The 44,617-nt window shown below is 40.5% G+C and carries 31 protein-coding genes; 2 read left to right on the plus strand and 29 right to left on the minus strand.

Annotated elements, in window-relative coordinates; translation table 11 throughout:
• On the minus strand, positions 1-20,413 hold a 20,413-nt coding region (locus tag SANK73390_RS21145), incomplete at its 3' end, for a putative Ig domain-containing protein (RefSeq protein WP_462768295.1).
• 26 nt (positions 20,414-20,439) lie between these two features.
• Positions 20,440-21,744, minus strand: a complete 1,305-nt coding sequence (locus SANK73390_RS21150; protein WP_462768296.1) for a DUF6531 domain-containing protein — start codon at positions 21,742-21,744, stop codon at positions 20,440-20,442.
• Between the two features lie 767 nt (positions 21,745-22,511).
• On the opposite strand from SANK73390_RS21150, the gene SANK73390_RS21155 reads away from it, so the two are divergent.
• Entirely contained in the window at positions 22,512-23,096 is a 585-nt protein-coding gene (locus SANK73390_RS21155) for a hypothetical protein (RefSeq protein ID WP_462768297.1), read from the plus strand.
• A gap of 54 nt (positions 23,097-23,150) precedes the next feature.
• Here the strand turns inward: SANK73390_RS21155 and fliP are convergent, their stop codons facing one another.
• From fliP to SANK73390_RS21285, 26 genes are all read right to left on the minus strand, one after another.
• Positions 23,151-23,888 carry a flagellar type III secretion system pore protein FliP gene (gene fliP, locus SANK73390_RS21160; protein ID WP_462768315.1) on the minus strand — a complete coding sequence of 246 codons (738 nt, stop codon included), beginning with the start codon at positions 23,886-23,888 and terminating at the stop codon, positions 23,151-23,153.
• Between the two features lies 1 nt (position 23,889).
• Positions 23,890-24,183: a hypothetical protein gene (locus tag SANK73390_RS21165; RefSeq protein ID WP_261591526.1), complete on the minus strand. Its 294-nt coding sequence runs from the start codon at positions 24,181-24,183 to the stop codon at positions 23,890-23,892.
• The gene (locus SANK73390_RS21170; RefSeq protein ID WP_462768298.1) at positions 24,176-24,493 is read right to left on the minus strand and encodes a FliM/FliN family flagellar motor switch protein; all 318 of its coding nucleotides are present in this window, start codon (positions 24,491-24,493) and stop codon (positions 24,176-24,178) included. The genes SANK73390_RS21165 and SANK73390_RS21170 overlap by 8 nt, the downstream gene beginning before the upstream one ends.
• Positions 24,494-25,234 (minus strand): FliM/FliN family flagellar motor switch protein, encoded by a 741-nt coding sequence (locus SANK73390_RS21175; protein ID WP_462768299.1) that lies wholly within the window; start codon positions 25,232-25,234, stop codon positions 24,494-24,496. It abuts the gene before it with no gap.
• A complete protein-coding gene (flgF, locus tag SANK73390_RS21180; RefSeq protein ID WP_261591523.1) occupies positions 25,234-26,412 on the minus strand; it encodes a flagellar basal-body rod protein FlgF in 1,179 nt (392 codons plus the stop codon). The genes SANK73390_RS21175 and flgF overlap by 1 nt, the downstream gene beginning before the upstream one ends.
• A 12-nt stretch (positions 26,413-26,424) precedes the next feature.
• Positions 26,425-26,841, minus strand: coding sequence for a flagellar hook assembly protein FlgD (locus tag SANK73390_RS21185; RefSeq protein ID WP_261591522.1), 417 nt, complete (start codon positions 26,839-26,841; stop codon positions 26,425-26,427).
• Positions 26,831-27,715: a hypothetical protein gene (locus tag SANK73390_RS21190; RefSeq protein WP_462768300.1), complete on the minus strand. Its 885-nt coding sequence runs from the start codon at positions 27,713-27,715 to the stop codon at positions 26,831-26,833. Before SANK73390_RS21190 ends, SANK73390_RS21185 begins: the two co-directional genes overlap by 11 nt.
• Positions 27,708-28,160 (minus strand): hypothetical protein, encoded by a 453-nt coding sequence (locus SANK73390_RS21195; RefSeq protein WP_462768301.1) that lies wholly within the window; start codon positions 28,158-28,160, stop codon positions 27,708-27,710. The genes SANK73390_RS21190 and SANK73390_RS21195 overlap by 8 nt, the downstream gene beginning before the upstream one ends.
• Positions 28,150-29,472 carry a FliI/YscN family ATPase gene (locus tag SANK73390_RS21200; protein WP_462768302.1) on the minus strand — a complete coding sequence of 441 codons (1,323 nt, stop codon included), beginning with the start codon at positions 29,470-29,472 and terminating at the stop codon, positions 28,150-28,152. Before SANK73390_RS21200 ends, SANK73390_RS21195 begins: the two co-directional genes overlap by 11 nt.
• Positions 29,465-30,211, minus strand: a complete 747-nt coding sequence (locus tag SANK73390_RS21205; RefSeq protein ID WP_462768303.1) for a FliH/SctL family protein — start codon at positions 30,209-30,211, stop codon at positions 29,465-29,467. Before SANK73390_RS21205 ends, SANK73390_RS21200 begins: the two co-directional genes overlap by 8 nt.
• Positions 30,211-30,570 carry a hypothetical protein gene (locus SANK73390_RS21210; protein ID WP_261591517.1) on the minus strand — a complete coding sequence of 120 codons (360 nt, stop codon included), beginning with the start codon at positions 30,568-30,570 and terminating at the stop codon, positions 30,211-30,213. Before SANK73390_RS21210 ends, SANK73390_RS21205 begins: the two co-directional genes overlap by 1 nt.
• Positions 30,560-31,945, minus strand: coding sequence for a flagellar M-ring protein FliF C-terminal domain-containing protein (locus tag SANK73390_RS21215; protein WP_261591516.1), 1,386 nt, complete (start codon positions 31,943-31,945; stop codon positions 30,560-30,562). Before SANK73390_RS21215 ends, SANK73390_RS21210 begins: the two co-directional genes overlap by 11 nt.
• Before the next feature lie 14 nt (positions 31,946-31,959).
• Positions 31,960-32,256 (minus strand): flagellar hook-basal body complex protein FliE, encoded by a 297-nt coding sequence (gene fliE, locus SANK73390_RS21220; protein WP_462768304.1) that lies wholly within the window; start codon positions 32,254-32,256, stop codon positions 31,960-31,962.
• A gap of 1 nt (position 32,257) precedes the next feature.
• Positions 32,258-32,659 (minus strand): flagellar basal body rod protein FlgC, encoded by a 402-nt coding sequence (locus SANK73390_RS21225; RefSeq protein ID WP_261591514.1) that lies wholly within the window; start codon positions 32,657-32,659, stop codon positions 32,258-32,260.
• On the minus strand, positions 32,659-33,030 hold the full coding sequence (locus SANK73390_RS21230; protein WP_261591513.1) for a hypothetical protein: 372 nt from the start codon (positions 33,028-33,030) through the stop codon (positions 32,659-32,661). Before SANK73390_RS21230 ends, SANK73390_RS21225 begins: the two co-directional genes overlap by 1 nt.
• A 9-nt stretch (positions 33,031-33,039) precedes the next feature.
• Positions 33,040-34,158: a flagellar basal body P-ring protein FlgI gene (locus tag SANK73390_RS21235; protein ID WP_462768305.1), complete on the minus strand. Its 1,119-nt coding sequence runs from the start codon at positions 34,156-34,158 to the stop codon at positions 33,040-33,042.
• Positions 34,159-34,160: 2 nt separating this feature from the next.
• Positions 34,161-34,727 (minus strand): flagellar basal body L-ring protein FlgH, encoded by a 567-nt coding sequence (locus SANK73390_RS21240; RefSeq protein ID WP_462768306.1) that lies wholly within the window; start codon positions 34,725-34,727, stop codon positions 34,161-34,163.
• Entirely contained in the window at positions 34,714-35,577 is an 864-nt protein-coding gene (flgA, locus tag SANK73390_RS21245) for a flagellar basal body P-ring formation chaperone FlgA (RefSeq protein ID WP_462768307.1), read from the minus strand. The genes SANK73390_RS21240 and flgA overlap by 14 nt, the downstream gene beginning before the upstream one ends.
• Before the next feature lie 94 nt (positions 35,578-35,671).
• Positions 35,672-36,448 carry a flagellar basal-body rod protein FlgG gene (flgG, locus tag SANK73390_RS21250; RefSeq protein WP_462768308.1) on the minus strand — a complete coding sequence of 259 codons (777 nt, stop codon included), beginning with the start codon at positions 36,446-36,448 and terminating at the stop codon, positions 35,672-35,674.
• A 2-nt stretch (positions 36,449-36,450) separates the two neighbouring features.
• Positions 36,451-37,122, minus strand: coding sequence for a flagellar basal body rod C-terminal domain-containing protein (locus SANK73390_RS21255; RefSeq protein ID WP_462768309.1), 672 nt, complete (start codon positions 37,120-37,122; stop codon positions 36,451-36,453).
• 2 nt (positions 37,123-37,124) lie between these two features.
• Positions 37,125-39,197 carry a flagellar biosynthesis protein FlhA gene (gene flhA, locus SANK73390_RS21260; protein WP_462768310.1) on the minus strand — a complete coding sequence of 691 codons (2,073 nt, stop codon included), beginning with the start codon at positions 39,195-39,197 and terminating at the stop codon, positions 37,125-37,127.
• The gene (locus tag SANK73390_RS21265) at positions 39,198-40,250 is read right to left on the minus strand and encodes an EscU/YscU/HrcU family type III secretion system export apparatus switch protein (protein ID WP_462768311.1); all 1,053 of its coding nucleotides are present in this window, start codon (positions 40,248-40,250) and stop codon (positions 39,198-39,200) included.
• Between the two features lie 2 nt (positions 40,251-40,252).
• Positions 40,253-40,999 carry a flagellar biosynthetic protein FliR gene (locus SANK73390_RS21270; RefSeq protein ID WP_261591505.1) on the minus strand — a complete coding sequence of 249 codons (747 nt, stop codon included), beginning with the start codon at positions 40,997-40,999 and terminating at the stop codon, positions 40,253-40,255.
• Positions 41,000-41,031: 32 nt separating this feature from the next.
• The gene (locus SANK73390_RS21275; RefSeq protein ID WP_261591504.1) at positions 41,032-41,295 is read right to left on the minus strand and encodes a flagellar biosynthetic protein FliQ; all 264 of its coding nucleotides are present in this window, start codon (positions 41,293-41,295) and stop codon (positions 41,032-41,034) included.
• A complete protein-coding gene (locus SANK73390_RS21280) occupies positions 41,285-42,433 on the minus strand; it encodes a tetratricopeptide repeat protein (protein WP_462768312.1) in 1,149 nt (382 codons plus the stop codon). The genes SANK73390_RS21275 and SANK73390_RS21280 overlap by 11 nt, the downstream gene beginning before the upstream one ends.
• 124 nt (positions 42,434-42,557) lie before the next feature.
• A complete protein-coding gene (locus tag SANK73390_RS21285) occupies positions 42,558-43,046 on the minus strand; it encodes a hypothetical protein (RefSeq protein ID WP_462768313.1) in 489 nt (162 codons plus the stop codon).
• Between the two features lie 100 nt (positions 43,047-43,146).
• Here SANK73390_RS21285 and SANK73390_RS21290 point away from each other — a divergent pair, with 100 nt between their 5' ends.
• Positions 43,147-43,452: a hypothetical protein gene (locus tag SANK73390_RS21290; protein WP_261591501.1), complete on the plus strand. Its 306-nt coding sequence runs from the start codon at positions 43,147-43,149 to the stop codon at positions 43,450-43,452.
• Between the two features lie 16 nt (positions 43,453-43,468).
• On the opposite strand, the gene SANK73390_RS21295 is transcribed toward SANK73390_RS21290, so the two are convergent.
• On the minus strand, positions 43,469-44,185 hold the full coding sequence (locus SANK73390_RS21295; protein ID WP_462768314.1) for a sigma-70 family RNA polymerase sigma factor: 717 nt from the start codon (positions 44,183-44,185) through the stop codon (positions 43,469-43,471).
• Positions 44,186-44,617 lie beyond the last annotated feature (432 nt).

The raw sequence follows: 44,617 nt of genomic DNA on the forward strand, positions 1-44,617 counted from the left end.
CGTTAATTGTACCGTTTTCCAAACGCCCACCATCAATCACAACACGGTTGTTATTGTCGTAGGTAAACCAATAACTTTTGGTTTTTCCCATCGGCTTTTGTGCAAGCACTTTGACAGGCTTTGGCTCGGCGTTAAGCGCTGCTGAACGCAGCATAATGGGTGCTGGCTCGGCCATTAATGTTTGCGGCACACTGGCCATGCGCATTAAAGTGTCTGTATTTCGCGATACCCTCACATACACACGTTTTGAGTCTTGTGCACTGAGGTTATCTTTAGTGTTAATAGTGAGATAAAAGCCATAACGAAAGCCAACCTCGATTATCGCCTTTTTATTGACACTAAAGCCTAATCGCACACTGTTATCACTAGCTTGGACTCTCGACATTTTCACCCAAAACGGTACACCCGAAACATTCACATTAGCAGCACTAATACCGTTTAAATCAGATACGGTTAATGTGCCACCACCAGAGTAACCATTTTGTGTAAATGAAACCGATCCTGTCACAGTTGTCGCACTTTGAGGCCGAGTGACAATGCCTATATTTTTAACCACCCACGGACTGTAAGTACCTTCATTATCTTTTACTCTGACTTTAACCCACTGGCTACCGCTGCCCGTTGCCTTGACCGTAATCTCTCGGCCACTACCTGAAAGTGATAACCCACTGGATGTTTGCCACTCATAGCTATGAATGCTGCCATCTGGATCACTGCCCGATGCATTGATAGTGGTACTGCTTCCTGAAGACAATAATTCAGAGCCACTCAATGTCACTGAAGGCGCCTTATTTGGCTGTGGTACCTTGACACTAATTAGGTTATACGCTGACCATTCACTCCACTGAGCACTGTCATTTTGTACCCTTACTGAGATGAAATAGTTACCTTCCTTATGGCCGGTAATCGTCACAGTACGACCACTTCCTGATATGCTTAAACCCGATGCAGATGAAGCTCTCCACTCATAAGCCACAGCATTACCATTTTGATTATCTGCTGTGGCTGTGGTGGCAGCACCAACATCTAATGTTCTGTTTGCGATAGTCAGTGGCGGCCCTGCTAACGGGTTAGGAACACTGATATACCTATACACTTTGCCACTTGAGTTACCATGTGCATCGGTAACTTTTAAGCTCACCCATTGTTGACCAGAAGCGCCTGCTTTTAACGTAAAACGACTATTACTGCTACTTCCTGATTGCACCATTCCTGAAGAGCTTTGCCAATTATAAGTAAAGTGCGTGTCGTCAGGGTCAGTTACAATGGCATCAAATGTACCACTACTTCCCTTTGTAAGCAGAGATGGACCGCTGATTTGCGCTGTCGGAGCTACATTTTTTATAACATCGGGAACTTTCGCCTTCACCGTGATGGTGTGCGTAGCCCATTCACTAATCAAATCCTTGTCATCTTTTACGCTCACTCGCACGGTGTATTGACCAGCTCTTTCGCCTAACACACTAATATTAGCGCCGCTACCAACCTGTTTTAATCCTGCAGGAATATCCCAAATGTACTCTTTTATTGTTCCATCACTGTCGCTTGCGTTTGCTCTTAAAGGGATTGACTCTTCAGCGGTTACACTAGATAAGCCGGAAATAGACACTATTGGCTTGCTGTTAGATCGTGTTACCGTTACGTAGTAAATACTTCTCTGCTTAACAATTAAGTCTCTATTATCATTAAATTCAAGTGCTTCTAACGTTATTGTATATCGCTTTTCGCGAATATAGGCCGTGCTGGGTTCCAATATAAGCGTATTATAATTATTTGTTATCTCTGCCCAACTTGGATCTGAACCAGCAATCCTGACTCTATCTCTTGGTACTGCGAACGATGAAATATCAATCGTCTTACCCGCAGACGATGGTTCCATGGTTATAACCGCTTCATCATTCACCGTTAAAGTAAACCACGCCTCGTCGGTCGCCCCCTGAGCACTATCACTGGCCGTTACTTTTATCATATGAACACCAGACTGACCCAACAACGAACCACGTAAATAGCCTTGTTCATCAACTTTAAGATCACTCGGAGCAAATGTAAGATCATACTTAAGCTTTAAGCTGCTATCGGTGACACTAAAAAACTTACTAATATGATAATTCAGTGTTTGTGTCACATTGATGCTTATATCATCGATTTTTTTTGAAGTGATTGGCTGAACATCTTTGACCGTGTAATTAAAGCTCTGAGTCTGCAAGTTCATACTGTTGTTTACATCCACTGCCGTGATACTTACGCGGTAATTCGATTGTGCATTGTATTGAATTTTCCCCGATACAATGCCATTGTTATTAATCGTTAATCCTGGTGGCAAATTAGTGGCCGTATAGCGACGCTGCATTGCACCATTTAAGTCAAACGACCCTGCAACACTAAAAGAGACGTATTGGCCCTCGCTATGCAATTTATCTTCAAGTGCGGGGAGGTTACTAGATACTGTAATACTTCTTGCTATCGCGGGCCCTTGGCTACCAGTGTCATCTTCTGCCCATACTTTTATAGTCAGCTCTCCGGAACCAATTGCACGAATAGGCCCAAGTGTATACCCCTCTCCTATGGGATCTTTGAATGCATGAACACGCTTTTTAGACAAACCATCACTAAAGGTAAGACCTTTATCTAGCTCTAAATGGAAAGCGCTAACAACATCAAGATCTCTGTCAAACGCGAAGGCTGTAATATAGAATTCATCACCTTTAGATACTTTCTCCTTCGGAAGCTTAAGATCTGACATAGTCGGAGCTGAGTTCCCAGTACCTAGTGGTTTGATTTTTAATATAAATGTCTGTGAAACTATTTGACTAGGATCACCACTTCCATGGGCAATCACCTCAACTTCATACGCTCCAATTTGAGTCATTCCACTATTATTGAACAAATAGTTTCCAACTTTTTCAACTCCGGGTGGTCCGTTAACTTGTATTTTTTCTCCTTCTGGTGTGAGTTCATAAAATGTAAAGTTGCGAATGACAATTTGCCCTATGTCAACAGCAAAGTACTGTGAAAAGTCATGCTCGTACGGTGTATTTATGCGCAGATCTTGGCTTGGGATGCTCTTTGCTATTCGTGGCGGTGGAGCTACGTCTCCCTTGTCTTGTACTTTGATGTAGTAAACTTCGTTTATGACAGTTCCATTCTCCCTGTCGCTTGGGTATTCAATAACGGTTGTGTAGGTATGCTCCAAGCCATCTTTTGCAGCTTTCATTGTTGGCACAACCTTGAGAAACGGGCCTATTTCACGTTTATCATTGTACGAGACAACCTTCACTTCACCAAAGTCTTCATTTTCAAAGCTATGTCCTGTTAATTTCGCCCCCTCAGGTACATTGAAATAATTGATACTTGCTTCATCAACGTGCTTAACGATAGTGTGAGTAATTTTGAAGTCTATCTTTTTGTAGGCAACTGCGGCAGGGTCTTCAGCGGCAACCACTTTAATTGTGGCCGAGAAATAATTTTGTTTATTATTTGATGGAATAGACCTAGTAATATGATTATTTTCTATTGTTAACCCCGGTGGTAACGCCCCTGAGTGTAGCGAGTATTTGTAAGTTAAACTGGTATCATAAAAATTAAAGAGTACTCCTTGGCGAGTTAAATCAAAATCGACATCAAAGTATTCCTTAAGAAGCACCTCATCTCCTGGTTTGTTAGGCACACTTTCAACAGCAACTTTATCCTTAACATCTAAGGTAAATGACCATTGTGCAGCGTAGTTTGGATCATTGGTATGGGCTGTTACTGTGATTGTATAAGGCGTATTTTGTGCAGCGCTATACATAAGTTTATTGGATATAACACCAGTGCGGGTATCAAACTCTAACCCGGCAGGTAAGTGAGAGATACTAAAACTCGTGATCGTAAGTTCAGGGTCAACCACATGAAATTTGTCACGCGTCGACAAATCAAATCGCTGCCCTTCATCTTTTGTATAAAATGCTCTTACAGACGTTGTGATTCTTTTAGTATCTATTACCGTTAACGAAAAATGCCACGTTTTGGTGTAAGTATCACCTAGCTCATCTTTAACTGTAATCGTCACAGGGACATTGGGATAACTCCCTTGGGTGTTATAATTCAGTCGATGAGACAATTTCCCTTGTGGTCCAACACTTATGCTATCGGCCAAACCATCTACTTGATAGCCAACGATAGTTAAGTCTGGATCAGAGAGCGTAAACTTACTTGCCAAATCAATAACCAGTGTGCCACCTTCTACTATATCAGGTAATGACTCTGTTGGTTTTACTATAATTGGCTCAACATTAACCACATTAATCGTTATTTTCTTTTTGACAAAGTACGATTCAAAATCCGGATCAAATACCTTTACATCGATTTCATATTTTTCTTTAGCGTTGTAGCTGAGCTTGCCTGTAATTTGCCCTGTAGCGGAGTCTAACTTTAGACCTTTTGGTAACGACTCAGTTGTAATTTCATAGGCTAACTTGTCCACAACAACGCTTTTATGGAAGTATCTTTGTAAATAGATATCGGCCGGTTCACCCTCGATGAGCGTTATCGGCTCTATTGCGTCAGCCCTAATTGGCTCTTTGACTTCCATGATACCATTGGTAACTTCCATACTACGGCGGTTGCCAACAGCATCATAACGATAAACGATTTTTGCTATGCCATCCCCTAACACCCATTCAGGCTGGTTTGAGGTAGAGGTATTCTTAAAACGAATGGTCTCTACGGCACCCATTCGGCCATGCGAGTCATAAATGGTTTGCGTTTTTTGCCTTATTACACGGCCCAAATCATCTCTCGCTTGCTTAACTTCTGTGGTGCGACGCCCAGCTCTATCGTATTCAAAATACGAATACGCCCTCGTTTTTTCGTCTTTTATTTCTTTTAGCCAGCCGTTTTCGTAGTAACTGTATTGAATGTTTTGACCATAGTCATTTTGGCGCCAAACAACACGACCAATATTGGCTTTTGGTTTTACATTGCCATCGCTATCAAGTGTATCAATAGGGGTGTCTTTCGAAGCAAAATCTCGCCCAAAGAACACCTGTGCATTTTTACCCGAGAGATCATTGCTATGTGTTAACTGGCCGAACTCATTGTAGTCACGACTTATCGATTCGTTTTTAAATTGCCCATCAACATTAATATAGTGCTCTTCGGTTTGTTTTCCCTCGCTATTAAACTTGTATTCCTTAACACGGTTCATTTCATCTTGGCTGTAAATTACATTGCCCAGCACATCAAAACGATAACGCATTACACCGTCTACAGCGGTTGTAACCTGACTACGGTTACCTAGTTCATCGTAAGCATATTGATTCGTTTTACGATAACTATCAGCCACTCTATTAACCACACCAAATTGACCCGTTTCAAGCACTTGGTCTAATCTGTCATAGGTGCTGGTAGTGACTCGCCCTAATGCATCTTGAGTTGATACCTTACGTCCGTGAATGTCGTAGTTATAGCGTGTAACATGTCCCTCGCCGTCTTGGTGCGCGACTTGTTTATTGTTGGCATCAAAACTAAAGGTTTGCTCTGCTTTGTTCGCATCTTTTTTACGTACCAAGTTACCTTGTGCATCGTAATAGTATAGGTTAACTGGTCGCTCATAGCGAGTGACACCTGCTTCGCTAGTTATTGCCACGGCTGGCAATATCTCTTTAATCACCTTGTTTTGATGGTTGTATTGCGCTTTGGTGATACTTCCCATAGCATCTTTGTGCTCAATCACATTACCCCAACGGTCGTGTTTTTGTGTAATGGTCGGCACATGCTTAATGCCATGCAGCATGTAAAGCGGTTGCTCAATATGCTCGGCATTGCCCAGTGCATCACGCTCAATCTTGGTGGTACCATTAAGGGCATGAATTGTTTGGGTTAATCGGCCAGCATTATCATAGGTGTGAGTTTTTAGTACCCCATCACCTTTGGTGGTTTTCCACAATAAGCCTTCTTGGTTATAAACATACACCCCTTGGTCGTCTTTTTTCACTTCACCGAAAGCGTTGTACGCGGTTTCAAAAGTAAACTCTGAGTTGGTTGGTTTGCCGCCGTGTGTTGACACGCTATCAAGTGATTTTGCAGTCACCTGTCCATTGTTGTCATATTGATAAGACGTGAGTAATGACTTGCTGCTGTTATCTGAGTTGGTGTAATGCGCCCGGCTTTGAGATAACAGTCCGTGTGCGTTGTAATGGTGCTCTGTTTTATGGCCAAGCGCATTATATTCACGTATTAGCTGACCACGGGTGTTGTACTCATGGCGGGTTACTTTGTCCTGCGCTAAGTGTGCTGGTGCGGTTAAATCACCCCAAGTACGAGAGTGCCCCGTTAAGCGAGTAGCATGTTCACGTTGCTCAACTAAGTTACCTAACACATCATAACCATAGGATGTTGCTTGGCGGCCCAGTAGTGTTGTGGTGGCCGCGGCTTTAGATGCCTTTGCGTTGGCGTTTACATGGTCGGTATAAGCTTGCGCTTTGTTGATTAAGCGCCCTGTCGCATCGTATTCAAACAAGGTGTCAGCGCCAACACTGGTGCCAGTATATGTTTCTGGATTGGCTAAATCAGTACTTGTGGTCAGTGCAGTGCGCACATTACCCAGTACATCGTACTCTTTATAATCAATTACTTGGTTTTTATCGGTATACGCAAATGCACTTGAGCCTTGCTGTTTTACAGCCACATTTTGATAGACCGTGTGGGTAACTCGGCCCATATCATCGTAATAAAACTCAGTGGTGCGGTTTTGGTCTTGAGTCTCGTTATCTACCCTTACCGTTGGTACGGCATTTTCGTCAATAGAGCCACTGAGTGCCACCGCATATTCGGTGCTTGATGCTACTTCCCCGTGTTCGTTATAACTTAAGGTCGTGAGGTATTTACCCGCATCCACGCTGACTACTTTTTGGCCTAGGGTATTGTAATAGCTGTAGGTGCTCAACGGTGCTTGGTTATCTAACAGTTGCTCTTTTTTAATTTCTTGGTCAAAGGCGTTATAGGTAAAGTGCGTGGTTTGTTTGCCAATAACAACTTGCTCTTTGCGCCCTGCCGTGTCGTATTGGGTGTGAATACGACGGTCAAGGGGAGATGCATTCACGTTCGCATCGTTACTTGGGCTTAGTAAACCTGAGCTATTCACCATATCCGCTAAGGTTATGGGCCCAGTAGGTTGAATGGTATGCTCATCAGCATATTGAATAAGCAACACTTCTTGACCAAAGGCGTTAAATTGGCGCTCAATCACATTGCCGTCCGTGCTTATTTCAAAGCGTACGTTACCCACATTATCGTATACTTTCAGTGCAGTTAACCCACCTTGTGTTGTGCTTACAGCACGTCCAAGTGCGTCATATCGGGTGAGTGTTTCAGTTGCAGGTGCATGCGTTGTAGCTGCTTGGCGCGTCGCGATTTGGCGACCCGCACTGTCATACATAAAGTGAGTGACTGCTTTTGGTAAGCCGCTTACCCAGCTATTATTTTGCTGCCCGCCTTCTTCAATAATCGTAACATTACCAAGCCCATCGTAATGAAAGGCTTTTGTGATGTGCACATTACTGAGCGTTCTTAGGCTACCATTATGCCAATCATAAACTGCCTGTTGAGGGCCGCGTTCAAACGCTAACTTGCCTGCAGAGTTGTAGTCATAAGTCCACGTTGCGCCTTTTTGGTTGGTATAGCTGGCCTTTAAGCCATTGTCGTAGTAGCTAAATTGCTCGGTGGTGCCATCAGCATGGCGTTGCCAAGTTAGCTGCCCTTTGGCGTTATACTGAGCGTGATTAACACGGGCGTCATTTAATAACTCACTGGCAAAGTGACTTTGCAGGTCGGTGAAGCTTAATGTACCGGCGTTAAATTTACTATTCAGTGCAGCGTGTTCAGTAAGGGATGTGCCATGAGTAATATTACTCATGATGTCGCTAATTTCATTATAGCGCTGCTCGATGACATGGCCTTGCGCATTCACTGTAAAGCGTAGACGCCCAGCTGCATCGTAAAACAATTGGCTGCTGCGGTCGTGCTCTGAACGGCTGATTTTGCTTGCAAGCTCTGCTTCATTCGCCGCGTCGCCATAACTTACCGTATTAGCATAAGCAATGGTTTCTACGAGTTGCCCTGCATTATCGTAGCGACTTTCTTTAATCGCTGCTTGTGCATTATCTAGCAAGGTTAAAGTAAAGCGTGGTTGCCCTTTATCGTTGTAGAGCGTTTTAAGCTTACTGTCCGCCTTTTGAGTCATTTGAGCGTAACTCACTGTGGATTTAACCAAATAAGCGGCATTAAAAGTGCCTGCTTTTAAGTGCGTTAGCCCGTCACTTGTTATAGAGGCGCGCGCGCCCCAGCGAATTAACTCATACACACGCCCTTGTGCATCGTAGTGCCACTGAGCAACCCCGCCATCAGCGTTAATATGTAACGACTTGCGACCACTTTCATCGTAGCTGGTGTAATTGGAAACAGCGGTATGCTCATCAGTGAATGCTTTTAATGAACTGGCTACATTATTTTCATTTGGGCTTGGCATGAAGCTTTGGTATTGATGTTGCGCTATTTGCTTGCCATTGTTGTCGTAGTCAAAACGACTGACTTGATATTCAGTGTTATTCACCGACACCAAGTTTGCACTTAACTGGTTTGCTTCATTATAAACAAAGTATTCAGTCTTATTGCGCTGTGCATCGATGAGGGCGGCTTTCTTAATCAGGTTATTGTTATCGTCATACTCATAGTTAGTAACTTGGTCACCCTGAATGGTTTGAGCTAAGCGCCCTAGCGCATCGTATAGGTAGTCGGTGTTAAGTGCATTGCTGCCACTGCCTTGTGTAACTTGTAGTTGATTACCTAAACCATTGTATTGGTATTCAGTGATACTTTGTTGTGTACTACCTTGGCGTACGACCACTTTGAGTGCACGACCTTGGCCGTCAAAAGTGGTGGTTGTGGTGTTGGTTGTGCCTGCTGTTTGAATGCCCCCACTGACAACGGTATTAATTTGCTCGCTCTTAATAACTTCGCTGCCATGCTTGTTATGCTCAAACGTAGTGGTCAGCTTTAAGCCGCTTGGGTCAACAATACTGGCCGTAACACGGCCTACATTATCGTACTGGGTCTCAACTTGATTGCCATTAGCATCGGTGACTAGGTGCACGCGGTTATTTTTATCGTACTGTTTATGTGACTGCACTTCATCGTTGAGTAACGTTTTGATGAGATTACCACTGGCATCATATTCAAACGCGCTGATGCTCAGGGTATTACCTTGTGTATCAAGTTGTGTTACTGACGCTACTTGCCCTTGGCCGTTACGCGTGGTTTTAACTTGCGCGCCATTTGGTTGGAACACTGTAGTGGTATTCGTGCTGTCTTCGTACTCATAGCGCGTGCTATGCCCTGACGCATTTTTAACTGACAGTTTACGCCCTTGCATATCGTAGCGAGTTTCTATTGTGCGCGTAGCACCATCCACCACTTGTGTGGTACTCACTACCCGACCAATTTTATCATCGGTGCCATTAACGCTGTAACTGATATCAGTCTCATTGCCGTTGCCGTCAATGGTTTTGGTTAAACGACCAAAGGCATCGTATTCTTTATGAGTTGTTTGGGTAAGGCTTGCGGCGTTTAAAGTACTTGACGTTTGCAAACCGCGCTTATCGTAACCAAACTCGGTATGAATAAGCGCCTTGCCAGCTTCATTGCGCTGTTTATTAAATAGCGTTACATGGGTTTGTTGTGACTGTTTAACTAGCTGCGCAAAGGCATTGTACTCAAGGATGGTTTTATACCCTTGCGCATCGGTTTTTTCACTGATCAAGCCCCGTGTATCGTAGTCTAGTTGCTCATGAAATTGCTCACTATCGGCTAGCTTGTCTGTTAAATAAGCAGCAACCGTTTTTGTACCGTCGCTGGTTTTGTTACTAACAAGGCCCCCAATCAAGCCCGCAGAGCTAATCTGTTCGGCACTTAATTGGGTGTGATAACGCAGTACATCGGTACGTTGATTGAACGTGTTATAACGATATTCAGTCACTTGACCTTCGCCGTCAATTTGATAGCGCCTATTGCCTTGCGCATCATAGTAATAACGGGTTTGTGCCCCTTCGCGGTCGCTCGTTAGGCGAATATTGCCTAAAATATCGTATTCGGTGCGGGCACCTTCTTGAGCCGCTTTGCTGTTAATTTGTGCTTGGGTGGCATCCGCGCCAAGCTCTGCATTTTGATTGCCGTCTAAACTAGATACCAAACGCCCTTGTTGGTCGTATTGGTAGCGCTCGGTGCTAACAGGGGCTTTGGCGAGTAGGTAGTTGTCTAGGTAAACGACGCTGTTATTTCCTGCCGTATTTGGGTTTCCATAGAGTTTTAACCTTGCAATTCCAGTCCAATCAGCTGCTGATTGTGTATGGCTTTTAGCTTGCTCAGGGTGCCCTTTTGGATAAACTGTTAGAGTTGTTCTGTCTTGTGAAGTTGTCCAAGTAATCACAAAAGTGATGTTTGGGTTTGCTTCAAACAGTTTTATTCCTGAAAACATGCTTGAGCCTTGTCGCTCGGCAGTCACCCAAACACCTTCAGAGTTAATACGAACTGAATGCCTATCTAATGACTGGTTGCTGTAACTTCCATTATTGTCGAGACCTCCAAAGAAATAGCTACCGGAGGTAAATGAGCCCGTCGTCACCTCCAAGCTCAGCATCACATTATCACTAAGATTAAATACATCCTTACTTTGCACAGACGGCCAGCTGCTTTGCGACGATTTAATACGGTTAAATGCGACTCTGTTGTCATCTAACGTTAGGTCTCCAGCGGTATTTGAATAGACATGGACGTTTGAATATTCCCCATTGCTAAAATCATCATGTGCAATTACATTCTCATATTCACGCTTTTCAACCAACTGCCCCATCGCGTCGTAGCTGTAGTGGGTCATGGATTTATCAGCGCGGAGCTCTCGTTCAACCTGCCCATTGGCGTTGTAGGTCCAACGGGTAGTGGTTTTATCCCCATTAGGTAGCGCTAAAGGCGCACCGATGGCTTGGTTGCGTACTTGGTTGTGATAAGTGCTTTGTGATTGTTTATGACCATCTTTGTTGTAAGTGAAGGTGGTCAATGCACCATCTGCTGAGAGCGAGCTAATAACACGGCCTTGACCGTCGTAGTAAGTGTGACTGATACGGTCTTGTTGTGACTCTGTGGTGCCAGCATTTGCATAGCGGCGCTGTGCAACTTCATTGCCTGCTTTATCGTAGTAATAACGGGTAACATAACCTTCGCCATCGGTTTTGGTTTCAAGCAAACCTTGTGCGTTGTAGGTCATTTGGGTGCTGCGCGCACTGGCTTGTGACGCACGTTCGTTTAAGCCGGATAAGCGCACTTCCCCCACTTTTCCTGAGCCGCGTATAAGAAAGGCCTCGGTATTGGTGATTATGACACCTGGGTCTACCGCTGAAAGGTCAGCTTGTAAATCACGAGTCAATGTTTTCCAATTGCCATCTGCAGTATCTGCCGAGAGAAAATACATCGCGTATTTACTGGTTGTTCCTGTTAGATAAGGCGCTTTAGTGCCGATTTGATAGGTCATATAACGATGACCTTGGGTTGTGTTTATGCTGATGTAAACTATGTAAGCTTCTGCATATTTCATATCCCATGAGATAGTAGGGCTCTTTGAGTTCCAATTCGATGATGGACTTGCTCTTAAACGGTAGCCGTTAGAGAGTGCAGCTCCCTCAATCGTTAGCACTTCTTTACCATACTCCGCATCAAAGGCCGATGTCATTGTGGCACCCGCAGGGTCTGCATCATACACATGCCACTGCGCCAAATTCACTGGACTATTATGGCTTTGGTAGATGATGTCACCCATTGGCTCACCGTACTGTTTTTGCACATCGTATTGCTTCTGCTCAATCAATTGGCCGTTGTCGTTATAGCTGTATTCAGTGACATAGCCTTTGGCGTCGATGTCATATTGTTTACGGCCCGCTAAGGTATAAAGCGTACGTGTGCTGCGGTTGTCTTCATGATTGGCGTGGGCTTTTAGGTCATTATCTAGTTGCTCAAGGGTTTTGACCATCGCGCCACCTGAGGAAAGCCACTGTGAGGTGTTGACCTTTTGTGCGTATTGAATGGTTTGTGTTACCCGACCTGCTTGGTCATAGTGTAGACGAGTGACTGCGCCTGTTTTGCTCACCGTGGCGGCTTTATTGCCCGACTCATCATATAAGGTATAGCTAATCGCCCCTTGTTTATCTTTTGTGGCGACCGCTTGGCCTTCGCGGTTATAGTAAATACGTTCTGTACCATAAATGTTATTACCCAGCGAGGTGCCTTCAACATTCACAACCAATTGCCCTGCTTTGTCAAACACCTGTGTTTGCCACAAGCCATTAGCGTATTGTGTGCCAATGCGTTGGTTGGCATCATCGTAAGTGTAAGTGGTTTGCGCTTGATTGGCGTCGGTTTTGCTGAGCAAGCGCCCTAAGCCATCGTAGCTGTAGGTGGTACTAAAGTCGTTATCTGTACCTTGAGTAATAACACCACGTGGCGTGGTTTCTTGTAATAACTTACCATGCGCGTCATACATATAGCGGGTGGTGTTGCCATCAACTCCAAGGCCTTGACTGTTCACACTGCTATAGCGTGTTACCGTACTCAACTGACCTCTAAAGTCGTAGCTATAGTCATGGCGTTGTTGTTGGGTTTTATTTAACCCATTCACAAAGCCCTCAAGCGCACTTAAACTGGTATTGCTACCAGTGTAGTTGGCATGAGTATACGTGTGTTGGCTAGTGCGTTGGCCTAATGCGTTATAACGGTATTCAACCACGCCATTGTTCTCATCTAGCGTGAATCGTAGGCGCTGGTTATTGTCGTAAACGTAATGTGTGGTGTTATCGCCCAATTGCTCTGATAGCAATTGGTTATGGCTGTTGTATGTGCGCTTAACCGTTACCCCGTCCGCATCGGTTTGGGTGGTTATGTTACCTTGTGCGTCATAGATAAAGGTTTTTGCTTGACCTAAGCCGTTACGTATCTCAGTTACTTGCCCAGCACTGTTGTACTCATACTCTTCTCGTACATGTTGACCATCAATTACGCGCTCTAGCGCACTTAGGCGCTTAGCATCATCAAAGTAATAATCAACCTGTGAATTACCTAACGTTACACGCGTGTGTGAATCAGACACATATTGATAAGCAGTGGTATTGCCCTGTCCGTCTTGTAGGGTTTTAACGCGGTAATAATCACCATGCGCTTCATAGCCTATAGTCAGTGCAGTACCGTCTGATTGGCTAACAGTGCGAACGCGGTTGCTATCACCGTGGTAGGTGTATTTGGTTTCATACACCTTGCCATCGGCAATTGCATTGTCATCAGGGGTTAAGTCTACTTTAACTGATGACAGGCGCTGGTTGCCATCATACCCATAGTACACCCGAGTTTGGGCATTGCTTGTGCCAGCTTGGGTTTGAATGCTTTCTAATAAGTTTTGCGCGTTGTATTTCAGTGAGGTGGTCTCTAAACCACTGTCAGTTTTGGTGATAATTTGGGTTACACGCTCACCACTATAACTGATTGTTGTTTCATGACCTTGTTGACTGAGCATTGCAATTAAGCGACCTTGTGTATCGTAACGCTCTAACTGGTTTTGACCGTCAATATTCAGTGTGGCACTGCCATCGCTGCTCAGCGTTAACGTATCATGAGCACCACTGCCCGATGTACTTACATAATGGCCCTTAGCCGCATCATAGTTAAAGCGCTGAGCAAAGCCATCCGCCGTCACCCGTGTAACCACACTGCCCGTTTGGTTCTTTGTGCCTTCAAGTGAGATTGACTTTAAAAACCCTAAGCGCCATTGGTCGTTATTATCACCATCAAAATAGCCAAGGCTATTGTACGTTCTTACTAAGTTTGCACCTAACCCAAGCCCTTCAACATGCTCATCTCGCTGTTGTAATACCAAATTACCTGTGGCTGCATTAACAAATATATTTTCGTTATTTTGTCCAAGTGCCGACATATCAGTTAACTGAACAGGGTTCTTGATACCAAAAGATCCCAAAGTGGTTTTACTTCGAGGGTTGTGGGTTCTAGCCGTTATTAAAATCTCAGCGGTCTGATTTTGATGATCTTTAACCTTAAGTGTAATTACTTCACTTCCAATTTCGTTTGGCGCGTTGCCCACTAACGCTTTTGCGTCCGAATCGTAACTAAGCCAGCTAGGAAGCTGAGTTACACTAATTTCTAATGGCAACTCACTGTCACTAAACGAAATTGGTATTACAACATCTTGATTTTGTTCTAGAGAAACCAATACATCACCCGTATATAACGGCAGTGGCGTATAGGTAATACGCTGTGAGATGTCATTGGCACTTAATGCAGTATTGGAGTTTGCAAGTTCAATACCTAAACGGGTACTCTCACTTTGTTCAAACCAGTTTTGTATTGTTAAGCTTTGTTCTGTCTCTTCTACTTCAATCAATAAATCTTGATGTTGACGCTTAAACGTTAAATCAGACAATTGAATGTTGGCCGCACCATCCGTGAATAAAATACGCCCTTGGGTGTTGTTAACACTACGAGTTCCTCCTGTATAAATATACGCAGAAGTGCTCACTGAAATAGTTATATTGGCCGTTTGCTCTTGATGGTCTTTAACGCTTAGTACTACCTGCTCATGTGTTTGCTCGTTTGGCGCGTTGCCCACTAACGCTTTTGCGTCTGAGTCGTAACTAAGCCATGCAGGAAGTTGCTGCGCAACTATTGATAAAGGCACAGCCGTATCAACATTAAATTGCAATGGAATGCGTACAGCCTCACCGCGTTGAATGGCTATTGCTGTGTTACCTAAATAGCTTGGTAACGGGTCATAGCTGATGGCCTGTTCAATTTCAGCTGCACTTAACGCTAAATTTGGGTCACGAGCAAACTTCAAATCCATTTTGTTATGACTTGAATCAAACCAGTTTTTAATCGTAATACTGTGCTGACCATCTTGCACGTTTACAATCAAATCTTGATAGTTACGTTTAAAAACTAAGGCTTCATGGCCAAAAGAAACATTTGTTTCGAATAATAAAGTGCCGCCATTATCTTCAATGGTGTCATGACCACCACTAAATGCGTATGTGTCATGCCCTGCATCGCCTCGATATACATCATCACCCGTACCACCTACAAGGCGCTCATCATCTTTATCGCTCCCGACAACAATCACGTCATCTAACGTAAACGGGTTTAATTGCGCATCGCTGTCGCCTTCAAATACAACAAAATCCTTATTGTCGAATTGTTTATGCAAGGTTAGTACGTCATTTGAGTCTTTAAATGCTATTTGGAAGGTGTCATCAGCATATTTATAAATATCAACATCGCTGCGCTTAACCTCTTTTAGCATTAACTTATTGGACTTCTCAAAATTTGTAGAGTCACCGACAAAATCAATAAGATCTGAACCATCGCCTTTTTTATAAATGATTGTTTGGCCTCGTGCCCCTGTTATGAGGTCGTTGCCCTTACCTGCTTCTATTACTCCTCGATAGTCACCACTTGCATAAATCATATCTCCTAGATCACTACCTTTAAAATTTGAGTCGCTCTCACCAAGAGAATGTAACACCCCTACTAGAGTATCTAACTCGAGTATTTCTCCATCATCAAATTGAACCTTATTACTGGCATTAAGCCATTTATCGAGTCCTAATTCTCCTCGATACGGCTTATGGCCGTGAAATATATCATTATCAAATAACCGAACAACAACATCACTCTCGTTTGTTCGAGCGAATACTAGTTTTTCTTTATCAAAGCCTTTCAACTTAAGTAGTTGGTTTTGTCCAAAGTTTACAATTTGAGATGACCATGTTCGTTGGTCAGATCCAACGTACTGACGAACGACTGTATTATTACTACTCTGCAAAAAAGCTCGGTCATACTCGGTGGCTGAAAGGTGAACTGTATGGTTGCCTGCTTGTAAAAAGAACGTATCCGCTTTAGAGCTTCCATGTAGAACACTCCCGCTTTGATAGCTTATGACTTCTCTGCCGATATCATTTACTTTAACTGGCGACTCTGAATCAGAGAATTGAATATAATTGTTACCATCAATCCAATTTTTAAGAACTATATGGTTTGCGTTACTTTTTAACTTAAGCTCTAAAAAACCATCGCGCTGTGTAAAAACCACTTCATTTCTAGCAAGGTCTTTAAATTTAAGTACTTGACCATTGTCATGGTTTTCTATTTTTATCCGTTCAGCTGTTGACCTAAAATGACTCTCCTCTAACAGTAATGTGGTATTAGAACCAAATGTATGTATGGTTTTAAGGTTTTGTCCACCAGTAACTTGAATATTGTCTCCCTCAACAAAAAGTCTCTTTACATCACCTTGGACTGTTACACTCTGATTTGACTCGACTAAAACCAGCTTCCCAACCTCAATCGCTGAGATAAATTCAGCTAAACTATAAACGTTACCGCCACCAGGCAAGTCGATACGGCCGGCATTATCCCCCTGCCATCCATGCACCGTTAACTCACCTGAGGCGGAGCTAATGACAAAACCATCGGATGTCTGACGGTACTCAAGCTCTTCTATCGGGTGGGTTAAGGAAATTATTTGCTCATTACCTTCGGTATGAATAGTATGATTACCTGCCCTTACAACAAACAGGTCACCATCAGATGAAGAGTAAACAGTATCATTACCGCCGCTAAGAGATATTGCATCCGCGCCTTCACCATCATAAATAATATTATCAGCTTGCGTACTATCAATCCGATTAACCCCAGACGCATCGAATACTACCTTAGCTTCGTTTCGTAACTCTTGAATAGTAAATTGCTGCGCTTGACCGTTCTCTTTAAAAGTAACACTCCCAGAACTACCTTCTAAATAAAGCACATCACCTTCTGTAGGCATCACAAGTTTCAGAGCTACTCCTTGCATCTGCACCTGTATGTCTTGCCTTTTAAGGCCGTTAATTTCAACATCAACAGGAGATGCAGTAACGTAATCAGCACCATCTCCTTGGTTGTAAATCAACCTAAATGGTTTTACTCCACTCCTATCATGGCCCATAAACACATAGTCATTACCCTTACCTGTTTCTACTGTGCCATCAAATGAGCCATCTACTTTTATTCGCTCATTATCATTGCTACCAACAAACGTATGTTGACCTTCAAATGCTTGTTTAAAAATGCCGAAGCGACCCTGTTCAAAGGGTAAATAAACTTCGTCTGCAAATTTTATATAGTTATTATTTCGGTGCCATCCTTTAAGTGTTATCTGCTCTGCTGTATTTTTAAATTTAACAATTACATTGCCACTATATTCCATGAGGCTAGGGGTGATTATATCTACATCTTCACGAGACACCCCATGTAACACAAGGGCATTACGTTCGGAGGCATCGGCATAATATTTATCATTACCGTCGCCAGCACGGTAATGATACGTATGACCTTTACCCCACAGCCTAATATCATCGTCCCCTTTGCCTGCAAACACAACCGACGGTGTACGTGAGTGCATAAATGCATTGGCGTCCAGTTTGTTATCACCATCACCTAGATATAAGGTATCTGCATTTGCACCTGCTGCATCATTAGTAGCACCTGAACCTGAACCAATGAAAATGTTGTTTATTATTTGGTATTCAGAGCTTGCAGCAAAACTCCATGGTGCTGGCACATCTCCTTGATAAAACCTATCGACTTTTAGATTCCAATTAGTATCTGCATCTTGAGAGATTTGTGCTCTATCTAACGTTGCGTCTTTGAGGTTAACTTGCGTGAGTCGACTTTTAATACTGGCATCTAACGAATACCAGTTTTTTACAATAATATGCTCATTACCGCCAACAAAGTTATATACACCTTTTAACTGAATAATGAGATCACTGCTGTCACTTGATTGGTGAAATAATACTTGGTCATTCGAGAAGGCGGATAAGTCTAACTTATTAACATCAATATCGAGTTCAACCATTCCATCAGCAAGTGCATAATGCATTGTAGAATTACTCACCAGTGAATCTATATCTACTAGCTCATCACCCGACTTGATATAACCTTTATTCTCTCCTTGCCAACCATGAATCGTAACGTTTACACTGTTGACTCCAGTGACTTCATACCCTCCATCAAATCGGGTAACCATTATGTCGTTAAATTTCATCCATCTTATATCTAATATTTGTTCGCTACCTTGCGTATAAATAACGTCACTACCAGTACTGGGGATAAAAATATCACCCTTTGATTGCGAGTAAATAACATTATTTCCAGAATACAAGTTAATCTGCTGCGCACCTTCTAAATCGTGAACAACATTGTCAGCTTTATTACCATGCAAGTAATCAACACCAACACCACCTTGAATCTGTGTTACTTGAGCCGCTAGCTCCACAACAGTAAATGACTCAGGTTGACTACCATTGAATGTGATTGTAGAGTAGTGATATGTAGGTATAATAATTGCATCATCTAATGTTGGCAGCATAATTTTTAGCATTTTGCCTTCAATTACCACTTCAGAATCTGCGCGATTCACTCCATTTATTTGGATATTTCCTCTTACCCCGTAAAAGTGATCCGTCCCATCTCCAGGGTTATGAACAAAACTAATCTCATTTGAAGTGTTCGGTTCCATAGGCCTATATATGAAGTCATTACCTGTACCAGCTACAATTTCTCCATTAAATTCGGTACTCAAAATAATTCTATCGCTATCCTTAGTACCTATAATTTGAGTGTCAGAGTTATGAGTACGAATAGTATTACCTAGCATTCCTTCAAAATGCTTTGGAATGACATCCCCTTCAAATTGAATATGATTATTATTAAATAACCAGCCCTCTAGCGTGATTTGTTCTCCTGAACTGTTCAGCGTAATAATTACATCGGTACCTTCATGCCTGACTAATACATCATCCCTAGATATGTCGTGTAAAACGAGAATATTGTCTGACATTCTGGCCGCTTTAATCGTGTCGTTACCATCTCCTTTTTGGTAATGAAAAGTAGTTCTTGACATTATCAGTTCAAAAGTATCGTCGCCTTTACCCATATACAACGTGCGAGCATGGGACGGAAGAAAACCTCTTGCATCATAGCTATCGTTACCTGAGCCCATATAAGTTTGATCTGCAAACAATGCACCTGTATCAAAAGAGTCATTGTCAGGACTACCTATAAGAATTCGATTGATTTGGTCAATATCAAAAAGTGGGTTGCCCCAAAGTGATGTGGGAGTTTGTTGAAAAAAACGATCTTTTTGCAAGTTCCAATTAGTATCTGCATCTTGAGAGATTTGTGCTCTATCTAACGTTGCGTCTTTGAGGTTAACCTGTGTGAGTTGGCTTTTAATACTGGCATCTAACGAATACCAGTCTTTTACAATAATATGCTCATTACCGCCAACAAAGTTATATACACCTTTTAATTGAATAATTAGATCAGTGCTGTCGCTAGACTTGTGGAAAAAGACTTGGTCTCGGTTAAACTCACTTAAATACAGTTCGTGGTAGTTTTTATCCAATGATACCATACCGCTATCAAGGTTATATTGATAAACACCTAATGGTAATGATTGCGCCACCGGCGCACTGGCAAATGACATTGCCCTCATCATGGGTGGTTTAGGCGCTGCGCCCACTTGGCTGAATGTTGGCGCAGTTAAACGATTGAGTTGCTCGTCAAGCTCTGCCAAGGAAAGCGTTAACTGACCATCCGCAAGCCAGTTTGATGTATCAAGCGCTCGCTCATACTTGGTTGAATGAATTTGATCATGTGCCTGATTGAATATTATTCGAGTAACAAACCCTTGTTCATCCACTTTGGCGGCTTGTCGCCCTGCTTCGTCATAAAATACATAGCTACGCGCACCCTGCGTGCTTTCGCTTACTACCTTGCGGTTTTGTTTATCAAGATAAAAACGTTCTATGCCCTGACTGCTATCACCAAAAGATGTACCATAAGCAATCGATACCAAAGCACCCGTTTTATCAAAACTGTGCGTTTGCCATTGTGTGTTGTCATCAACAATGGCAAGTCGTCGCGATTGTTCATCATATATGTACTGTGTAGTTACACCTTCACTGCTTATTTTTGCCAGCATACGGCCCAAGCCGTCATAGCTATAGGATGTTTGCCCTGCTTTAGTGTCTACCTCTTGTTGCAACAAACCGTATGGGTCATAAACATAGTGCGTATTACTTACTATATTGGTTGGGTTACCCAAGCTATCTGCACTTAAATAGCGCACTAAACTTTTTAGCTGCCCTCTAAAGTCGTAGCTATAACGTGTTTGCTGTTGAGCACTCAGGTCAATACTTGTTAACCACTGAGATAAGCTATCATACGAATAATGGTTATCTGTGTAGTTGGCATTAGTATACACATGCTGACTAGCTCGCAAACCTGTGCCGTTATAGCGATACTCTGTTACTTGGAAAGTGTCGTTTTTTGTTTTTCTAGACTAAATATTAAGCGCTGCTGAGCATCATACACATAGCGGCTTTCATCATCATTGCGGATTTCTAAAACCAGTTGGTTATATTCGTTGTACTGACGCGTAATTTGACTATCACTACTTTGCTCTTTAGTTAAATTACCACGCTCATCATAAGTATATTCAGTGGTACGCCCTAAGCCATCGGTAACGTGTTTTAACTTACCAAGTGCATTCCCTGAGCTATGGTAAACATACTCATTACGAATGATTTGATTATTAACTGCCTGCTCTTTACCAACTAAACGCTGCTTATCGTCGAAGAAGTAATCAACATAATTGCCGCCAATGCTTACTCGTGTATGATTCTCACTTATGTATTGGTAACGGGTAATATGACCTTCACCATTTGTGATAGTGTGAACACGGTAGTCATCACCATACGCCTCATAACCGATGCGCACCGAGGTGCCATCCGACTGGCTAACCGTGCGTACACGGTTGCTATCACCGTGGTAGGTGTAACGAGTTTCGTACACCTTGCCATCGGCAATTGCATTGTCATCAGGGGTTAAGTCTACTTTAACCGATGACAGGCGCTGGTTGCCATCATACCCATAGTACACGCGAGTTTGGGCATTGCTTGTGCCTGCTTGGGTTTGAATGCGCTCAAGTAACCCTTGGGCGTTATACTGGAGTGATGTTGTTTCAGTACCACTGTCTGTTTTAGTGGTAATATGACTTGCTCGGTCTTGTGCATAGGTAATTGTTGTTTCATGGTCTTGTTGGCTGAGCATCGCTGTTAAGCGACCTTGTGTATCGTAACGCTCTAATTGGTTTTGACCATCAATATTCAGTGTGGCACTGCCATCGCTGCTCAGCGTTAACGTATCATGAGCATCACTGCCCGATGTGCTTACATAGTAGCCCTTAGCCGCATCATAGTTAAAGCGCTGAGCAAAGCCATCTGCCGTCACCCGTGTAACCACACTGCCCGCCTGGTTCTTTGTGCCTTCAAGTGAGATTGACTTTAAAAACCCTAAACGCCATTGGTCGTTATTTCCCAGCAAATTGTCACTATCAAAATGTCCCAAACTATTGTAGGTACGCATCACGCCCAAGCCTAAGCCCAGCCCTTTCACCTGTTCATCTTGATTTTGTAGAACTAAATTACCCGTGGCTGCATTAACAAATATATTCTCTGATGCTTGTCCGTGTGCCGCACGATTGCTTTGTCCCAAAAGTGAAGTTGAATTGTTGAAAAAACCGAGTCCTTCGCCTGAAATAACAGTTCCCATGGTGCGCCCTTTGCAGTTTATGTTTAGCTTTATATACCTCTTCCAAGATTTTTTCGAAATGTTTAATAAAAAGTGCTACTTTTTGTTCTTTTTTCCCATAAAAAATAAAATAATATAATTTTCAATGGCTTGTAGTTTTCAACTTCAAAATTAAAAACATTCATCGTCTATAGCCCTACATTAAAACCCTCACCAGTACCTGATGCACTTTTAACATCGTGTGCTTTAGTCAGCAGCAGCCGCTATTGTAACTAAGTACAAATAAAACAAAGAGATAAGCTGATTACCTCTTTGTTACTTTATAAATGAAAAATCAACAACTTCACAAAAAGCCCGTATTATTGGCATGATTTTATACGATGATTTTTTCAACCGACTTTTTCATAGCAAGTGTGAATCAACCTTTTTATTATTTAGGTTATGTCTAGAGCAATAGCTTTAATGTATTAGTGAAGGTAAAAGCCTAAATACGCTATGTATGTAAATGAGTTTAAAAAAACAAAAAACATGAACCTATACTCAAGTTTAAATATATCTCTGTAGCATAAGTTTATATATCTTAACGTTATAAAACGCATCTACAGGCATTAACAAACATCTACTAGATTGCTTCAAGGTAACTTAATTCGCTCATAAAATTAGGCCACTCAATACAACCACCAAAAGTACGTAATAAACAAACTCAGTTACCGAAGCTGCAATTTGCACATAGCCATAAAACAAAAATTCAATTATGATAGGTGAACGATTGAACAAAGAATTTAGTCATGGAAACTTCAGAAGAATTGATACTAACAAGCATAGAAGAGTTAATTAACGATTTTCCTAAAATTATAGAAAACCAGCAATATGATAAAATATCAGAATTAATAAAGCTGCAACCACACAGCTTTGAATTGCACTTTTTAGACGGCTCATATCATGCTGAACATGGTGTTTACAAGCAAGCAAAAGATGCGTTTATACTCAGTATAAATATTAACCCCAATTTTAACATATCACGATTTCAACTGTGTTTTCTTGCAGTTATCAATCAAGACTTAGATACATTTAACACCTATATAGAACCGCTGCTTGAACTAAACAGCAATAACTATCTGGCTCTTTTTGCAAATGCACTTGTTAATATACTACATGACAATATAGAGCAAGCAAAAAGCGACCTCAGAGACGGTATGCTTTTAAATGACGAAAACTTATCACTGAATGAGAGTATGAATAAACTTTTATCTCTCATTAGCGAAGATGCTGAAAGTAGTAATAGTGAAACACAAGAAAATGTTACAGAAGATGAACTTAATAGCTCGACAAACTCTGTATTATTAGATATTTATAAAAATAAGTTTAATTAAGAATTAACAACCAAGTATAGAGCTATCTACTCTACACTTGGTTAACTTATAGTACTATGTAAAACTACTGACTAAAGATTGTGATATTAACGACCACCCGTCAATTAATACAAACAGCATTACTTTAATAGGTAATGCGATAGAGATCGGAGGTAGCATTATCATACCCAAAGACATTAATACACTTGCCACTACCAAATCAATTAATAAAAATGGTATAAATATAACAAACGCAATTTTAAATGCCGTTGTTAATTCACTAAGCAAAAACGCTGGCACCAAGTAACTAAATGAAACCTCTTCAATACTTTTTGGCGGCTCTTTCTTTGCCATCTCAAGTATTGCTGAGAAGTCTTCTTCTCTAGTTTGGGATACCATAAACGCCTTCATATGTTTGCCACCATTATCCAGCGCAGTTTCTAAATTAATCGTATCACTGACGTAAGGGCGAACAGCTTCACTCTCTACCTTCTCCCAAACGGGTAACATAGTATAAAATGTTAAGAACAAACTTAGCGTAATAATAATAATGTTTGGGGGGGTTTGTTGTAACCCTAGCGCATGTCGTAGCATCGATAAAACAATGACTATTCTTGTAAAGGCAGTCATCGCAATCAACATGACCGGAATAAACGATAATAATGTTAAGGTAAGGACAGTTTTTAGCTCAGGTGCTAAACTGTCGAGTAGACCAGAGTTAGTTACTTCCTGTAGTAAGCTCGTCTGTGTACTCTCAGTGACTGCATATGCTTGGGGGAAGCAGCCAAGAAGTATGAACAAAAAGCTAATCATTTTACCCAATTTGCTCTACCTCTTTAATTAGTGTTTCGCCATGTAATTCAATAACGCCAAACTTCGATTCAAGCACAACATACTTCTTATCGTCTGTACACAATTCATAAACCACGCTTTGTTGGCTAAGCCTTGTTTTACTTAAAACTCTTACACCTTCATGCACTTCATGACTTTTTACATAGACAAATTTTAAATATATATAAACCGCAACCAGAAGCAAAGACACGACAGCTAATATGATTAACTGAAATTCACCCACAGCTTCTGATTGCCTAAACTGAAGTTCATTCATCTGTTAAAACCGGAACATCCGTTATTTCTACACCAAATTTCCCTTCAGCAGCCACAAGTCGACCCAATGCAACTACATTACCGTTTAAACAAAGTTTGATAGTATCTTGCGTGCTTTGCTGAAGTTTAACGACTTCGCCAGCTTCTAAAGAGTACAACTTATCTAAAGAGATTTCCGTATCTCCAACTATACATTCAAGTTCAACTTGCACGCCTTTTAAGACTCGCTTGTCTAAACCAGAAAACACCTTTGTACCTGTTCCGTTATCTTTTGCTACTTCTGTAAACTCTACCGGTTGAACGTCTTTCATTTACGACTCCAAAAATATAATTGCTTTACTATTATCACGCTCGACTAAATAGCCTGATGCCACATTATCTGCTTGGTTAACACCGACAGGGATTGGTTTTTCAACTTCCTGCTTAAGCATAATGACATCACCTTGTTTTAAACACATAACATCCACAAAGTTAACAGGTTCAGTTTTTAGTGATACGCGCATTGGCAGCAAACTGTATTTTGCAGCTTGCTTCAGTGGGCTTACAACCTTCTTATTTTGATCGCTACTAGATGACTCTAACCACATCTGAATTACATCAGCAGTTAAGTAAACAGACAGTGAAGCCTTTTCCGATGTCAGCTGCATCATAATAACTGGCTGTTGCTTACAATTTTTAACCGGGCTATTAATAGCAAACCCAGCAAAAATTTTATTACGTAAATCAAAATACACATTATCGATTGGATCTGTATCTAATGTTTGCAGCAAAACCTGCATGGTATTTTCATTACAGTTAAACATTTGCTGTAATAATATTTGCTCGCTTGATGCTGTATCTGCATAAATGCTAATACCTGATTCATGCATATCTTCCATTTGACTTTGTGTAAGCGAAAGTGCACAAAATAGCTGTTCGTTAAAAACTATATTTACGTCAAACTTGCAGCTGCTAAACCACGTTTTTTGCCATTTGCTGACTTGTTTATTTAACAAACTAGTTATGGCCAATCGTGTTTCTTTATCAAATACACCCGCACTCAAAACTGACATTATCGGCCTCTAGTATTCTCATATAGCTGCTCTAGCAACTGGTTTGATACATTAAGCAACCTTGAACTTGCTTGATAACCACGCTGAATGACTAACATGTCTGCAAATTCACGCGATAAATCAACGTTTGATAGCTCAATACTCTTTCCTGCGATACCACCCAAGCCAGCAGTGCCTGCCTTGCCAAAAGTAACCCCAGAGTTTCCTTGTGCAATAAACATATTACCATTAACGAGCTTTAGAGAACTTTCGTCTTTAACTTGTGCTAACGCTAAAGATGGGCCTTTCACAGTCTCCCCGTTGCTATATTTTAATGCCAAAGAGCCATCCGATGAAAATTCAATACTTGTTAGAGACGCAACCGCAGACCCATCCTTAACATCTGCCTTAAGTGTTGAGGTTTCCCCTGTATCCATCGATGTTGACTGAGAAAAGTTTGATGGGCTGCCTAATGCAAAAGTCACCGCAGCACTACCGCCCATTGAATCTTCAATATTAACTGAAAATGAAGCTTCTCCTTGTTTAGGTGTACCATCAGGTCCAAAAGTAACCTTAGATGTTGAAAGAACAACACCAGGAGCTGACGATTTACTTACATCAACACTCCATTCACCCGTAACTGTGGTACTTTTTGTGAACTTCAATGTCAATTCAATTTCTTCACCCAGCTTGTTAAAAACTTTTACACCTGATATTTCATGAGATGAAGCACCACTTGACAAGTTACCGCTTAATTCAACAGATGTAGAAGCTTTAGGTGCTTGCATTTTTAGACTGCTAATATCAAATTCTGACATAGCGCCAGTATCACTTAAACTCGCAACACTTAGCCCACTATTTTTATCAACAAGAATACCTTCACTATTAAATGTGAATTGTCCAGCACGAGTGAGATACTGTTCATTATCTTGCAACAAAGTAAAGAAGCCTTGACCACTAATCGCAACGTCTGTTGCATTTCCTGTTTGCTTGATATCTCCAGGAGTAAACCGGTACCCTAAACCAGATATTTGCGTGCCAATACCCCCATTACCCTCACCGCCGCTCAAGCTGTCATAAAATGTATCAGCAGCTCGAAAACCTGGGGTATTCATATTCGATATATTATTACTCACTGTATCTAGGTTTTTTGAGAATGAAAGCATTCCCGAAAGCCCGTTAAAGAAGGCTTGAAACATAATTAACTCCCGTTATTGTTGTACCACAGTCACTCGACTTAACGATACCTTATCGATAAAGCTACCTTCAGCACTTTTTATTGTTAATGTTGGTCCATTCGCGTCGTAGTGAACAGCTTCAATGGTGCCATTAAACTCAGAGCCCGATTGCAAATTAACTTGCACGGTTTTTCCAAGTAAATTTAATGCCTGATTCGATGAGTTCATCGATAGCAGGCTTTGTAACTTGTCATTAGATTGACGCGTTTGTTCCAGCGCAGAAAACTGTGCTAACTGTGCTAAAAACTCTCTATTATTTAACGGCTCTAATGGGTCTTGAGAATTGAGCTGGGCCAAAAATAGCTTTATAAATTCATCTTGAGAAACATTGCTGTTTTCATTAGTTGCATTAGTTGCCCCATTTACCTGACCAATGCTTTCAATTGCCATTGAGGCCTCCTTTTCTCCAAACAGTAACACCGTTAAAGCTATATTCTTGTATCTTGGCGAGCATTTCATCACTCGCTAATTGACTCATCCAAGACCTAATTGCATAGCTATGATCCTGACCACTAAAATAGTCTCTTGCTGATACTTTTAATTCATTTTGCTGCGTAGAAAACACATATAGTGCTTGTTCAGAGTGAGTTTGATAGCGTAAATCAAAAAACGGTTTTACAATCTCAACAGCACTTTTATTACTTACTTGCCCACGAACCTGCTGGTATAAAGCGCGACCATAGGAACTCGCTTGCATTAGCTTAAAGCTTTGCGATTGCTCAGCTTTAGCTTTAACACTTGTTTGTAATATGTGTTTTTGCATTGGTAAAGAAGGGGAATTTGCGGTTCTCACTTGCTGAATATCAGCCACTTCACTGGCAGTTTTAAGTTGTGACAAATATCCTGTTGCCAATCGTCCCCAAGACACAGTAACTTTAACTTCGGTTACCGAGGTTTGGCCTATACTTTGCGTTTGAGTGAAGAACGTTACCGCATTATTAGTCAGGTTGACTTGCTGCTTATCGCCACCGGTTTCTGTGTTGTCTGGTTGCTTGCCAAGAACTTGTCCTGAAAATAGCAATGTCAAACTATTTTGCAGTTTACTTTCTAAACTTTCTTGTTGGCTATCAATTTGCCATTGTTCTGGTGGTCTCGACGGAGAAAAGATCACCCCATTTTTTTTACTGTCTGCGAGGTAAGACGTATTTGGTACACTTAACAACTCCAAAAACTGCGAGTCTAAGCTGTTTTTATTATTTGGCTGGCCTGTACTCCTGCCATCTAGCGACTTTGTGTTAAAAGCTGAAACTAAACTGTCAAGCACGGTGCTTCCCTCCCATATTGATAACCCATAGCTGCTCCAATTGTTTATCTTGTGCTTTATGCAACCTCTGCAGCTCCTGCAACTCAAATTTACCTGCTTGGTTGTCTATGACTTTTTGTTTAAGCTTAAGTAATTTCAACTCTTGCTCCAACGTTTCTCGTTCCAGCTTAAGCTCACTTATACGCTCGCTCAATTGAGACATAGTACGAGTTAAAGACGCTACATGATTCAAAGTAGCTTGATGCATCTCTGGGATCACATTCGCTTTAAAGAAGTAATTGTTTGTCTCATCTAGTTTCTGAGCACAACTTTTATGCTGCGCTTGTACATCATCGATTCTCACAATTAACTCGTTAATCTGGGTTTGCTTAGTCATAAAACGATGCTCAAATAGCTGAGCATACTGCCCACACAAACGCGCTATTTTAAGGTTATTAGACATCATGCAACTCCAATTCATTTAGGCACTTAAACATCGTATCTCTATCAATGTGCTTATTTTTCGGCTGCTGTAAGAAGTCACAAATTGCCTGATAATTATTTTTTATATGTTGCGCATTAGAGTTTTCACCTTCAACCATGCCAATTTCAAGCAGCTCTTTATTATCTTCATAGTTGAGCCATGCTTTGCGCACTTTAAGTAATGATTCTCGTTGTTCAACTGTCGATAAATCTGTAAATAATCGACTAACAGATTTTAAAATATCAATGGCTGGGAAATGATAGCGTTCAGCTAATTGCCGAGTCAGTACGATATGACCATCCAAAATCGCACGTAGAGTATCTACAACAGGATCATTAAAGTCATCATTCTCCACCAATACTGTAAATATCGCTGTAATAGAACCGCGGCCTTTGAATTTTCCACAGCGCTCAACTATTTTAGGGATCGCAGAAAATACCGATGTGGTATAGCCTTTGAGTGTAGGAGGCTCGCCAATTGCTAACCCAATTTCTCTTAACGCCATAGCAAAACGCGTCATAGAATCAATGGTTAATAGCACTTCTTTGCCTTGTTGCGAAAAATACTCAGCCAAAGCCAAAGCATAATTAACTGACTGGACGCGAACTAACGGCGACTCTTGTGCTGTTGCAGCAATTACAATTGAATTTATGAGGCCTTCTTCACCTAATGTGCGAGACACAAATTCTTCAACTTCTCGGCCTCTCTCTCCGACCAACACAACGATGTTAATTCTGTCATCCGTCAATCTGTTTTTACATATATCGCTAAGTAGGCTGCTTTTACCAACACCACTGCCTGAAAATAAGCCCACCCTTTGACCCGCGCCCAATGTCAAAAATGTATCAATCGCCGTGATGCCTGTATCAAATACATCAGAAATTGGTTCCCTATCCAGCGGGTTAATTGGTGCAGAATCCATTTCTACGTCAACGGCTTCTTCAATTACACCTTTACCATCTATTGGTTTGCCAAATGCATCAATCACGCGACCCAAATAATTATCACCAACAGGCACCGTGACGTTGTGACCTAATGACACCACTTTACTTCCATACGTCACACCACGTAAGCTTTCAAACGGCAGAAGCAATACCTTTTGCTCTCTAAAACCAACAACTTGGCATAAAATTTCAGATTGGCCTGATTTTGGGTATATCTTACAAAGTTCACCAATGTATGTACCCGGGCAATTTGCCTCGACCACAAGTCCGATGGTCGTCACAACAAAGCCCTTACTCACTTGACCTTCAATGTTATCCAGTGTTTGCTTGAATAACTTTAAATTAGTCAATGTCAGTACTCCTTTTTAGCTGTGCTAAATTTCTGCACCATGTATGGAGTTTCTCACTAAAGTTTGTCTCAATATTGCCACTGGTCAATTCAAGTCGAGTATCCCCAATCGCTAGTTTTTTATCTTCTTTTATTAATACGTTTTCATGTATCGAAGACGAAAACTGACTCTCTAAATGCTTATGGACAAATTGATAATCCTCAGTACTCAAGCACAAGATCACGTGCTTTGTCACTAAGTACTCTTGTGTTGCTCTTTTCAACACCTGATCTAAATAGTCGCCTTTTTCTAGCCTTTCACCTAGAAGCCTAAAGACGGCAAGTGTCATAACGTCATAAATATCTTTATCCTCAAGCTGCACTTGCGGGGTTAGCTGGTTTACGCTCTCGATTAGCGACACTAATGTTTGTTGCTTCGTGTCGATTTCTTTTCTCATTTCATCATGTTCTAACTGAGCTTGCTTTTGAGCATCTTGTAAACCTCGCTCTCGACCTTCCTTAAAACCGCGTTCAGACTCTGTTTTAACAATGGTTTCAATATCCTGTTCAAACATTTCAACAATAAGCTGTTGCCTTTGCTTAGCATCCATATCCATCAATAAAGCTCTTACATCAGGCGTAGCATGAGCTTGTAAACCTGCAACACTGTGATAAGTTTGTTCAGTATTAGATTCGTCTATAGTCGAGACCACATCGGCATCAGTATTTGGACTATGATAAGTTTTAACGCTACCTATCATTACCGGCCCTCCTTGAGGCAAGTATTATGGGCCGAACGGTTCATTGACAAATGTTCATCTAGTAGTTTTCTTATACTTGGCGTCACCAGTTGTTCATTTGCTTTAACACGCTGTAAATATGCATAAACTTCGCTCGGAAGTTGCTCTATTTCAATATCCACTGGCTCATGTTCCGTTGAAAACTGTGCCAACAACTCTTTAGGGTTTTCAATACCAATCTGGTTTAAGGCCTTATATGCACTTTTTACTTGCCGACTGACTGTGGGGTTTAATTGACGTAATAACCACACTCTATCTATCCAACTCAACGTAGTAAGCTTCAGTGCTACCATTTTGACAGGATCATGTTTAGCGTGCATTACTAGCCTCCTGAGCCTCTAACCACTGTGATACTTCTTGCAACAAAGCTTGACGTTCTTTTTTTGGTAAACGACGTCGTCTAATAAGCACAGCCCCAAGTAGCAAAATACTTGCAGGCATAAGAATCAAAAGCGCCATCTGGAAAGATGTAAAATTCAACGCCCATTGGTTTGTTGCTACTGCTGATGTTTGAAGCTTAGTGTGTGGTTGTGTAACTAATTCTGGTTTTGAGTTTGCCACCTCTGCTGGAGGAGTATTTGTTAGGATAATCGGTTCAAAATATTCAATAGCGACCGTATCACCGCGCGCTTTATTCAAACCAGTAGCAGAGGCCAGCAAAGTCTTTAATTTAGCTATTTGTTGCTCCCCGACATTAGCAGTTAAAGCAACAGCAATACTGACTCTTTCAACATGACCTGCCAGCTGGGTGCTTTGTTCTGTTTTACTGCCAACTGAATATTCAAGCTCTTCATTTACCTGTAGTGAATTTGGTTCACTTTGCTCATCGTTGTTAGTTAAACCACGATTTGACGTTTTCTTACGAATGATAACGCCTTCACCACTTGGCCCTACAAGTAACGATTTCTCCACAGAACTCATCTTTTTATGACTCAATTCTACACTTGCAGATACGGCAAACTGTGATGGCATCATATAAAGCGCTAATAATTTTTCAACTTTTTGAATTAGTTGAGCTTCTTTTGCAGCGCTGCCAACTAATAATGCTTGCTCATCTGAATCAGCCGAACCACTTGACAACTGCTTTCCATGTTGCGAAAAAACGGTGACTTGTTCTGTATTTAAACCTTCAATAGCTGCTGCAACTAATGATTGCACCCCAGTTACATTGCGCCGTGTCATTTCATAACCTGGCTCGGCAAACAAAGTTACCGAGGCTTTTGCTGGTAAGCTGTCTGATGAAAACAGCTTTTTATCCGCCAAAGTTAGATGAACACGTGCGTAATTAATATACGAGAGCGACGATAGGGTTCTTTCTAACTCGCCCTGCATTGCGCGTTGAAACGTTACTTTTTGTGCGTGTTCAGTCATGCCGTAGTCGGTTTTATCAAAAAGCTCTAACCCGTGAGATAAAAAATTACTTCCCTGCGCTTGCTCTAATAACAGCTGACTCTTTCCAAGCTGTTCTTGATTAACTAATAATTCGCCACTAGACGTATATTTGTAATCCAGATTATTCTGCTCAAACTTTTCTATAAGCGCTGCTGACTGTTGAACATTATCAACAGGGATAGCTTGGTAGTTCGCTTTAACGACCCAAACAACAGCAAGTACCGTCAAAACAATGATTAAAGCGGCTGCTGCCATCATTGAACGCTTCTGTACAGGCGTTAATGTGGTAATTATATTTCCCATTTTTGAGTTCTCACCTAAATCTGCATTTTTGTAATTTCTTGATAAACATCAAGTAATTTATTTCTGACTTGAACAGCCATATTGAGCTCCAACCGCGCTTTTTCCATCGCAATCATAATTTCGTGAGACGGGATGCTTTCTCCCATTGCCACACGCTCTACGATACTGTTCGCTTCAACTAAATTACCATTGAGCTGTGCAACTTGATCTAACATAGTATCCATAAATACGCTCTGTGGTTGGGTTGAAACGAGTTCTGCCACATCACTAGTTTTAACCAGCTCAGTTGAGCCAATTGCTAAGACTTCCATACTATTTCCCTATTTCTAGCGCTTTAGAACTCATGCTTTTATACGCATTAAACGCTTTTACATTTGCTTCATATGCGCGTGTGGCAGTGTTAAGGTTGAGCATCTCAGTTGCTAAATTAATTTTCGGCGCATAAACATAACCCTGATCATTGGCAAGTGCATGCTCAGGTTTAAACTGTGCCTGTACCAAACTCGTTTGCATAAGTAACTGATCAGCTTGCAGCTCTATGCGCTGCGCAAACGATAAGTTATTTACTGCACTTGACAGTTGTTGAACCTTATAAACACCTTCAGGTGAGGATGCTACAGAGTTTGCATTGGCAATGTTCAAAGATGCCGCCTGTAACTTTGCACGTTCAACTGCCATGCCCGACATACTTATAGCGTAAATATCATGTGCCACTATCGCTTTCCTCCTGATATCGCGAGATTCATTAATCCCAATTTTCTATTTAATACTTCAGCTAGCTTTCGATAACTACCAGACGCTTTCATTGACAGCGCCACCTCTTCATCAAGTGTCGCCTTCTTATGGCTTTGCTGTATATAGCTGGATTCTACTTCTTGCCACTGAGACGATAAGTTTGAAATCACTTGCGCTCGTTGCTCTGCAGGGAGAGCGTTAACTTCTGCCAACAAGGTCGAAAAATCAGCGCGTTGAGAACCTGCATTAGAAATACTATGAGATGCAATATTTTCTAGAGCTAAGCGCTGCTGTGTAGCAGCAATATTCATTGATAATCTAAGCGCTTCTATAGATAATAAATCAGACATATTTTTCTCCTATTGAACCACTAACTCAGCATGCAATGCGCCGCTTTTCTTAAGTGCTTGCAAAATAGAAATAATATCTTGAGTTGATAATTTTAGTTTTTTAAGTGCGCTAATGAGCTCAGCAATACTCGTGCCTTGAGCATTTTGGTATAAAGCCTCATGATCTTCAGATACCGTGACTTCACTTGTTGGCGTCACTGTAGTTTGAATCCTACTACTTGGGTTAATTAGTACGCCATTAGGTTGAGAAACGTAAAAATCAGTGTCAATAGTTAGTTCAATTGAGCCATGGGAAATTACAACACCACCAATACGTATATTGGCACCTGAAACCAACGTACCAGTGCGCTCATTTATTACTACTTTTGACGCCACTTCTGGCACGACCCAAGCTTGTTGAATCAATGCAATTGCAGAGATCACAGACATACCTTCGCTTGGTGTAACCACTATTTTACCCGCATGTAAGGCTGTGACATCAAAACCTGTTGCCTTGGAAAGTGCTTTAACAATCCTGTCAGCTGTCACAAAGTCTGGATGCTTAAGCACTAAACTTAAAGTGCCGTCATCATTAACAAATTGGTTTTTAATTTCACGTTCAACAGTTGCTCCTTGTGGAATAAACCCAACCGTAGGATGATTTCGTTGTAACACACTTTGATTAGCTTCAAATTTGAAACCTCCAACCGCTAAGTTACCTTGTGCTAAAGCATAAACTTTGCTGTTCGCCCCCTTAAGAGGTGTCATGTACAACGTCCCGCCAGTGAGACTTCTTGCATCACCAATAGAGGAAACATGTACATCTAATTTATCACCGGGTTGAGCAAATGCAGGTAAATCAGCGGTCACTATAACGGCTGCAGCGTTTTTACTTTTTATATCATCCGTAGATAAAATCAGGCCAAAGCTTTCTAGCGTATTTTTAACAGATTGTAATGTTGCAAGGCTACGCGAGGAGTCTCCTGAGCCAGCTAAACCCACTACAATACCATACCCAACTAAAGCATTTTCACGAACCCCATCTACTCGAGCCAAGTCTTTAACTCTTACCGCTCCTGAACCACTTGCATAAACAGTTGCACAATAGAACATCACAAAGCAGGTTATTGCCAAACTTAATATGCGCATTCCTAAAATCCTAACCATGTAAATAATTGAGACAACATACCTTCAGACTCAGGCTCATCACCTGTGAAGTTAATTTTTGCATTCATAATTCGCGAAGAAAGTAGCGTATTGTTTGCCATAATATCGACAGCTCTTACACGACCTGATAATTCAATACTTTGTAACTCTCCATCAATGGTAATGTTCTGCGCACCCTGAATAACTAAGTTACCGTGCAAGTCAATTTCACTAACAATGGCTGTAATTTGTGCCTTAATATATCCATTACGACTAGTGATCGCGTCACCGCTATACTCTGCGCCAATGCCTAAGCTATGTGGCCAAGTACCTTGCGATGAACTGCCTGTAGCAGAAATTGACAAATCATTCGCATTGGACGTACCCGAACGGCTTTTTGCCTGTGCATTTTCAAGCACTATTACAGTTACTGTGTCACCAACTGACATTGCTCTTTTATCTGCTGTCAAAGAGTTAAATGCGCTTTCATCAAATAATGACGTGGCATAAAGATTCAGACTCAAAATTGCACATAGCACAATGACTAAGCCCTGTATTTTACTGTAAAACAACGACAACTCCTTTTTGTACAATTTTTGCTTTAATAGCCTGATTACTTGACTCAAGCATAATGTTGATCTCATCTTTCAATTGCCCTTCCCCCAATGCTTTCGCTTTTCCTGTGATAAACAAAGCACCGTCTTGCATCTTAAACTGCACTTGGTCACCTTGTTTTACTAATGGCTTTATCCTGGTATTGTTATTGTTAAGTACACTGCCAGACATTAGGTTTCTACTAACGATCAAGTCTTTTACTACCATTTTATGGTTAGGCAGTTTTAAATGATTAATACGGTGCCATTGCCATTGAATATCAGTTGCGCTTAATAAAGTATTTTTCTTCTTATCAACAACCAGTACAGGACTTAACCGTTCAAATTCAAGCAACATAACAATAGAAAACTCATAGCCATTATCTAAATCAAGCGTCAACCGTTGTTTGCTAAAGACTGTATTGGGCGCGTAACTTTTTACAGAGACCTTGCTAGTTTTATGTGGCACACATAATCGCTCTAAATCATCATGAAACTTCGCAGATACCAGCCGTATATGACTAGACTCTAGCCACAACTCAACCTGCCGAGCAGCAACCTGCTCGATTTCAAATTTTGGTAACTGCCAACATTGCTTTAGAAATACCTGACGTAATCCAGTCACCTTCCAATCAACACTCAAATTAGGTGCAATTGCTTTCACACTTTTAGTAATATCTTGTGAAGTCAATCGATTAGCTAACCTTGGCCAAGTAATTTCAAGCGCTTTAACCTGATTAACTAAATGACTATTTGACCCTGAAACATCAGCGATACTTTCGATTAAAATGGTACCATTGCCTTGGTGCTGCATCTTATTTATACGCACAACTAAAGTAGGCTCCGCTGATTTAACTTTGGGTGATATAACGCATAACCCAATTAATAGATAGAACACAAAAACAGCAGAAAACCTCACAGCTCTAGCGCCTTAAGTTGTTAATAGTTTCTAGCACTTGATCTGACACTTGAATGATCCGAGCATTTAACTGATATCCTCGCTGAGCCAGCATCAAGTTAACCATTTCTTCATTCATTGATACATTCGATAACTCAGTAAAACCTTGTACTATCTGACCAACACCATTTTCACCTGGGGTGCTAAAATTAGGTTGTCCTGCCTGCTCAGTTGCACTATATAGATTATTACCCAAGCGCGTTAAGCCCTGTGGATTACTAAAATTAACGAGCTCTAATTGACCAAGTTCAACTAACTGTGTAGAACTGTCTACCCGAACTAAAACTGCACCACTTGAAGTAAAAGTAACACTGGTAACATCTGGTGGCAGTTGAATATTCGCACTTAACTTTTGCCCTTGAGACGATACTAGATATCCACTCTCATCAACTCGTAATCTACCCGCTCGTGTGTAGGCAAGTTCTCCATTTTGCGTTTCAACCGCCAAAAAACCATTACCATTAATTGCAATATCAAATGGATTACCCGTTTGCTTTAAATCGCCTCTTTCAAAGTTAACCATTTGCTCAGATATGGTTACACCAATACCTTGTGTTTGCGATTGCTCAGATAGCTGCGTGTTTTGCATACTTGGGTTTGTTTGATATACCAAATCCACGAAATTAACATCTGAGCTTTTAAATCCTGGCGTTGATACATTTGCAATGTTATTAGAAATAACCTCTATCAATTCCTGCTGCGAGTTCATCCCTGTTTCTGCTATATATAAAGCTTCTATCATTGTTATTTTCTTCCCAATTCATTAATTCCAGCATTCATCATTTGGTCATATGCAGATGCTGCTTTTTGTAAACTTTGCACGTGTCTATTCAAATTAATCATGTGTGTCATTTGTTCACCTGAGTCGACATTTGAGACATTAATCGAATTTGCTTTTATGCGGGTGTTTTGTACGTCTGTAACTGGCCCAGAAAATGAGTACAAACCACCTGACTGCCCAGCAATAACTTGACCAACTTCAACAATTTTTAGTTGTTCCAGTTGCTGGCCATCAATAAACACTTGACCTTGTTCAGAGACTGATACTTGTCCACTACCAACATTTATTGCTCCATTGTCTCCAACTAATCGTCCGCCTGACACATGAGTCAGCCAACCTTCAGACGATACATGAAAGCGGCCATAACGAGACAAAAACAGTTGCCCATGTTTTTCAATGACAAAGTAGCCCTGTGATGCAATCGCCCAGTCAAGATTACGATCGCTGTCTTTCAATGCACCATATTTTGAAGATATGTTTTGTTGAGCGACTGTTTGGTTGTTTCCTAATGCAACATCAAAAGACTGTATTGCCTGATAGCCAGGAGTATTAACGTTAGAAACATTTTGGCTCACTGCCTTTAAATGTGCGAGATCTCGCTCAATACCTTGTGCAATCGCTTCGATAACTGCCATAACTATGCTGCCTCCATACTTTTTCTACTACGCACTACACCTAAGTTTGTCACAGAAACAGCGGAAGGGATCTCTGAAATTGCCAACACATGTAGCTGAGGGATTACACGCTCTAACAGATGTCTTGTTGCTAGGCGAATCGGAGAGTGACAAACTAAGACAGCAGGTAAGCGCTTAGATATAGCCTGCTCAGTAAAGCCGGCTAACTGTTGGATAATTAGGTCTGTTAACTGTGGGTCTATCGCTAAAGAGCTATGCCCACTTTCGCTTTGCACACCAGAGATTAGCTGTTGTTCAACAATTGGTTCAAACGTAATAACATGCAACATATCATCATTATCTAACAAGGTTTGTACAATCTGAGCTTTAAGCTTTTCACGTACCTGCTCACACAAAAAATGTACTTCTTTTGATACTTTCCCTTTATCTACTAAACACTCGAGAATCATTTCAAGATTTCTAACCGACACTTTTTCTTTGAGTAGTTGCTGTAATACGTTTTGAATTTCAGAATAACTAAGTACGTTTGGAATAAGCTCATTTAGTAGGCTTGCCTGTGTACCTTCCAATCGGGATATCAATTTCTCAGTTTCAGCACGAGTTAACAACTCCCATGCATGAGATTTAATCATTTCGGTGAGATGAGTAAGTAAAGTGGTTTCCGCATCAACCACAGTATAACCCGCTCTTCGCGCATTATTTGATTGCTCTTGTGACACCCAACAAGCCGGTAAACCATAAGTCGGTTCTTTTGCCTTAGTGCCTTCAACTGCATCTAGCTTTCCTTTAGGGTCAATTGCCAAATATTTATCGAAATATAAGCTACCTCGCCCAACTCGAGAGCCTAATATGCGCAGCTCATAACATCCCTCTTTCAAACTTGGATCATCAAGCAAAAATAGCTTTGGTGCAATAATTCCAAGATCTCTTGTCAGCTGCTTCCTAAACGTTTCAAATCGATCGAATAAAACATCACCTTGTTCATGTATTGCATCCGCAATTTCAGCTGACACCCCTAATTCCAACGGCCGAATTGTTAGCATCGACTCAATGCTGTCTTCTTCTTTACTCAGTTCTATGTTTTTATCATTATCACCGCTTTGCTTATCATCTATCGTCTTTGAACGACGATAAGCGACAATACCAAGCGCAAGGAAAATAATACCAATAGACAACAACGGAATCACTGGCAAACCAGGCAATAGCATGGCACTAAACAATGCACATGCGACGATGAAAAGTGTTTTCGGTGACGAGGTTATTTGTCGCCCAAGTTCATCGCTTAAATTAGCGTCAGTGGCTGCACGCGTAATGATTATTCCCGTTGCTGTTGCAATGATCAATGAAGGGATCTGGGTCACAATACCATCGCCGACCGTGAGTAATGTGTAGGTCTGTAAAGCTTCTTCCCAACTCATGCCTAGCTGTGCAACACCAATCGTTAAACCACCAATAATATCTATAAGTATGATGATAATACCCGCTATCGCATCACCTTTTACAAATTTACTCGCACCATCCATAGCACCATAAAAGTTAGCTTCTTTCTCTATGTTTTCACGACGACTTTTTGCGGTATGCTCATCAATTAGACCCATATTGAGGTCAGCGTCAATACTCATTTGCTTACCAGGCATCGAATCAAGAGTGAACCTTGCGGCAACTTCAGCCACTCGCTGAGCCCCGTTGGTTACCACAACATACTGCACGACGATAAGAATAAAAAATACGACTAAACCGATGATATAATTACCACCCACAACAAAACTACCAATTGACGAAATAACTTGCCCAGCTTCTCCTTCATTTAAAATTAACCGCGTTGCAGAAATATTTAGGCCCAACCTAAATAACGTTGCAATCAGCAGCAAAGATGGAAAGGTAGAAAAGCTTAGCGGTTTATCTGTATAAAACGTAAGCATCAATATTAATAAGGCCAAACTAAAGTTGAGAATTAGTAATATATCTAACAATAGCGGAGGCACTGGTATAAACAGCATCATCAAAATGACGATTACTGCAATCACCAATAATAAGTCTTTGTTAGCCGCTAATATCGATGCGATCTTCTTCATTTATTTTATTCCTAATAACCATCGAAATATTGGGGCCAAATCGTCGAAACAATGTGCTGGAACTGGTTTATTCAAACGTGTTTCTTTATAAAGCTTTCTTGCTAATAGCTTATTTTGAATAGTTGGAACTGAGTAGCGACGTGCTTGAGAGCGAATTTTACCTGCAAGTTCACCTTTACCAACCGCCATGACCACTGGTGCAATCATTGTTAACTTGTCATATTTCAGTGCGACAGCAATATGGGTTGGATTAACAATAACGATGTCAGAGTCTTTAACCTGACTGAGTGCAGCGCTTTTTTGTAACAGCTCTTGTTGTATTTGCTTTTGTTTAGATTTTACCTCTGGGTCACCTTCGCGTTTTTTATGATCATCTTTTACTTCTTTACGGCTCATCATCATATTTTGCATAAAATCCCAACGATTAAAAATAATATCAAACAATACAAATGGAGCTGATAATAGAATAAAATATATACCAACCTTTATTAACATATTTAACCAAATGGAAGGTAAAATACTAACGGGAGATATCATTAACTCATATGCATACTCTATTAACGTTGAAGAAGAAAAATAGATAACCAATGTGAAAGCCAATAATTTAAAAACACTTTTTATTAATTCAAAAACTGTCTTTTTTGAAAATATCTTTTTCAATCCTGATGCGGGGTTTATCTTTTTAAAATCAGGTGTTATAGGAAATGAGCTCAAAACAAAACCTGTTTGAAATACATTTGAAAACACACCAAATAGCATAACAAAGCCAATTAGTGGAACAAAAATATAAAGCATTTCCATACTAACAAATCGGAACAGAGTTACTAAGGACTCCGATGTAAACGAAAAATCTGAAGAAATAAGAAATATACGTTTAAGTAGGCTTATAAACTGCATTGATATACTATCAAACAACATAGTAAATACAGATAAAAACACAATGCATGTTACAAGTAAGTTCAATTCTTGGCTTTTACTAACTTGTCCACGACCCTTTGCTTCTTTGAGCTTCTGTGGAGTTGGCTTTTCCGATTTATCTTGATCTTGCGACATAACTAAGACAACATCCCATTCCAAAAAATAAAGACCTGGTTAAATAAGCGTTCAAATATAAACTTACTATGCATAGTAAATAAGCCGAGCAAAAATAACCCTGAAAAAATTTTTAATGGGAGCATTACAAAATAAATATTCATCTGAGGCATAGTTCTTGATAACAATCCAATAAACATATCCAGGCACCACATTAAAATTATTACTGGGGCAAACATAAATAGCCCAACAGTAAACATGATCGTAATTAAAGAAGCAAAATTAGGTAATTTTAAATCAAATAATCCAGCACCCACTGGTAGAACTTCAAAACTAAATACAATGCCTTCAATTAATTTGTAATGCATACCAGAAACATAAAAAATACAAATCGCTGCGGCTAAAAAAATACTTCCTAACAATGGGTCTTGGCCCTTATTGGTTGGATCGATAACGCCAGCAGCCCCAAAACCTATTTGCATATCTAATACGCGGCCCCAAAATGTGATAGTGACAAATGCGAGTTGAAGCGTAAAAAATAACGCTAAGCCGACTAAAAACTCTCCGATAATTGAAACAATCCACTGCGTTGCTTGTACCTCTACTTGTTGCTCTATCAAAAAACAACAAACAATAGAAAATGCAATTAAGAGTACAACACGCACAAAACCAGGTATCCTTTGCAAAGGTCCATAACCACTAGATATAAAAAATGGCATCAACCTTGACATGACCAATACAAACTCACTTGCGATACCAGTTAGATCCATACGGCCCCAATCAACCCCTGCAACTAAATAGCTTAAAAGTTTTTAATGGACGATATAGTTTGAATCGTAAACTCTATCAACACATTTAGCATCCAAGGGCCTGCAATTGCCAGTACCGCAACAGATACAATTATTTTTGGCACAAATGTCAAAGTCATTTCTTGTATTTGTGTGACTACCTGAAAGACACTAATCAAAAGACCAACGACTAAAGTTGCCACTAGCAGTGGCATAGCTATTTGCAAAGCAACTTGAAACATGCTGCCCAGATAACTGATAACAACATCAGTGCTCATTATACTTCCCAGAGCGTTCAATTATTATTTTTATTGATTTTTCAATTAGTTGCAGATGCGTTAACTCATTCACATGACTTTTGGAGTTTAATATACGTTCAATCATTTGTTTCGCAGAAGCTTCATTCCCATTTTTAGCACTGAGCAACGACTGGGCATAATGAGCTGTAAAACTATTCGGGTCTAAACGTAGTGACTTTTTAATTAACTTATTTGCTTCATCGAGCTTTTCTCTATTAAGCTCAATAATTGCCAAGCCGGCATGTGAATCAGCAAAGCTCGGATTTAATTCAAGTGCACTTTGGAATTGTAATTCTGCTTTTTCTAGTTCATCGATAATTAAGTATGTCCAGGCTAATAAATGATAAGTACCTATATGATTTGGCATAAAAGTGACTGCTTTCTCAAATGCTATGACCGCATTATTATACTGCGCATGGTATAAATCTATTTGGCCAGCCAAGGACCAAACACGCCCAATATAGGGGTTAATTTGCAAGCATTTACCTACATATTTTTCAGCTAACGCGATTTCATGTTTTGCTAAGGCACATGATGCCAGTGCAAGCAGAGCATCTAGCTGATATTCAAATTCTTGTATTGCATTATTGGCGAATTCTTCCGCATGTTCGTAATTGCCAAGATCAAGCCAACACATTGCATACAAACCAAGTGCTTCGGCATTTACATGATTTGTTATGTACTTATCCAACACAAGCTTTGCTAATTCTATTTCTCCACTCATATAATGTGCCCGAGCACACAATGTGTAAGTCATAGCAAGTATTTTCGAATCTGCCGGAAAATTGCTAAATGTCTCAACGCAGCCATAAAAATTTGACTCTTTGAATTGAATTAGTGCGTTAAAATAAATGCACCACTGCGATAGTATTAATTGATAAGTTACTAGATGTTGTTTTGCAGATGCTGTTTGCCCACTCTGGATTAATAATTCGACTGCACTAGCATGAACAGCTTGAGATTTTATTTGATCAAATGGAATCTCAGAATAAGCTTTAGCATATGTTTCAAACTCTTTATGTTGAGAAATGCTAGTAAGTAGCTCCTGAAGTAACAGCTCATTTTTTTTATCATTTAACCAAAATGACATTAACTTTTCAGTTCTAGAAACATTCATTCTCTACTCACGTTTAGTCTCAAATCCATTTAGGCTGCGAAATGTACCAGATTTGTACCTCAGATCAATAGAAGCAACGCATTATTCGTAATTTTTTAGTGAAAAAATGTAAATTATAAATTTACTAGACTATGTGCGTCATACAGTGGCGAACGAAAGATGCTTTCCTAGTATCTTTCTTTAAATCACTAGCATTAGTATAAAAACTTGAGTAACTTTCACAAAAGTCTTCTTGTGCATTTGTTGATGCATAATTTGAAACAAAATACTGACTGTTTGGAAAAATATCATTCACCCAAGTTACTCGCATCCGACTAGGTAGAATATGATTAAACACATGATGACCAATCTCATGATAGAGAACATGATAGAAGTTTTCTTCATGAATGATTTTATGAATTGTAATAAATTTACTGGGTAATCGATTGTATTGCCCTATCACGTTATAGTTAATTGGCCTCGGATTCACATAACTGCGCTGAAAAAAGCGCTCTGGATCATAGACGATGTATTGCAAACCCTTAAGGTGGGCATTGGGCACTTTCGCAATTGCAGTTTTAATTTGATCATTTGAAACGACTGTTTGCTTACAAAAATCTTTTATATATAGCACAGTACCTTCTCCACGATGTAAAAATCTATACTTGCAAAACCGTGCAATACACGTAAGTTCACTTTATAATACGCACATAAAAACCACATAGAGGTTTACCATGCTCCCTCCAATAAATAAGTCAAAAGCTAACTTTGGTTATACCAGCGCTAAGCCAAAGGAAAAAAGCGATAAAACAAAAAAACAAGCAGTGTCTTCTTCCTACCTTTCAGATCCAGCCCCTCCTTTAAAAGGACAAATAAGACAACTGGTCTTTAGCACCTTAAAGCATAAGTTTGGTGATAAACTGGAAAATGAACCTGAATTTATAAAAATGGTTGATACTGTATGCGCTCAGATAGAGCCTAGTATTACAAATTCACGAGACTTACAAAATCAACTTGATAAACTTCTAAAGGGCAACTAGCACTTCAAAAGTTTAATTAACTTTCTTCCAGCATTTTTGCTACTTCTCTAAGCGCAATGTTTCGTAATTGACTAACTCGACCTAAAGATAATCCCAAAATATCAGCCACTTCTGTCAAACTTTTTTCAAAACGATAATGCAGTGATAATATGGCTCCTTTGGGTTCATCCAACCTTAACACCGCTGCCATACAACTAATTTTAAACTTTTCCATTTCATAGGATGAATAATAATGACCACCCAATCTAGTTTCTATAGCCTCTTCGTGTTCATATTCTAAAAGATACTCAAGTGCCAACTCTTCTATAGCGCCAACGAGCCCACTCGATGCAATTAAACCGTCTATTTTAGTGTTGCCATCGGGTGTTGAGCTGTATAACTTATTTTTATATGCGCAGTCATCTGAATATTTGAATACATGATTAAGAATGGCTCCACGTACCCTGTATTGTGCATAGCTTTTAAACTTTACTCCTTTATCCAAATCAAAACTATCCATAGCCTCCAGCAGGCCTATCATTGCATGCTGATAAAAGTCTTCTTTATCAGCACTGACTTTACATAAACGCTTTTGCCAACAAAGCGCTTCAATATCAGCCCACTGCTGATATTTTTCGTATAGGAAATGCCTCGCATTTTCACACTTTCGAATCTTCCAGTGTGACCACATTGTAATTTCTTGTTCGTCCATTTGCTCTAAATAACAATTGAATAGCTTAATAATACTAAACAACTACTGCTTATTCCCATGATAAATTACACTATATGATCGAGCGCTAACATTGTTTGATTAAGACTAAATCTGTCTTACTTATGTATCTAAAAATAACACAACCGCCCCACAATGGATACAGACAATTGACATAAACGCAATCAATCTAATGTTACTCTTTTGTTTTATAATACTTTTAATAATTCATTAATTTGCTAATCAGTCACTGAGAATTATGAATAAGTTTATTCGTTAAAACTCTAATGATTTACATTGAGAGCAGTATCAATCGCATTAAAAGAATGATTAGGTATTGCGATAGATAAATGGCTAAGTAATCAAGCAAAAATTCCGGTATATAGATATTCTGCACAAACTATTTTTATCGCATTTAATGAACCAATTAGCTCGCTAGAATGAGCTATTTTTTTATAAAAGAGATGTAATACCCCT

The sequence above is a fragment of the Pseudoalteromonas sp. SANK 73390 genome, from assembly GCF_054966645.1.

What these genes read in the sequence shown, in the direction of transcription:
- SANK73390_RS21255 (WP_462768309.1), bottom strand. Translation starts at nt 37,122, where the DNA reads ATGGCAGTTATCGAAGCGATTGCACAAGGTATTGAGCGAGATCTCGCA.
- SANK73390_RS21230 (WP_261591513.1), bottom strand. Translation starts at nt 33,030, where the DNA reads ATGTCTGATTTATTATCTATAGAAGCGCTTAGATTATCAATGAATATT.
- SANK73390_RS21155 (WP_462768297.1), top strand. Translation starts at nt 22,512, where the DNA reads ATGGAAACTTCAGAAGAATTGATACTAACAAGCATAGAAGAGTTAATT.
- SANK73390_RS21205 (WP_462768303.1), bottom strand. Translation starts at nt 30,211, where the DNA reads ATGATAGGTAGCGTTAAAACTTATCATAGTCCAAATACTGATGCCGAT.
- fliE (WP_462768304.1), bottom strand. Translation starts at nt 32,256, where the DNA reads ATGGAAGTCTTAGCAATTGGCTCAACTGAGCTGGTTAAAACTAGTGAT.
- flgG (WP_462768308.1), bottom strand. Translation starts at nt 36,448, where the DNA reads ATGATAGAAGCTTTATATATAGCAGAAACAGGGATGAACTCGCAGCAG.
- SANK73390_RS21165 (WP_261591526.1), bottom strand. Translation starts at nt 24,183, where the DNA reads ATGAATGAACTTCAGTTTAGGCAATCAGAAGCTGTGGGTGAATTTCAG.
- SANK73390_RS21215 (WP_261591516.1), bottom strand. Translation starts at nt 31,945, where the DNA reads ATGGGAAATATAATTACCACATTAACGCCTGTACAGAAGCGTTCAATG.
- SANK73390_RS21280 (WP_462768312.1), bottom strand. Translation starts at nt 42,433, where the DNA reads ATGAATGTTTCTAGAACTGAAAAGTTAATGTCATTTTGGTTAAATGAT.
- SANK73390_RS21210 (WP_261591517.1), bottom strand. Translation starts at nt 30,570, where the DNA reads ATGCACGCTAAACATGATCCTGTCAAAATGGTAGCACTGAAGCTTACT.
- SANK73390_RS21275 (WP_261591504.1), bottom strand. Translation starts at nt 41,295, where the DNA reads ATGAGCACTGATGTTGTTATCAGTTATCTGGGCAGCATGTTTCAAGTT.
- SANK73390_RS21150 (WP_462768296.1), bottom strand. Translation starts at nt 21,744, where the DNA reads ATGGGAACTGTTATTTCAGGCGAAGGACTCGGTTTTTTCAACAATTCA.
- SANK73390_RS21265 (WP_462768311.1), bottom strand. Translation starts at nt 40,250, where the DNA reads ATGTCGCAAGATCAAGATAAATCGGAAAAGCCAACTCCACAGAAGCTC.
- SANK73390_RS21170 (WP_462768298.1), bottom strand. Translation starts at nt 24,493, where the DNA reads ATGAAAGACGTTCAACCGGTAGAGTTTACAGAAGTAGCAAAAGATAAC.
- flgF (WP_261591523.1), bottom strand. Translation starts at nt 26,412, where the DNA reads ATGTTTCAAGCCTTCTTTAACGGGCTTTCGGGAATGCTTTCATTCTCA.
- SANK73390_RS21270 (WP_261591505.1), bottom strand. Translation starts at nt 40,999, where the DNA reads ATGGATCTAACTGGTATCGCAAGTGAGTTTGTATTGGTCATGTCAAGG.
- SANK73390_RS21195 (WP_462768301.1), bottom strand. Translation starts at nt 28,160, where the DNA reads ATGATGTCTAATAACCTTAAAATAGCGCGTTTGTGTGGGCAGTATGCT.
- fliP (WP_462768315.1), bottom strand. Translation starts at nt 23,888, where the DNA reads ATGATTAGCTTTTTGTTCATACTTCTTGGCTGCTTCCCCCAAGCATAT.
- flhA (WP_462768310.1), bottom strand. Translation starts at nt 39,197, where the DNA reads ATGAAGAAGATCGCATCGATATTAGCGGCTAACAAAGACTTATTATTG.
- SANK73390_RS21290 (WP_261591501.1), top strand. Translation starts at nt 43,147, where the DNA reads ATGCTCCCTCCAATAAATAAGTCAAAAGCTAACTTTGGTTATACCAGC.
- SANK73390_RS21185 (WP_261591522.1), bottom strand. Translation starts at nt 26,841, where the DNA reads ATGGCAATTGAAAGCATTGGTCAGGTAAATGGGGCAACTAATGCAACT.
- SANK73390_RS21235 (WP_462768305.1), bottom strand. Translation starts at nt 34,158, where the DNA reads ATGCGCATATTAAGTTTGGCAATAACCTGCTTTGTGATGTTCTATTGT.
- SANK73390_RS21175 (WP_462768299.1), bottom strand. Translation starts at nt 25,234, where the DNA reads ATGTCAGTTTTGAGTGCGGGTGTATTTGATAAAGAAACACGATTGGCC.